This window comes from Microbulbifer mixtoriginis (SeqCode) (genome assembly GCF_052467235.1).
Genome location: NZ_CP174305.1, coordinates 2,912,501 through 2,970,171, shown reverse-complemented (window position 1 = coordinate 2,970,171; position 57,671 = coordinate 2,912,501). Strand labels below are relative to the sequence as shown.

At 50.4% G+C, this 57,671-nt stretch carries 43 protein-coding genes and 2 rRNA genes (2 of these 45 running past the window's edge); 32 read left to right on the top strand and 13 right to left on the bottom strand.

Features of this window, described 5'->3' with window-relative positions:
- The 7 genes from ACJJIO_RS13060 to glpQ form a co-directional block, all read left to right on the top strand.
- Positions 1–820, top strand: partial view of a VWA domain-containing protein gene (locus tag ACJJIO_RS13060; RefSeq protein ID WP_444908700.1) — the 3' portion only. 263 nt of this gene lie to the left of the window's left edge; only the last 820 of its 1,083 coding nucleotides appear in the window; its start codon lies off the left edge, out of view; its stop codon occupies positions 818–820.
- Positions 817–1,821, top strand: coding sequence for a VWA domain-containing protein (locus ACJJIO_RS13055; RefSeq protein ID WP_252084568.1), 1,005 nt, complete (start codon positions 817–819; stop codon positions 1,819–1,821). The genes ACJJIO_RS13060 and ACJJIO_RS13055 overlap by 4 nt, the downstream gene beginning before the upstream one ends.
- Before the next feature lie 23 nt (positions 1,822–1,844).
- Positions 1,845–2,513 (top strand): hypothetical protein, encoded by a 669-nt coding sequence (locus ACJJIO_RS13050; protein ID WP_444908699.1) that lies wholly within the window; start codon positions 1,845–1,847, stop codon positions 2,511–2,513.
- Positions 2,514–2,524: 11 nt separating this feature from the next.
- Positions 2,525–3,187 (top strand): hypothetical protein, encoded by a 663-nt coding sequence (locus ACJJIO_RS13045; RefSeq protein ID WP_444899086.1) that lies wholly within the window; start codon positions 2,525–2,527, stop codon positions 3,185–3,187.
- Positions 3,188–3,215: 28 nt separating this feature from the next.
- The gene (locus ACJJIO_RS13040; protein WP_444908698.1) at positions 3,216–4,676 is read left to right on the top strand and encodes a M48 family metalloprotease; all 1,461 of its coding nucleotides are present in this window, start codon (positions 3,216–3,218) and stop codon (positions 4,674–4,676) included.
- A 347-nt stretch (positions 4,677–5,023) separates the two neighbouring features.
- Positions 5,024–6,655 (top strand): long-chain-fatty-acid--CoA ligase, encoded by a 1,632-nt coding sequence (locus ACJJIO_RS13035; RefSeq protein ID WP_444908697.1) that lies wholly within the window; start codon positions 5,024–5,026, stop codon positions 6,653–6,655.
- A 191-nt stretch (positions 6,656–6,846) separates the two neighbouring features.
- Complete coding sequence (gene glpQ, locus ACJJIO_RS13030) at positions 6,847–7,944, top strand: glycerophosphodiester phosphodiesterase (protein ID WP_444908696.1); 1,098 nt, start codon at positions 6,847–6,849, stop codon at positions 7,942–7,944.
- Positions 7,945–7,980: 36 nt separating this feature from the next.
- On the opposite strand, the gene ACJJIO_RS13025 is transcribed toward glpQ, so the two are convergent.
- The 3 genes from ACJJIO_RS13025 to ACJJIO_RS13015 all read right to left on the bottom strand — a co-directional run bounded on the left by ACJJIO_RS13025 (position 7,981) and on the right by ACJJIO_RS13015 (position 11,390).
- The gene (locus ACJJIO_RS13025) at positions 7,981–8,760 is read right to left on the bottom strand and encodes an enoyl-CoA hydratase (RefSeq protein WP_252084561.1); all 780 of its coding nucleotides are present in this window, start codon (positions 8,758–8,760) and stop codon (positions 7,981–7,983) included.
- A 376-nt stretch (positions 8,761–9,136) separates the two neighbouring features.
- Positions 9,137–10,057: a dimethylarginine dimethylaminohydrolase family protein gene (locus tag ACJJIO_RS13020; RefSeq protein WP_252084560.1), complete on the bottom strand. Its 921-nt coding sequence runs from the start codon at positions 10,055–10,057 to the stop codon at positions 9,137–9,139.
- An 85-nt stretch (positions 10,058–10,142) separates the two neighbouring features.
- The gene (locus ACJJIO_RS13015; RefSeq protein WP_444908695.1) at positions 10,143–11,390 is read right to left on the bottom strand and encodes a Zn-dependent hydrolase; all 1,248 of its coding nucleotides are present in this window, start codon (positions 11,388–11,390) and stop codon (positions 10,143–10,145) included.
- 126 nt (positions 11,391–11,516) lie between these two features.
- On the opposite strand from ACJJIO_RS13015, the gene ACJJIO_RS13010 reads away from it, so the two are divergent.
- Together ACJJIO_RS13010 and ACJJIO_RS13005 are read left to right on the top strand one after the other, a co-directional pair.
- Complete coding sequence (locus ACJJIO_RS13010) at positions 11,517–11,693, top strand: tryptophan 2,3-dioxygenase family protein (protein WP_444908694.1); 177 nt, start codon at positions 11,517–11,519, stop codon at positions 11,691–11,693.
- 58 nt (positions 11,694–11,751) lie between these two features.
- On the top strand, positions 11,752–12,171 hold the full coding sequence (locus ACJJIO_RS13005) for a tryptophan 2,3-dioxygenase family protein (protein WP_444908693.1): 420 nt from the start codon (positions 11,752–11,754) through the stop codon (positions 12,169–12,171).
- Here the strand turns inward: ACJJIO_RS13005 and ACJJIO_RS13000 are convergent.
- Complete coding sequence (locus ACJJIO_RS13000) at positions 12,141–12,563, bottom strand: ExbD/TolR family protein (RefSeq protein ID WP_444908692.1); 423 nt, start codon at positions 12,561–12,563, stop codon at positions 12,141–12,143. The genes ACJJIO_RS13005 and ACJJIO_RS13000 overlap by 31 nt on opposite strands.
- Before the next feature lie 185 nt (positions 12,564–12,748).
- A complete protein-coding gene (locus ACJJIO_RS12995; RefSeq protein WP_444883759.1) occupies positions 12,749–13,201 on the bottom strand; it encodes a methylglyoxal synthase in 453 nt (150 codons plus the stop codon).
- Positions 13,202–13,358: 157 nt separating this feature from the next.
- On the opposite strand from ACJJIO_RS12995, the gene ACJJIO_RS12990 reads away from it, so the two are divergent.
- Both ACJJIO_RS12990 and ACJJIO_RS12985 read left to right on the top strand, forming a co-directional pair.
- Positions 13,359–13,763, top strand: a complete 405-nt coding sequence (locus tag ACJJIO_RS12990) for a hypothetical protein (protein ID WP_252084555.1) — start codon at positions 13,359–13,361, stop codon at positions 13,761–13,763.
- A 1,494-nt stretch (positions 13,764–15,257) separates the two neighbouring features.
- The gene (locus tag ACJJIO_RS12985) at positions 15,258–16,178 is read left to right on the top strand and encodes a hypothetical protein (protein ID WP_444891344.1); all 921 of its coding nucleotides are present in this window, start codon (positions 15,258–15,260) and stop codon (positions 16,176–16,178) included.
- A 70-nt stretch (positions 16,179–16,248) separates the two neighbouring features.
- Here ACJJIO_RS12985 and ACJJIO_RS12980 read toward each other — a convergent pair whose 3' ends face one another.
- The 4 genes from ACJJIO_RS12980 to ACJJIO_RS12965 form a co-directional block, all read right to left on the bottom strand.
- Positions 16,249–17,214: a phosphoribulokinase gene (locus ACJJIO_RS12980; protein WP_444899091.1), complete on the bottom strand. Its 966-nt coding sequence runs from the start codon at positions 17,212–17,214 to the stop codon at positions 16,249–16,251.
- Between the two features lie 114 nt (positions 17,215–17,328).
- Positions 17,329–20,481: an efflux RND transporter permease subunit gene (locus ACJJIO_RS12975; RefSeq protein WP_444883756.1), complete on the bottom strand. Its 3,153-nt coding sequence runs from the start codon at positions 20,479–20,481 to the stop codon at positions 17,329–17,331.
- Positions 20,482–20,483: 2 nt separating this feature from the next.
- On the bottom strand, positions 20,484–21,671 hold the full coding sequence (locus ACJJIO_RS12970) for an efflux RND transporter periplasmic adaptor subunit (RefSeq protein ID WP_444908691.1): 1,188 nt from the start codon (positions 21,669–21,671) through the stop codon (positions 20,484–20,486).
- Positions 21,672–21,939: 268 nt separating this feature from the next.
- Complete coding sequence (locus ACJJIO_RS12965) at positions 21,940–22,638, bottom strand: cyclic nucleotide-binding domain-containing protein (protein ID WP_252084550.1); 699 nt, start codon at positions 22,636–22,638, stop codon at positions 21,940–21,942.
- A 343-nt stretch (positions 22,639–22,981) separates the two neighbouring features.
- Here ACJJIO_RS12965 and ACJJIO_RS12960 point away from each other — a divergent pair, with 343 nt between their 5' ends.
- From ACJJIO_RS12960 to ACJJIO_RS12940, 5 genes are all read left to right on the top strand, one after another.
- A complete protein-coding gene (locus tag ACJJIO_RS12960) occupies positions 22,982–24,217 on the top strand; it encodes a TonB family protein (RefSeq protein ID WP_444883754.1) in 1,236 nt (411 codons plus the stop codon).
- Between the two features lie 202 nt (positions 24,218–24,419).
- Positions 24,420–26,489 (top strand): M13 family metallopeptidase, encoded by a 2,070-nt coding sequence (locus ACJJIO_RS12955; protein ID WP_444883753.1) that lies wholly within the window; start codon positions 24,420–24,422, stop codon positions 26,487–26,489.
- Positions 26,490–26,699: 210 nt separating this feature from the next.
- On the top strand, positions 26,700–28,586 hold the full coding sequence (locus ACJJIO_RS12950) for an MFS transporter (RefSeq protein ID WP_444888010.1): 1,887 nt from the start codon (positions 26,700–26,702) through the stop codon (positions 28,584–28,586).
- 270 nt (positions 28,587–28,856) lie between these two features.
- Positions 28,857–30,647: an MFS transporter gene (locus tag ACJJIO_RS12945; RefSeq protein WP_444908690.1), complete on the top strand. Its 1,791-nt coding sequence runs from the start codon at positions 28,857–28,859 to the stop codon at positions 30,645–30,647.
- A 251-nt stretch (positions 30,648–30,898) separates the two neighbouring features.
- Positions 30,899–32,752 (top strand): MFS transporter, encoded by a 1,854-nt coding sequence (locus ACJJIO_RS12940; RefSeq protein ID WP_444888008.1) that lies wholly within the window; start codon positions 30,899–30,901, stop codon positions 32,750–32,752.
- A 217-nt stretch (positions 32,753–32,969) separates the two neighbouring features.
- Here the strand turns inward: ACJJIO_RS12940 and ACJJIO_RS12935 are convergent, their stop codons facing one another.
- On the bottom strand, positions 32,970–34,901 hold the full coding sequence (locus tag ACJJIO_RS12935) for a cytochrome c/FTR1 family iron permease (RefSeq protein ID WP_444908689.1): 1,932 nt from the start codon (positions 34,899–34,901) through the stop codon (positions 32,970–32,972).
- A gap of 178 nt (positions 34,902–35,079) precedes the next feature.
- Between ACJJIO_RS12935 and ACJJIO_RS12930 the strand changes: the two genes are divergently transcribed.
- The 11 genes from ACJJIO_RS12930 to ACJJIO_RS12880 all read left to right on the top strand — a co-directional run bounded on the left by ACJJIO_RS12930 (position 35,080) and on the right by ACJJIO_RS12880 (position 47,066).
- Positions 35,080–35,559 (top strand): glutathione peroxidase, encoded by a 480-nt coding sequence (locus ACJJIO_RS12930; protein WP_444883748.1) that lies wholly within the window; start codon positions 35,080–35,082, stop codon positions 35,557–35,559.
- A 2-nt stretch (positions 35,560–35,561) separates the two neighbouring features.
- Positions 35,562–36,071 (top strand): MarR family winged helix-turn-helix transcriptional regulator, encoded by a 510-nt coding sequence (locus ACJJIO_RS12925; RefSeq protein WP_444888006.1) that lies wholly within the window; start codon positions 35,562–35,564, stop codon positions 36,069–36,071.
- Positions 36,072–36,468: 397 nt separating this feature from the next.
- Positions 36,469–38,004 carry a 2-isopropylmalate synthase gene (locus tag ACJJIO_RS12920; RefSeq protein WP_444908688.1) on the top strand — a complete coding sequence of 512 codons (1,536 nt, stop codon included), beginning with the start codon at positions 36,469–36,471 and terminating at the stop codon, positions 38,002–38,004.
- A complete protein-coding gene (locus ACJJIO_RS12915; protein ID WP_444908687.1) occupies positions 38,005–38,778 on the top strand; it encodes a uracil-DNA glycosylase family protein in 774 nt (257 codons plus the stop codon).
- On the top strand, positions 38,775–39,248 hold the full coding sequence (rimI, locus tag ACJJIO_RS12910) for a ribosomal protein S18-alanine N-acetyltransferase (RefSeq protein ID WP_444888004.1): 474 nt from the start codon (positions 38,775–38,777) through the stop codon (positions 39,246–39,248). Before ACJJIO_RS12915 ends, rimI begins: the two co-directional genes overlap by 4 nt.
- Before the next feature lie 153 nt (positions 39,249–39,401).
- On the top strand, positions 39,402–40,784 hold the full coding sequence (locus tag ACJJIO_RS12905; protein ID WP_252084538.1) for an MATE family efflux transporter: 1,383 nt from the start codon (positions 39,402–39,404) through the stop codon (positions 40,782–40,784).
- A 323-nt stretch (positions 40,785–41,107) separates the two neighbouring features.
- Entirely contained in the window at positions 41,108–42,352 is a 1,245-nt protein-coding gene (locus tag ACJJIO_RS12900; RefSeq protein WP_444908686.1) for a YHYH protein, read from the top strand.
- Positions 42,353–42,772: 420 nt separating this feature from the next.
- On the top strand, positions 42,773–44,134 hold the full coding sequence (locus ACJJIO_RS12895) for a YHYH protein (RefSeq protein ID WP_444903847.1): 1,362 nt from the start codon (positions 42,773–42,775) through the stop codon (positions 44,132–44,134).
- A 29-nt stretch (positions 44,135–44,163) separates the two neighbouring features.
- The gene (locus ACJJIO_RS12890) at positions 44,164–44,724 is read left to right on the top strand and encodes a hypothetical protein (protein ID WP_444903846.1); all 561 of its coding nucleotides are present in this window, start codon (positions 44,164–44,166) and stop codon (positions 44,722–44,724) included.
- A gap of 222 nt (positions 44,725–44,946) precedes the next feature.
- Positions 44,947–46,389 (top strand): ATP-binding protein, encoded by a 1,443-nt coding sequence (locus tag ACJJIO_RS12885; RefSeq protein ID WP_444903845.1) that lies wholly within the window; start codon positions 44,947–44,949, stop codon positions 46,387–46,389.
- 5 nt (positions 46,390–46,394) lie between these two features.
- Positions 46,395–47,066 (top strand): response regulator, encoded by a 672-nt coding sequence (locus ACJJIO_RS12880; protein ID WP_444905225.1) that lies wholly within the window; start codon positions 46,395–46,397, stop codon positions 47,064–47,066.
- An 83-nt stretch (positions 47,067–47,149) separates the two neighbouring features.
- Here the strand turns inward: ACJJIO_RS12880 and ACJJIO_RS12875 are convergent, their stop codons facing one another.
- The gene (locus tag ACJJIO_RS12875; RefSeq protein ID WP_444903844.1) at positions 47,150–48,913 is read right to left on the bottom strand and encodes an aminopeptidase P family protein; all 1,764 of its coding nucleotides are present in this window, start codon (positions 48,911–48,913) and stop codon (positions 47,150–47,152) included.
- 283 nt (positions 48,914–49,196) lie between these two features.
- Here ACJJIO_RS12875 and ACJJIO_RS12870 point away from each other — a divergent pair, with 283 nt between their 5' ends.
- From ACJJIO_RS12870 to ACJJIO_RS12850, 5 genes are all read left to right on the top strand, one after another.
- Complete coding sequence (locus ACJJIO_RS12870; protein WP_444908685.1) at positions 49,197–50,780, top strand: peptide chain release factor 3; 1,584 nt, start codon at positions 49,197–49,199, stop codon at positions 50,778–50,780.
- A gap of 70 nt (positions 50,781–50,850) precedes the next feature.
- On the top strand, positions 50,851–51,483 hold the full coding sequence (locus ACJJIO_RS12865; RefSeq protein WP_444908684.1) for a lysophospholipid acyltransferase family protein: 633 nt from the start codon (positions 50,851–50,853) through the stop codon (positions 51,481–51,483).
- Positions 51,455–52,234: a TSUP family transporter gene (locus ACJJIO_RS12860; RefSeq protein WP_444908683.1), complete on the top strand. Its 780-nt coding sequence runs from the start codon at positions 51,455–51,457 to the stop codon at positions 52,232–52,234. Before ACJJIO_RS12865 ends, ACJJIO_RS12860 begins: the two co-directional genes overlap by 29 nt.
- A gap of 3 nt (positions 52,235–52,237) precedes the next feature.
- A complete protein-coding gene (locus tag ACJJIO_RS12855) occupies positions 52,238–52,573 on the top strand; it encodes a hypothetical protein (RefSeq protein WP_444908682.1) in 336 nt (111 codons plus the stop codon).
- Between the two features lie 44 nt (positions 52,574–52,617).
- On the top strand, positions 52,618–54,030 hold the full coding sequence (locus ACJJIO_RS12850; protein WP_444908681.1) for a M20/M25/M40 family metallo-hydrolase: 1,413 nt from the start codon (positions 52,618–52,620) through the stop codon (positions 54,028–54,030).
- Positions 54,031–54,825: 795 nt separating this feature from the next.
- On the opposite strand, the gene rrf is transcribed toward ACJJIO_RS12850, so the two are convergent.
- Positions 54,826–54,941: ribosomal RNA gene (gene rrf, locus ACJJIO_RS12845) — 5S ribosomal RNA — on the bottom strand.
- A 203-nt stretch (positions 54,942–55,144) separates the two neighbouring features.
- Positions 55,145–57,671 (bottom strand): 23S ribosomal RNA (locus tag ACJJIO_RS12840) (it continues 355 nt past the right edge of the window).

Sequence of the window (57,671 nt, the reverse complement as noted above, 5' to 3'; positions counted from 1 at the left end):
TCGTATACTCGAACAAATAGAGGAGGTAAAAGGCAATATTGCCGAAGTGGACAGTATTAATGAAAAGGAAGACATAAAAAGATTACAAGACAAACTCAAAAAATTAGAACAGGCCAAAAAGGACTTAGAGGAAGAAAATAAGAAGCTCGGTAACAATGTACGCAAATATAGTGGAGATGGTGACCGTCAATACCTTACAGGGCTTCGACTTGGTGGTAATCGCATCCTGATTTTACTTGATGCCTCTGCTTCAATGCTCGGTGATGAACTTATCAAAGTTATTCGCGCCCGCAATATGTCATCAAGGGTTAAACGTCAGACAGAAAAATGGCGTCGGGCCATCAATACCGTTTCCTGGCTCACCGCCCAGTTACCACCAGACAGTCAGTACCAGATCTATACTTTCAATACATCTTTTCGCGCCGCAATCACCGGGACGGAAGATCGCTGGCTCAATGTAGATGATCGTGACCAGTTGGATAAAGCAATCAAACAATTGGATGAAATCGTGCCAGAAAATGGCACTAGTTTAGAAAGGGTATTCAATGCCATTCACGCCATGACACCTTTACCCGATAACATTATTTTGATCACCGATGGCCTGCCTACACAAGGTATGAAGCCACCCAGAAGTGCCACTGTCTCAGGTAGGGAACGCCGTAATTTATTCAAACGTGCGGTTAAAGTGCTTCCCAAGAATGTTCCGATCAATATCATTCTCACTCCAATGGAAGGCGACCCTTTCGCGGCCAGTGAATACTGGAAACTGGCCATGCAAACTCAAGGATCTTTTCTCGCCCCATCAAGGGATTGGCCATGATTGGTTCTTCAAAGAAAAAACGCCAAGAAGAATTCAGCATCTCCTTTCTCGATGTCATTTGCTGTGGATTTGGCGCTATTGTATTGCTGTTAATGATTGCCAAAACAGCCGAGCCCATTGTATTGGAAGAAGCGGAGATAGATCTGGAGGCTCAGGTTATAGAGCTTCAAGAACAAATCGCAGAAATTCGTGGTGAAACCACCGTCCTCAACCGGGACCTCAACGCCAAGCGCGAGCAGATTGACATTGAGCGCAAGCGCATTGCCAATCTACGTGGAGAACTTCAAGCTCTGCAGGCCGTCTATGCCAGTAAAACGGAAGGACAAAGCCAGGAAGGCAAGTTGAAGGGTGAATTGACTATCGCTCTTCAGACGATGACCGAAGAAATGCGTCGCCTACTCGGCGAAAACTACCAGCGTAAAAATAATGTCATAGGTGGTATACCAGTCGACAGTGAATACATTCTTTTCATTATCGACACCTCCGGCAGTATGTTTAACTATGGTTGGGACCGCATGATGGCGGAAATGGTCAATACTTTAGACCTGTATCCCAACGTCAAGGGTATTCAGGTAATGAATGACATGGGGGATTACATGTTTTTCAATTACCGCAACAAGTGGATCCCCGATACCCCTGGACGTCGCCAGGCGATCCTCCAACGATTAAAAACATGGAACCCTTTCAGTAACTCTAGTCCTGTAGAGGGCATACAAAAAGCCGTGCGTAGTTTCTACGATCCCAGTAAAAAAATTAGCATCTATGTACTAGGTGATGAATTTACAGGGAAATCAATTCGCAATGTCATGTTGGCTGTGGATCGAGTCAATGCCCAACATGGAGAGGGAAAACGCAATATTCGCATCCACGCAGTAGGGTTCCCAATACAGTTTTCCAGGCCTCCGCATTTGCAAACTACCGGATTACGTTTTGCCGCTCTGATGAGAGAACTAACCTATCGTAATGGTGGCACTTTTGTTGGACTTAATGATTTTCGCTAGCTGATTGTTATCAGGAGTCATGCATGAAGCACAGTATAAAGGAGACACCCACATTTCATCTGGCGATTGTGGTTTTTCTCTCTCTAATGGTTACGGCCTGCTCCCATACGGTTCAGGTTGAAGGAAACTATCCCGCCCCTGTAGGTCATCAATTTCCACTCTCAGTGGGTATCTATCTGAGCGAGGATTTCAAAAATTATACCTATCAGGAGGATAGTGAGGACCGAGAGGAATGGAAAATAAATACTGGCAGAGCACAGGGAAATCTATTTGAAACAGTTCTCCGCTCTATGTTTGTCAATACTATCTCACTTTCTGAATACCCTAAGGATGTCCCCGCTAATGTTGAGCTTGTTATAGTTCCGGAAGTCCGTGAACTTCAGTTCACCATGCCCAGAGAAACAAGAGTCAATATTTTTGAGGTGTGGATCAAATATGATATGAACGCCTATGACTCCCAGGGAAACCAAGTTGCCAACTGGGTGATAACTGCTTACGGTAAAACACCAACCGCCTTTTTACAGTCCCAAGAGCAGGCCTTAACCCAGGCAATCAATATTGCTCTTCGCGATGCAGGTGCAACCTTATATACAGGTTTCGAAAAGGTTCCCGAGCTACAGGCATTTCTCTCTGGCAGGATTAGATCTGCATCATTACAGGAATTTAAAGTAAAGTCCCCACAGGCTGAATAGAGGGTTTCATCGTGTTCAAGCCATTAATTGTTATATCCCTGCTCATCCTTAGCGGATGCACCACTGTAGTTATTGATGAATACAGACGTAGCGATGGTGAACTTGCGGCTGGGGATTCCGTGGTGATATTAGGGCGCCGCCATTCCAGTGATTACGAAACGGAACCCAATCTTATCGACTGTGTTGGCAGAGAATTACACAACCCTGAGATGGGGGTTAATATTATTCCCGAAAAAGAGTTTGTTGATCTTATGTATCCCTGGTTCGAGCCAAGAACCGCCCCCATGCATGTGCGTTCACTCGATCGCCTTATGGAAAACAAAGAGGTCCGTGAACGTATGGAGTCTTATGGGGTGAAATACATCGTCTGGATAGACGGCTCTACAGAAACCACTGCCAGTGCCGGCTCAATAAGCTGCACGATCAGTACTGGCGGAGCTGGTTGTTTCGGTTTCGGTACCTGGGATAAGGAATCTGACTATGAAGCATCAGTATGGGATTTTCGCGATCGAGAGCTGTCCGGAAAGCTGAGCGCAGATGCCAAAGGCACATCTTATATGCCCGCCATCGTAATACCAATCCCCCTGATCGCACGGGTACAAAACAATGCTTGTAAAGGGATGGCCGTGCAACTACAGCAATTTTTGGTACCCGCAGCAGGCACCAGTTCTTAAACAATAAATAAGCAGGGAGGCAAGGTTAATGCAAAATTTCTTTCGGTGGTATGTCTTTTTATTGGTCTTGATATGTACTGCATGTGCTTTCAACCCGGCCACCAACCGACCCGATCTGGTCTTGATGTCCGAGGATAAAGAGATTTCTATCGGCAAAGAAATGCATGAAAAGCTGATCGAAAGCACCCCTATCTACCAGGATCCAGTACTCACCGCCTATGTTGACCACGTAGGGCAAAAAGTAGCGGCAGCCAGCGATAGGCCCGACATCAAGTATCACTTCACGATTATCGATAGCCAGGATATCAACGCTTTTGCCCTACCTGGAGGCTATGTATATATCAATCGCGGCCTGCTGACTTACCTTCACTCCGAAGCAGAAATGGCAGCTGTGCTCGCCCATGAGATCGGCCATATCACTGCACGCCATGCCGTTCGTCAAAAAACTGCTGCCACTGGTGCCAGTGCCGCATCAGTATTATCTGTATTGGTAACAGGCAGCCGCGTTGTTGGTGATGCAGCAAATCTCTGGAGTACTGCTGCGGTGAAAGGTTATGGGAGGGAAATGGAGTTGGAGGCAGACCGCTTTGGTGCGCAGTATATGTTCAAAGCCGGTTATGATCCCACCGCAATGCTCAATGTAATTGGCATACTAAAAGATCAGGAAATCTTCGCCCGCAGACGGGCGCGTGTGGAGGGTAAAAAACCGCAGACATATCATGGCGTTTTTTCTACTCACCCACGCAACGATATTCGTCTACAGGAAGTAGTCAAGGCCGCAGGTACCCTACCTGAAGAGAGCAAGGATGTTAAAGTAGCCTATTACCGTGAAAAAACTGATGGTCTTGTTTACGGTGATAATGCCAGGCAATCCAATAAAAATCGTTTTAATCATAAACGTTTAGGCTTCTCACTGCTGTTTCCTGATGGTTGGACAGTAGCCAATCAACGCTCCTCCATCGTAGGCACAGCTCCTGACCAATCAGCAACAATTACGATTAAGGTCGCTAAGCGTGAGGGGAATCAACCCGCAGATATGGCCTTGCGTGAGCAGTACGATTTACGCAAGCTGGAACAAGATGAAAAACTAAATCAATACCGACTAGAGGGACACACAGGTAAAGTCCCACCACTTGAAAAGAATAATATTGATCTAGATCGAGTTGCAATTATCTACTATGGCAGCCGTCAATTTATGCTGGAAGGTAAAGTGGCCAATGCATCATCGCAGAAAAAGGATGATCTTGAACATTATGACACACTATTTTTAACCAGTATTCGCAGTTTCAGACCCTTGCGGGAAACCGATATTGTAGAGAAGGATATAAGACGACTGCGCTACGTAAAAGCCACAGAAAAAACTACCTTTTCCTCCCTGGCACGACACATGGAAATTGGTGAATATGCTGAGGAACAGCTGCGACTTCTCAATGGTTATTATCCTCGGGGCGAACCAGAGCCCGGTGAATGGATCAAAATAATCCAGTAAAAAAGCTACCACCTTTGAATTATTCTTGGCATTTGTAGCAATATTCTGTATACCTGAGAAATACCGTATGGAAAATTAAATAATAACTTACGGAATTCACTATACGTGCAGAATTTTTCATTCTCCATAGAGACCCATTGGTCTACCTTACTCACAATTGAAGAACACTCTATGCCAGTAACATCAGTGGTGTATGGATACTTTAATTAAGTGCATAGAAACATATTCACAACTTATGCACAGCACAATGTATTCTTTTTATTCTTCATTCATAGCAAGGCATAAATATCGATCCGCACAACTCTATATAGATCAAGTGCTAAAAACCATAATAATAGGAGCTTTAAATGAACGGCATGATGATGCAGTCACAACTTACCCTAACCGGTATCATGCAGCACGCCTTGAGTAATTCACCCAATAGTGAAATTGTCTCCATTACTAAGGATAATCCTCAGTTTCGCTACACCTACAAAGAGGCCTTTAAACGCTCTGCCCAACTTGCCCAGGCCCTAGCCAGACTTGGAGCTAACAATGGAGATCGTATCGGCACTCTGGCCTGGAATGACCATCGTCATTTTGAACTCTACTATGCGACTTCCTGTAGCGGATTTGTTTGCCATACCATCAATCCACGCTTATTTCCTGAACAAATTCATTATATTGTCGAGCATGCCGAAGATCGCTGGCTGTTTATCGACCCAATGTTTGTTCCGCTTATTGAAAAAATGGTTGATAGACTCAACAGCGTAGAGGGTTTCATCGTTTTAACCGACAGGGCTCATATGCCCCAAAGCACTCTACATAATTACTACTGCTATGAAGAGCTTCTCGATAATCATTCTGGCGATTTCCACTGGCCGGAACTGAATGAGCAAAGTGCCGCCGCTCTATGTTATACCTCCGGCACCACAGGGAACCCTAAGGGAGTCCTCTACTCTCACCGAGCAATGACACTGCACACCTACGGGGTACTAATGCCCGATGTCTTCGCCATACGCCGCGATGAAGCCATCCTTCCCGTAGTGCCCATGTTTCATGTTAATGCTTGGTCCATTCCCTACGCGGCACCTGCTGTTGGCGCTAAGTTAGTTTTACCAGGCCCTAAAATGGGTTGTGGTGAAACGCTTAGTAGACTTATACAACAAGAGTCAGTCACCATCGCCGCTGGCGTGCCCACCGTTTGGCTAGCACTTCTCAAATATTTGCGTGAAAGTGGAGAAAAGGTCTCTAGCTTGAACCGTGTGGTCGTCGGCGGCTCTGCCTGCCCTTGGAGTATCATGGAAGAGTTTGAAGAAAAGCATGGTGTCTATACCCATCATGCCTGGGGTATGACAGAGATGAGCCCACTTGGTACCTACAATGCCCGCATAGATGAATATTTACCTAAGAATGAAGCCAAGGCCCTGCGCCTGAAGCAGGGCCGTGCGGGGTTTGGAGTAGAAATGCGAATTGTAGACCCTCTCGGCAGCCCCCTTCCTCACGATGGTATTGCTTTTGGCACACTACAGGTAAGAGGCCCTTGGGTTTGCGAACGCTACTATAAAGCCGAAGAGTCTGCGCTCACGGTGGACGGATGGTTTGATACCGGCGATGTGGCCACTATAGACTCTTTAGGCTATCTGACCATCACCGACCGAACCAAGGATGTGATTAAATCTGGGGGAGAATGGATATCTTCCATTGAGCTTGAAAATTTCGCTATAACCCTTGATGGAGTTGCCGAGGCAGCAGTTATAGGTGTCGCTCATGAAAAATGGGCCGAACGGCCACTATTGATCGTGGTGCCAGAGACCGACGGAAAGCTCGAAGCCAAGCAGATTCTCGCCGCTTTTCACGGGCGCTTCGCAAAATGGTGGATTCCTGATGACTGTATTATCACCTCAGAAATCCCCCATACCGCTACGGGAAAAATTAGCAAGAAAGACTTGCGGCAGCAATTTGCACAACACCTCTGGCCTCAAGAAGTATCAGTATAAATTGCCATCAGAAAGGCAAGCATCTTAGCAACCAGTTCAACCGGGCAATAAGCCCGGTTTGCCACTTGAAACCGTTGAGCAAATCTAAATGCCCTATGGTTCACACTATATTTAACCACTTTAGCATTGATATATCTCTGTCATATTCTTTTGCTAGAAAGCTTCCCACACTTATTTGGGATCTCTTGCAAATGTTCAAAAGAATTCTGTCTACCTTATTACTCATTGGCTCTGCCAGTGCAAATATCACCTGTGCTGAAAACAGTACCGCTGGAGCCGAATCCCCCTTGGTTATCGCTCATCGTGGTGCCTCTGCTTACTTACCAGAGCACACTCTCGAAGCAAAGGCCATGGCCTATGCTATGCGACCAGATTATATTGAGCAGGATCTGGTTCTTAGCAAAGATAATCACCTGATCGTGATGCATGATATCTACCTCGATAGCACCACCAATGTTGCAGAGATATTTCCTGGACGAGCTCGTGAAGATGGGCATTACTACACTATCGATTTCACGCTGGAAGAATTAAAAAAGCTCCGTGTTAGCGAAGCTTTCTCAATAGGCGAGGATGGGCCTCAGGCAAAATATCCGCATCGCTTCCCCCTATGGAAATCCAGTTTTCAACTATCCACTTTCGAAGAAGAAATAGAACTCATCCAGGGTTTAAATAAATCCCTTGGATATAAAATTGGTATTTATCCAGAAATAAAAAAACCATACTTCCACCACTGGGAAGGAAAAGATATCGCCACAATCGCTTTGCAAAAACTTAAGGAATACGGCTATAGCGACAAACAACAAAAAGTTTTTTTACAGTGCTTCGATGCAGAAGAGTTACAACGTATCAAGTTTGAACTAATGCCCGCCATGGGGATGGATCTTTCCCTCGTTCAGCTTATTGCTGCAACCAGCTGGGGGGAAAAACTGATTGAGATTGATGGCATAATTCAAAATTATGATTACGATTGGATGCTGGAGCCTGGCGGCATGCGCAAAATCACCAGCTATGCCGATGGCATCGGCCCTTGGTACCCCATGTTAATAGAAGTTGAGGATGGTAAGCCAAGGGCCAATAATATCGTCCGCCGTGCCCATCGCAGGGATCTCCAAGTTCACCCCTATACTTTTCGCGCCGACCCGGAGAAGCTTCCAGAGGAATTCGATAGTTTTAACCAATTCCTCCACTTTGCCACCTACCAACTGCGCGTCGATGGAATTTTTACTGACCAGCCCGATCAAGCTGTCAATTACCTTTCCCGCCCTCACCATAGAAAACGCAGATATTAAGCAAACAAAAAAGTAGCCGCATCAGCGGCCACTTTTTTAATCAAACTTTGAGAAATCTGCAGGGCGCTTCTCCATAAAGGCAGTAGCCGCCTCTTTAAACTCCTCAGAAGTGAGGCGGTCCTGGAAATGGCGACCCTCCTCCTGAATAATCTCCAAACCCTTTTCCTGGGTTGCGCGACGCAATAACTGCTTGGAAAGCCGCACGGCAGCCGGTGCCTTCGCCGCTAGCTCAGCGGCCACCTCTCGGGCCCGAACAATCGCCTGCTCCGGCTCCACCGCCGCATTACAGATACCGATCTCCACAGCTTCCTGAGCACTAAACTTTTTGCCCAATAGCAATAATTCCGATGCTTTTGCGTGGCCGGCAATACGAGGCAATAAGTAACTGGAACCATACTCAGGGCATAACCCCAGGTTGACAAACGGCATTTGGAACAGGGCATCATGTCCGGCAAATGACAGATCACAGTGCAACAGCATAGTGGTACCGATACCCACTGCAGGGCCATTCACTGCTGCAACCACTGGCTTGGGAAAGTTGTAAAGTGCGCTCATAAACTGGAATACCGGAGACTCCTCACCCTCTGCAGAGCCACCGAGAAAATCTGTCAAATCGTTGCCACTGGTAAAAATGCCCTCGGCACCAGTGAGAATAACTACGCGGATTTCACTATTATTGACTGCACTATTGAGCAACTCTGCCATGGCAGTATACATAGCCATAGTCAGTGCATTTTTGCGCTCAGGGCGATTGATGGTTATTTCCAGGATACGCTCGTTTACCTGGGCCTGAATTTCCGCACATGCGCTTTGCATAATGTTCTCCGGGTTCGAATCATTTAAGACTGATAGACAGCCGCAGCGGCCAAAAAAACAGAGCTGTGAGTAAACGCAGAGCTTCTGATAGTGCTTCCGGAATACTAATAGGATCTTGGCCTAAGTGTGCAACCACAAATAAACAGATTTCCGTTGATTAGCGCGAAATTTCTATGCCTTTCCCAAGGGAAACCACTTTTATCTTATTAGTTAGCACAAAAGGCTTGATAACCGGGTGTATAGCCGCGAGCCGCCTTTGACAGGCGATTAATATTAACGACTATAAGCCCAGAGGCGAGTTCATAACCAACCACATTCGTTGACGGGAATAACCCGGTGGCTCATAGATCACCGAGCTATTCTTTCAGGGCACTTGTTAGGGCTTTAGCGCGGACTCTCTACGCAGAGGCTGGCACATACAGTGAACACCACCACCTCCGGGAGTAATCATGGAGATATCCGGATCAATTACCTCAAGACCATGAGCCCGACACTTCTCCGCGAGGCCAGTATTGGCTTTGGGTAGCATCACTCGGTCATTCCCCAGGGCCACCACATTAACTCCCAGTTCAAGTACTTGCGGGAAAGGAATATCGATAATCTCTATATTGCGACTCTTAAACCACTGCACCAGCTCCGGCTCGACGGCATCAACACAGATGGCCGCAAGCTTTTCCGCCAGCATTGCCACCATAACATCGATATGCAGGAAGAAGGGGTCAAACTGGTAGCCCTTTACCTCCCAACCCTCCTTCTCTACCCAGCTCTTCATCTGCGCAAAGCCCTGAGGACTGGTGCGCTCACCAGAATAACCGCACAGAATCACTCCCGGCTCAAGCACCATAAAGTCACCACCTTCCAGAGAGCCGGCGGTGATGACATCATAAATGGGGATATCCAGTTCCGCATACTTCTTAACGATAGGGGCCCACTCCCCCCGGCGCCAAGGGCTAAACATTTGCGTAACAATAGGTCCCCAGGGCGTCATTACCGAAGAATCACGTCCGTAGATCTGATAGGGCAAGCTGCTGTCTGCCGGAATCAAATGGGTAGTCACTCCCGCATGGCGATAGGCATCCAGCATTTCTTTATGCTGCATCTCAGCCACTTTGTGATCGAACTGCATGCCTAAGCGTTCAGCTCGGCGTGCACTGGCATTTCCCGTTCGCCAGCTGAAGTTATCCACCGGCCCGATGAGTACATCGCGCAATACGCCGTACTCCGAGTCCATTCCCCAGTTAGTCAGTGGAGCTGTACCACCGTTATCCTTGCGGTACTTCAAGGTAAATTCACTCATGATCAACCTAAATCTATTGATAGGAACCCAGCCAACCTTTTAGGCTTACCAGGCGTTCTTATTGCATATTGGCTAGTAAGGATAATCAGCCCGCTTCGGCGCTATTTAACATGGCGTGCAACAAAACATTACAGCCCGCTTCCAAGTGGCCTGGCTCAGCCGACTCTGCTTCATTGTGTGAAAGCCCCCCGGCACAGGGAACGAAAATCATAGACACGGGTGCAACCCGCGAGATATAGACCGAGTCGTGCCCAGCTCCAGAAACCATCTTACGATTGCTATAACCCAGGTTTTGTACCGCACTGTCAACCGCCTCAATACAGTCTTTATCAAAAGCCACCGGTGGTGAGAACCACTCTTCGCGTACATCGATGACAACACCGCTGGCCTCTTGCGCCTGCTCGGCTACCCGGTAGAGAGTGCGGTGTAAATGCTCCAGCCCCTCCGGTGTTGGGTGGCGTAAATCCAATGCGAGCACTACTTTTTCCGGTACGGTATTGCGGCTACCCGGTTCTGCACGCAAGTCGCCACAGGTAATCCGGGCATCCTCGGAGTAAGCCTTAACTTCCCCATATAGTTTCTCGCACAGCCACGCCATGGCCTGGACAGGGTCGCGACGATCCTCCATTGGGGTGGGCCCTGCATGACAGGGGGTACCAAAGAAGGTCACATCGTACCAGCGGATTCCCTGCACCCCGGTAACGACTCCAATCACTTGATCCTGTTTTTCCAGAATAGGTCCCTGCTCAATATGCGCCTCAAAGGCCGCTTTGATAGGTGCCGGCTGGACCGGTTCAGGACCTAAATACCCAATACGCTCCAGCTCCTGGCCAATGGTTATGCCAGATTTATCCATGCGGCTGTGGCCATAATCGAGGCTAAACTCCCCCGCCCAAACACCGGATCCGACCATGGCTGGTGAAAAGCGAGCCCCTTCTTCGTTAGTCCACACCACCACTTCCAGGGGTGCCTTGGTTCGAACCCTACCCTCCTCAAGGGTGCGCAATACTTCGAGGCCGGCCAGCACACCGTAAACTCCATCAAACTTGCCGCCAGTGGGCTGGGTATCCAGATGCGATCCTGTAATCACTGCGGGGAGGTCATTGTCGGTACCGGAACGGCGAGCAAAGATATTCCCCATGCGATCCACGCGAATTTCACAACCGATTTCCCGGCACCAGCGTACAAACAGGTCGCGCCCTTTACGATCCTCATCAGTCAGAGCCTGCCGGTTACAACCCCCAGCAGGGGTTGCACCAATTTCAGCCATTTGCATAAGACTTTGCCAGAGACGTGTGCCATCAATACGCAATTGTTGTGCGGGGTTTTCCATTCAAAAAGCTCCGGGCCTGATATTGAGGATCATATTAATCACTTTGGCAAAAGTTATGTTTTGATCCTTACAGATTAAAGAGAGCATTATTTCGCCGTTGATCAAAACTCGACCAGAATTTACCAAATGACTCTCACTTATAGCTCATACTTGAAAATAGACGAGCTGCTAGGGTGCCAGAAGCCCCTATCAGATGGCTCTAAGCACGATGAACCTCTGTTTATTGTGAAACACCAGAGCTTCGAGCTCTGGTTGAAGCAGATGTTACATGAACAGAGCTTCCTGGTAGGGCTCTTCAGTTGACCGCGCCTTACATCCCCTTAAGCGAGTGGATAAAATTTACCGTACGCTGATTCAATAAGTGGATATTCTTGAAACGCTGACACTACTGGAATTCTTATCCTTCAGGGACCGGCTCTCAACCGCCAGCGGCTTTCAGTCATTTCAGTTCTGCGAGATAAAGGTTCTGATTGGTATCTATCACAATGATCCCCTGCTGAATGAGATCTGTGCGGGCTGCTCGATATCGACTGATCTTTACAACAATAATGGTAGAGCGAAGGATGGAAGCAAAGCAGGTACTGGCGGATCGGCCATGAGCGGGCAAAAAGCAATTTTTACCGTTTGCCTTTCCTGCGCTATTGAAGGCTCCCGTTGCGGGGTCTCAGTAATTAGCAGCAGGCATAAAAAAAGCCAGCATATTGCTGGCTTTTTTTATGCAATGCGAAGGCTCGCTCGCTTCTCTCTGGTTTACTTCTCGAAAGGCACCAGGGAAACTTGAATAGCCGGATTCACTTCCTTAGCAGCATCCGCGATCTGTACATAAGTATCCGCACTCGACTTGTTATGCGCACGTACAATCACAATAGCTTGAGGGTTCTCGGCATACAGCTGCGCGATACGGGCACGAACAGCGCGACTATCAATACGGCTACCAGCAAGACTGATCTCATCGTTGGCGTTCACAACCAGCAGGATGTTTTGCTTATCTGAATCAGGCGGGTTTTCCTGTGTCTGGTTCGGATCAGGCACATTTACGTCCAACGCTTTCTCTTTTACAAAGGACGCCGTTACGATAAAGAAGATCAACATGATGAACACTACGTCCAGCATGGGCGTTAGGTCGATATCCGCCTTCTCTTCTTCTACGGCCTTTCCGCGTCGTCTACTCATAAAACACCGTGCTGTTATCAAATACCAAGGGTGCCGGTTTAACCGGTCTCATCTGGTGGGCAAGATTGCCGCGAATCGCCAGGCATTGCAAGTACAACCTATAACCAATAGAAATAACCCTTAAAAATCAATAAGTTAAGAAAGCAAACTGAATAATCAGATCATTTTTTGATCGAAAGATCCGACTATCGCTGCTGCAGATAACGCTGGTAATCCGGTACCTCCCGGTCAAACTCACGCTCCATTAGGGTCGACTGAACAATCATGTCTGCACTACTCGAATTGCAGGCCACGGGTATATTCCAAGCAGCAGCAATACGTAACAGTGCTTTGACATCTGGATCGTGAGGCATAGGCTCAAAGGGGTCCCAGAAAAAGACTAGCAAGTCTACCTTGCCTTCACTGATTCGGGCTCCAAGTTGCTGATCCCCCCCTAGGGGACCGCTCAATAGCTTCTCTACTTTGAGACCGGTAGCTTCCTCTATCTTACCGCCAGTTGTGCCCGTAGCCAGAAGACTGTGCTTCTCCAGAAGATAACGGTGACGAAGACACCACTGTATCAAGGTCCCCTTGCGGTTGTCGTGGGCGACCAGGGCGATCCGTTTACTCGCGGGTAACGCCTTAGAGATAAATTCCATAAGGACCTCAATAAAAAGTAACTCTTCTATATTATCTCAATCACACGGAAGTTGTTCCCTCTACTCCACCCCACGAAGTATTAAGGAATTGCTCCCCACAGAAGTAGGTTCACCTCGGTATAATGGTGAAAACCTCGTACCTAAGTAAGGAGAGAATATGAGTGTAGGAGCCTGGGAGCCACAGGTGAGTGGCCGGCAAGAAGAAAACCAGTGGGAATTCGACCGGGATCAATTGCAGAGGCTTATCAGTGTTGCCGCCTCTGATAACAGCCTAAGCGCAAATCTAAATAAAGATGACTTAAAGGCCTCAAAGCTGATTCGCCTGCCGGCTCAGCAATGGTTAGAAGAGAGCCAACACTGGGACAACGAGCAGTTATGGCAACTCATACGCTTCTTCACCCTTGCAGAAATGGAACTGACCGGCTGGGATGCCGGGGCAGAGTCTGCTGTCATTCCCCTGGCCAAAGAGCTGCGCCAACGCAAAGCACCATTACAAAAAGAACAACTTCTCTGGATTCGTCAACACTCCAATAACCGCTACCTTCCCTACGGGCCACTGTAACCTTTAGATACCAAGACACGGTGATAGAGCCGCAATCCCTTCCTCTATCACCAAAGTCTCTGCTTAAGTTATCAACTCTTTATAAAGAAGAATCCATCTCCAAGCGCTATTAAGATACCTTGAAAACTTTCAGCTAATTCACCGCAATCGCCATCACTATCAGACACCACTGCAAGGGAATATCTTGTTAACCTAGAATTCTCTGCCCAGCATTAAACTGAGCCCCCTAAGGCTATTCATAGCAATGCCTACTTAGGAAGCATACTTTTAGCTCCAGGAAGTGATGACTCTACAAAAGACTCAACCTGTCACTAGATAACAAAGAATTTACTTTAAAGCCTTCATTATCCCAGTTACCCAAGTGAATGTTCTTGAGCGTTTTAACACTCAGCAAATACCCACTAACTTTTTGATACTTAGTTAACAGACCAGTTGAGTTAGTCTGCAACAAAGCGATTAGTTCCTACGACTATTTCAAGATAGCCACAAACACTCAAAACTCAACCAGAATTCAGATCGGCTGTTGGCATCAATGGGAAAATTCTTGGCCAATATCCAGCTTAACCACCGAGCTTTTCTCTTAACTCACCTAAACAGAGTAATATCCCCATAAATAAAGAGGCTATCTAATTAATCAAAGCCTACATGTACACGTATAAGAAGTGCCTTACTGATCCGCGACGGCTCAGCTGAACCTTGAAGGCGTTGTACATCCCTAACCTCTCACAAGTGCAGGATAGTAATATCCACGGCTTTCGAAGTTCTTCTGTTAGACAGTGCATCCAGACTAGAAGCCCATGAAAAGAGTGGGCATTTCTCCAGAGCCAGCCACTACTTTTACTCCACTTAAGAAGCCAGAGCTTTTAAGGCATGGTTAGAGTCACTTTCACTATAGTGAAATCAGTATTCAGCCACATTAACTCAGCGCGGTAGGGTTACATCTGATAAAGACTGCAATGATTCATAGTCGCAGGCTCCGAGCTTAAGCATTTGTCGATAACAGTCCGTTAAGTTTTGTTAACTCTTTACTTGCTCAACACACTAACCCCACTACCTGGGTTTGCGCTAAATCGGAACTGTAAGTGCTCTCCAGTTTAAACTCTTATACAAAAACGAGAGTCATCAATAAACCATAGGAAATTACTCAACTATTCACTTGCAATTACACCTTTCAGTTTATGCAACGAGAGTAAAACAAAAGTCTTCTTTACTGCGCAAATACCTACTACGACTCTCTTTTTAGGTCCTCAAATTGAAAATATATAAAAAAAAACGATTTTTTTTACATGAAATAGCAAAATTCCATATAAAACACTTGCATTTAGGTATACAAATAAGCTGCAATTAGCGCCGCTCACTTGGGGGGACTCACTATCAATTGTTTTCTGCCGAAAACAGACGTCTTCGACAGTGCATTTCACTGGGAAGATGGCTGAGAATAATTGATAGGAATGCCCCCATTTAACAAAACAATACATTTGCAGGGAAATTTAAATGGCTACAAAAAAAGTATCCGCAGTCGCCACTAGCGATGTTGCACAGCTGGAAGCGGAGCTGCGCTCCCTTACCGCAAAACTGGAAAGTGCCCGTCTCAAACAAGAGAAGGACCTGACCGCTAAAGTAGAAAAGTTGGCAAACAGTGCCAAGAAAACCGCAGAAAAAGCTAAAGCGACTCAAGAAAAAGTTGCCGCTGTCCGCGCTAAGAAGAAAACCCCGGCCCAGCAAAACCAGCTGAAAAAAGCGCGTGATGCTGCTGCTGCAGCCAAAACTGCCGCTGCAGAGGCCAAAACTGCCGCTGCAGAAGCAAAAGAAGAGCTGGCCGGCATTAAAGCTGCAAACAAGCTTGCGGCTAAAGTAGCCAAAGTCGTCGCTAAAGAAGAAGCCGCTATCGCCAAGAAGCTGGCAGCCGAAGAGAAGAAGCAAGCTACAGCAGAAGCCAAAAAAGCTGCAGCTGCTGCCAAGAAAGCTGCCACTGCAGAGAAGAAAAAAGCTGCTGCGGTAAAGAAAAAGCCCGGTCGCCCAGCCAAAGCTGACTCAGCTAAGAAGAAGCCAGGCCGTCCTCCTAAGGCTGCAGCCACTACTGAAGAGCCCAAGAAAAAGCCGGGTCGCCCAAAGAAAACCGAAGAAGCTAAAAAGCCCGGTCGTCCAGCCAAAACCGAAGCTGCCAAGAAAAAGCCTGGCCGTCCAAAGAAAGCAGAAACAGAAGCCGCAGCAACTGAAGCTGCTCCTGTAAAACGCGGTCGCGGCCGCCCGCCAAAGGCAGAAACTGCGAAAAAGAAGCCCGGTCGCCCGGCTAAAAGCGAAGCAGCCAAGAAAAAGCCAGGGCGCCCCAAAAAAGTCGAAGCCGCAGCCCCAGCTGCAACTGAAGCTGCTCCTGTAAAGCGCGGCCGTGGTCGTCCGCCCAAGGCTAAGTAATAAGTAACTCACTTAGCTTGTTCAGCGGGAACAACAGCGCCCGCTGAACCGCCCCCGGCAAGCCCGGGGGCTATCCTTTGTACTCACCGATTTGAACACCAATACTGACCGCGCGTATGTGGTGATCCTTCCCCAAATACAAAATGCAATCGGCCCAGTTAGGCATATCAATTAACAGATTTCGTGTTATCCGTTCATAGTGCTCAATAAAGCGGTCCAGCTCAGACTCCTCCATCCCCGCCCCTGTACGTTTATGTAACTTTTGTTCCTGTAGTTTGCGCCACTCAAAAATTGACTCCATTCCAGGAGCACACAGCATCACCATGATATCCACGCGCTGAAATAGTTCGCGATAGATCCCTTCCAGTTGCTGATTAATAAAACGTCTCCAGCTGCCGGAAGTGTCCTCTAACCTCTCCAATGAATTAATAGGCTGAATTGGTGTTATCGATGCCTTAGCGCCGAGACACCATCCCTCAAGCAATACAATATCCACCTTGCCACTATGCACAGGCCAAAGGTTACTGGGCACCCTGTCATCTTTGGATTTATCAAAACGCGGCAGATAAACTTGTGACTGATCTCCAGCACTGCAAAGAGCATCCAGAGTATCTAACCCCAATTGAACATCGTGAGTGCCCGGTACTCCTCGGGTGCGCAAGAGCGGGTGAACCTCTTGGGAGAGCTGCAGCCGCTGGGAATGAGTCAGGTAAATGTCATCCAAAGAAAAAGTACAGCAGTTGAACCCCTGTTTCGCCAGGATCAGGCAAATAAAGTCTGATAACGTTGACTTGCCAGTGCCCTGCCCACCACTAATCCCCACAACCAGGGTCTGCCCTTCCTTGTGTCTTTTCATGAGCCATAAAGCCAATGGCAAGTAATAGGCCTCTATCTCATGAGAAAAATCTGCTGGCAGTTGGTGCTTCTGAATAAAACTACCAATCACTTGCCGTAGACTTGTCCCTGCTAATTCACGGCTAAGTTTGATAATTTCCTCCGGCCAGCGACATATTCCAGTCTCTAACTTGTTTCCCAATCTTCCCTCCAGATTCTGCTCCAATTTTTAATCAAGCCTCTTATTCACCATAAAGAAACGGGGGCCATGGCCCCCGCAAAAAGTGATCACAAGAATAATTTAATACTGAATATGCTAGCTCAATCGAGGACCTGCTAACTTTCTCCAAGAGAGTTTGCTGCGCAAATGCCCAGGCAAAACCAAAAGAACCGGGGTCACCAGTAACGTCAGGAGTGTGGAGAAGGACAATCCATAGACGATAGCACTGGCCAGTTTGACCCAGAATGATGCGATTACACCGTCGACCACAACATTTCGTCCTACCATGTCGACACTCACACCTAGGGCTAGCGGCAACAAACCTAAAATCGTCGTCGCAGTAGTGAGAAATACCGGGCGTAACCTCTGCGTGGAAGCTTTGAGGGCAGCCTCTGCGGGGCTAAGGTCAGGCTCACTTTTACGTACAAAGTTATAGGTATCGATCAAAACAATATTGTTGTTAACCACAATCCCCGCGAGGGCAACAATCCCTACTCCAGTCATGATGACACTGAAGGTGCTCTGGCTAAGCAATAAACCCAACATCACACCAATCGTCGACATAATCACCGAAGACAAGATCAGCAATGACTGATAAAAACTGTTGAATTGGGTTACTAACAGGATAAACATCAAAAACAGTGAAAGTAGAAAAGCCACCCCTAGAAATTGAAAGGACTCACTCTGCTCTTCATCCGCACCGCGAAATAATAACTCCACGCTTGGATCTACCGGATTCTGCTCAAGCCAAGCCCGGATTTCTTTGACCTTATCGTCTGGCAACACACCCTCCTGAGCGTCAGCTTTTACTTGCATGCGGGTAATGCCGTCGATCCTTTCAATTTTGTCTACTTTCGGCATGGCCACTGTATGTACAAAGCTGCTGATAGGCACTGTACCGCGCGGAGTGTTGACCTTGAGTTGATCAAGAGCGGCTATACCGCGAGCACTTTGCGGGTAACGAATACGAATATCCACCTCTTCATCAGTATCATCGGGACGGTATTCAGCCACTCGCACACCGTTGGTTACCAGCTGAACCGCTCGTCCTACTTCAGTCAGATCAGCTCCATACAAGGAGGCCTTGGCACGATCCACCCGCACCTCCCACTGAATCCCTGGGAGTGGTGCAGTATTGACAATATCTCGTAAACCACCGAAATCATCTTCCATTGCCCGGTGTAGTCGCCAAGTCTCGGCCAATAATTTTTCATAGTTCTGCCCGCGTAGCTCTAACACAATATCTTTGCCAACTGGCGGGCCGCCTTCCATTACGTTAGCCGTAACCTTGATCCCTGCAAAATTTGCTGTGCGTGCACGAATATCTTCGAAAACTTCCCGGCTGCGCCGCTCGCGCTCCTCAGCCGGCAGCAGCTCCACCAACATATTGGCAATCTGGTCCGGGGCACGATCGGAGTTACCGGAAATTCCACCGGAACCGATTGTCGTGTGCGCTATACGTACTTCTGGAATACTCAGGACCGCTTTTTCCACTTGGGCGACCAGCACTTTCTTCTCCGCCATGGAGAGATTGCCCTGCGCTCTAATCTCAACATTGCCGTACTGCTCTTCGGTCTCGGTGAAAAATTCAACCCCGGCACCAAAGCGGCCAAAAGCAATAAATATGCAGACCAAGAGAACAATTGTGGTGGTAAAGGCCATCCCTGGGCGACGCAAGACAAAAGCCAAGAGGCGGGCATAGTAACCGGTAATTCCCGGTAGGAGCGTGGGCTGCCCCTCCTCTAACTGCTTTAAGTAACTACGCGTTGAAGCTGTTAAATTACTTTTGCCAAATAAAGCACCCAGCACCGGAGCAAAAAACAGTGCATAGAGCAGTGATCCCGCTAATACCGCAAAGACAGTCACCGGCAGGTAGCGCATAAACTCGCCGACCACTCCCGGCCACAGCATTATCGGAAGAAAAGCGGCGAGCGTTGTTGCCGTTGAGGCGACAACCGGCCAAAACATACGACTGACCGATGCGATATAAGCGTTACGAGCACTCAAACCCTCAGCCATTTTTCGATCGGCAAATTCGGTAATCACGATGGAACCATCAATCAGCATACCGAGGGCCAGTAACATGCCGAACATCACCATAAAATTAAAGGAGTACCCCAGATACCAGGTGACGATAGAACCGAACAGCAGCGAGAATGGCACCCCCAATCCAACCAGAATGCCTGAGCGGAAACCCAGGGCAGCCACCACAATAATCATTACCAGCAGCATTGCGGTAAGAATATTGCCCTGCATTTCACTGACCATATCCCGCGCAAAGTTGGACTGGTCAAAAACAAACTCCACTTTTACGCCTTGGGGTAAAGCTCCCAGCTCCTCTTGCACAACCGATCTGACCCGATCTGCCACATTTACGGAGCTGGCGTCATTGCGTTTCTCGACATTAATAGCGAGACCGGGGCGACCGTTGATGCTGGTAAAACTCACAGCATCCTTGAAGGTGCGGCGAATATCGGTCACATCACCCAGGGTAACAACGCCATCTGCCGAATTCTTTAACGGGATCTCATAAACATCCTGTGCACTCTCAATCAGGCCGGGAACTTTGACAGAAAAGCGCCCGCGATCTGTATCCAATTCTCCTGCGGGAATCAGCAAGTTATTGCCCAGCACTGCGTTAATCAGCTCTGCACTGGTCACCTGATAGTGCTCAAGGCGCACCGGATCAATAGTTGCCTCGACTACCTCTTCGCGATTGCCGTGTAGATCTGCGCTCAATACATCGCTGATATTTTCTATTTTGCGCTTAAGTAACTGGGCACTACTGAGCAGTACCCGCTCACTAACTTTTTCCCCAGAGAGGGTAACCACAATGGTGGGAAAAGGTTGCGCCGATGCCTCCTCAACGGTGGGTTCTTCCGCATCCCTTGGCAGCTCTGCACGGGCCCTCTCCACCGCGTTGCGTATATCATCCACCGCATCATCCACATCAATTGCGGAGTCAAATTCCACCACGATATAGGCCAGGGACTCACGGGCGACTGCAATCACCTCGACAACTCCCTCGACCGCACGGATTTCCTGCTCCAAAGGGCGCACCAAAAGGCGCACGCCATCCTCGGGAGAAATCCCCTCATGGGTAACCTGCACCATAACAAATGGCGGATTCACTTCAGGGCTAGATTCAATTGTCATAGCACCGCGGGCCACAAGCCCCACTAAGACAATCAGCAACATCAGGCAAATGGCACTGCGATTGCGCGCAATCGCATTCTCCAATAATTTCATCGCTAGTTACCTTCCTGATCATCCTGTGCACTGGGCACTGAAACCGGCTCAGGGGTGATATCCACAGGCTGGGATTGCACACTGAGTGCAGGTTCTGGTGGAGACATTTCCACCTTGACAATATCGCCCTGGCTCACATATTCCTGACCGACGGTGATCAGAGTAACCGGGTCCGGCAGGCCACTGACCCAAACACCCCCGTCTCCATCACCCACCAAAGTGACATTGATAAAATCGACCCGATTGTTTTCATTGAGCACCCGCACACCCAGTGTGCCGCTGTCATCCAGAGTCAGTAGTGAGGAGTTAATATGGTGTGCCAGTATTTCTCCGGTGGGCAGAGCCAAGCGACCACTTAAACCACCGCGCAGCAAGTTGCCGGGATTATTCACTGCCACCTCGACCCGGTAAGCGCGGGTGATCTCTTGAGCCTGCTGGCTGATATAACGCAATTTACCCTGAACCGGAATACCACGTTGTAATTCTGCACTGGCCGGGCCCTCGGGCACTAAATTGCCCACTTGATTCTCGGAGACCTCACCAACTACCAGAATTGGATCCAAATCCAGCAGGGTCGCACATTCTTCTCCCCGGCGAATAAAATCACCCAGCTCTACCGCGCGCTTATTAACCACGCCGGCAAAAGGCGCGCGGATTTTCAAGTTATCCACCATCACCTTGGCCGAGGTGAAATCCGCCTGCGCTTGCGCCAGAGCAACATTCTGCTGAGCCATGGCCGTATCGGACTGCAAGCCTTTCTTTTTTAGCCGCTCAGCGCCAGCATAATCCAGACGCGCTTTATTGAGCGCGGCTTCGGCCAGGGCCAGCTTTTCCAGACGGTCCTCCGCTTCGATTTCACAGATCACCTCACCCTGTTGTACTTGGCTTCCCTCTGGCACTGGCAGCCGGGCTATTACACCATCCAGTTCCGCTCTCAGGCGCACGCTGCGATTTGCTTCGGTATGCCCATTGACCAACACCCGTGTCGCGTAGGACTGAGCCTCAATCCGCCGGGCCTGAACCCGCATCGCCGCCTCGGGAACAATCCCCGCTTTTTCGGCGGCATTCGCACTCTCACTATCCTCTTCAGGCAGCAAAACCCCACTGAATAGCCAGGCAAGGGCTAGTAGGGTAACGAGTAATGCGATTCGATAATTTCGGTTAGACCAGATGGATACCAGTGCACTCATAAATAGAAACCTGTCAGGCACAAATAAAGCGGCCGGCAGCAACGCTGGCGCAGTGTTTTGAGTAGGCCAAATTTTACACAGCCCAGTCGTATTCCTAAATTGAATTTTCAGAGAAATAGACCAGCTGACAAGGCTGCGGGGCCGGTAACATCAGTCGATGTCTGAGTAAATTGAGTATAAGAAGGGACAGGTGCTTCGCGTGGAGCAAAGAGGGGAAATCGGTCAGACTGTCTTCACAGGGCACTCCAACCGCATCATTTAGTGAGAATTAAGACAGCATCGATTCCAAAAAACCCAGCATGTCTGACTCATCATCAATCAGTTCACCGGAACCAAATTCCGCATTCCAATCGAGAAGTATTCTGGCCAGAGCCCTTGCCTGTTCGGCCAGGGCAACTAACTCTTCGCGGCTATTCTTTGGCCCGGTGTAAAGCTTTAATTTGCGATGGCTGTCGGCCAGTTGATGGCTGGGGTACTTAGAGCGATACACTTCCAACTTCCAGCGCAGCGAATGCACCATATTGCGATAAAACGTCAATTTTGTTGGCAACTGCAGCAGAGTGAAATCTTCAAGATCCCCAAACAGGGAGCAATCGAGCCCGAGCACCTGGGTCTCGCGGCTATTGTGCGCAGCAAAAATATTCGCGCTACGAGGCTCTGCCAACAACATAGAGAGATCGCCAAATAATTCCCCTGGGCGAATAACCGCCAGGGGACGCTCGCCATTAAGCCCATTGCCCTCCACTTGAACCTGCAGTTCTCCCCGCAAAAGGAAAAAAACCCACTGATCCACGTCGCCGGCGCGCAGCAGCTGTTCACCAGGTTCCAAACTCAAAAGTCGGGAGCGCTTTAACAATACATCGTACTGCCACTCACTGGCCGCACGAATATCTCGAAACAGATGAATGACGTTAAGAAGCTTATCGACAGCTTCCCGCGGATAGTCAATAAGGGGCTTGGTTTCCATAGATACCGCAAAATTAGTGAAAACTTTTCCATTTTTTCTAAAAGTGTGGCCGATGCCACTTGGCGATGCTGGATTCTAAACGATATCGATCTGCCACACACATCGTTGGCTATGACAATCGTTTCCCACTCGGCACCCGCGATCCTGCGAAGGGGGGCATTCTAACCTCTCCAGGCTTGAACTCCATTCCAGTTGCAGTAGAGTTAGGCGAAGTGTTGAGTACAGTGTGCTCACTCACACTTTGAATGCGCACTATTTCATCTGATTTGTGTGCACCGGGGAGGGACACCTCAATCTTAATTACCGGGACCCGAGTGTCCGGATATGCAGACACCATAGAACAATGAAATCGATAAAAATTGTCTTCTCACTTTGGGTGTTAACATTTGCTGTAACTACCTCAGCTGCACCGCTCTTAAATGGCCTTGCGCTCGAACAACAATTTAACAAAGAACTCTATATAGCCGCTGTCTACTCGGAGAGTCTTTCTAGTGATTCAGCCGGCCTTTACAACCCAGAGACACCGCGGCGCCTGGAAGTACGGGTGCTCGCCAAAAGCCTGCCCGCGCGCCGTTTCCGCAACCAGTGGATGGAAAGTATCGCCATCAATAACCGCGGTGACACCCTGAGCAGTCAGGCGGAGGATATGGTGACCTTCGCCAACCTGTTTAAAGGCCGCCTACACCGCGGGGACCAGTTAGCCATCGATTTTGCTGCCGACAGCGGTATCACCTCGGTTTCCCTAAATGGCATTACCCTCGGTGAGATAGCCAATCCGGATTTCTTCAATACCCTGCTGCGCGCCTGGATCGGCCCTGTCCCCCCCTCGACAGATTTTCGTGACGGACTGCTCTCTGCCGGAAATATTCCCGACTCCCTGCGCTCCACTTTTGAGAGCCTAGAGCCCAGCAGCGAGCGGATCGCCGAGCTGCAGTTGAAGTTGATTAGCCAAGAGGAAGCCCTGGCGGCGGCGCAGGCACCACAGAAAGAGGAGGAGCTATCCAAGCCCACACTGGTTGAGGTGGATCTCGCCCCGCCCACCATGACTCTGACTCCGGCAAGCTCCGAAGTGTTGGAGGTGGCCGAGCAAATCACAGAGCAGGTAGCTCAGACTGAAGCCACCGATGGGCTCTCACAGACAGAGGAAGCCCCCCTGCAGCAGGAAAACGAAAGTAGCGGCGAGCCTATCCAACTAGCCGCAAACGGCCCCGAGGATATAGCGCTGGCAGAAATGGATGAGGAGTTTGAGGAGGAAGAAGAGGCCCCCCTAACCGCCGGTATGATCTTGGCTCGCCAAATTTACACTTCCAACCTACTGCGCCACACCTACCGTCATATTCGCTATCCGAAACGCGCCCAGGAGCGGGGCCAGGAAGGTAGTGTGCGCCTGAATGTGGTTATTAACACCCGCGGCGAAGTAGAGGAGATTCAGGCAGTGCAAGAATCCCGCTTTGGAACTCTCAACCGTGAAGCTCGCGCTGCGGTAGAGAGAGCGGCGCCATACCCCGCAGTACCCTCCCAGCTGGGCGAGGAGACTTTCAGCTTCTCACTGCCGATTACCTTCAATCTACCCGACTGACCCACTCTTTCGCAAAAGCCCCACTCTGTGGGGCTTTTTACTAAGAAATTTCGCTAAATTTGTAACTCCTAACCAAATTAGCCAAGCCACCATCTGCCGCAATCCATCCGCCGCTAAACGCAGCCCTCTTGCCCAACCTTACTGTCCCCTTTTACCATGTACGTTTGATACAACTGTGCAAAATTTAGCCAAAAGAGCCGAAATGAAAAAACTATTACTACCTGTCGCTATTGCAGGCATTCTCGCCGGCACCCAGCTGTCACTAACAGCCCACGCCCACGATCACAGTGGCTCCAGCCACCATAAGGCCACTGCTGAACAGCAGCAGCTCACTTCCGGTATCGACCTCACCGCGATGGATACTAGTGTTCGCCCACAGGATGACTTCTTCGCCTATGTAAACGGCACCTGGCTAAAGAACACCGAAATTCCAGCAGATAAATCCCTCTGGGGCGGCTTTACAACCCTGAGAGACAAAAGCACAGAACAAGTTAAAACACTGATCATGGAGGCCAGTAAAGGCGCCAGCAGCAAAGATGCCAAGCAGATCGGTGACCTCTACAACAGCTTTATGAATGAAAAGCTGATTGAAAAGAAAGGCATTACCGCTGTCTCCTCCGAACTCGCCAAAATCGACGCAATTAAGACCCGCAAGGATCTGACTAACTATTTCGCCTACGCTGATATCGCCGGCTACGACGTACCCTTCGGTGGCGGCATCTACCAAGACCTGAAAGAGGTCGAAAACTATATTTTCTACCTGTGGCAGGCCGGCCTGGGTATGCCGGACCGCGACTACTATTTCGAAGATACCGAGAAGAGCAAGGGGCTGCGCAAGGCCTATAAAGAGTATCTGGTAGAAATCCAAAAGTTAGGCCAGCTGGATAATGCCGAAGCGTTCTCCAAGAAAATCTTCAAGCTGGAAGAGAGCCTCGCCAAGCATCACCGTACACGCCTGGACAACCGCGACCCCGAAAAGTATTACAACAAGAAATCCACTGCGGAGCTGAAAAAGCTGATGCCCGCAGTTGACTGGAACAGCTACCTAAGCGCAGCCAAACTGGCCAAGGCTGACAGCTTTATTGTGGGCCAGCCCGAGTACCTGGAAGCCGCTAATCAGATCATTGTCGACACCGATATGGCCACCTGGAAGCGCTACCTGAAGGTCAAGGTACTTTCCGCCATGGCGCCTTACATGCACAGTGAGATTGCCCAGGCACATTTCGATTTTTACAACACCAAACTCCACGGCGTAGAGCAGATGGAACCCCGCTGGAAGCGCGGCACCCAGTTTGTGAATGGCGCAGTGGGTGAGCTGGTCGGCAAGCGCTACGTTGAAAAGTACTTCCCACCGGAAGCTAAAGCGCGCATGACTGTGCTGGTGGACAACCTGAAAGCCGCCTACCGTGAATCCATCGAGTCCTTGGAGTGGATGGGTGAGGACACCCGCAAACAGGCATTGTTTAAGCTGGAAAACTTCACCACCAAGATTGGCTACCCGGACAAGTGGCGTGACTACTCCGCACTCAAGGTAGATGCCGATAACCTGGTGGGCAATGTGCTGGCAGCCAATATGTTTGAGGCCAGTTATGATCGCAACAAGCTGGGCAAGCCCATCGACCGCGGTGAGTGGGGCATGAGCCCACAGACCGTGAATGCCTACTACAACCCGGCAATGAACGAGATCGTGTTCCCCGCAGCAATTTTGCAACCACCATTCTTTAATATGAATGCCGACGATGCAGTGAACTACGGCGGTATCGGTGGTGTGATCGGCCATGAAATCGGCCACGGCTTCGATGACAAGGGCAGTAAATTCGATGGCAAGGGCTATCTAAATAACTGGTGGACTGACTCTGACCGCAATAACTTTGAGAGCCTTACCAGTAAGCTGGTCTCCCAATACGACGCCTACGAACCCTTAGAAGATGAGCACATCAACGGCAAGCTGACTCTGGGTGAAAACATCGGCGACTTGTCCGGCCTCGGCATCGCCTATAAAGCCTACAAAATGTCCCTGAACGGCAAAGAAGCACCGGTCATCGACGGTTTCACCGGCGATCAGCGCGTATTTATGGGCTGGGCACAGGTTTGGCGTAGCAAGATCCGCGATGAAGCTCTGAGCGGCCGTATGAAGGTGGATACCCATTCTCCTGCGGAGTACCGAGTGAAAGGGGTCCTCCCCAATATCGAAGCTTTCTACGAAGCTTTTGATATTAAAGAAGGTGACGGTATGTACCTGCCGAAAGAGGAGCGCGTGAAGATCTGGTAATCGCTGGCAATAATCCTGCCATCTGTTACCGGCTTTCCACTCTACCGGCCGCCCCGGCGGCCGGTTTCTCTCAATATTTTCCTCGAAGTTTCCCTCTCTCCTAATATTTCCTCATTCTTGTACCATCCATTTCATCAACACTACAGGATGGACAAATCTTTGCCGCAATAGCTTAAGATGGATGGCGTGCTTTCATAAGAGATACCACCAATGGCCCATCGCACCCAGTTCCAACTGCTTGCCAGCCGCCGCTTTCTGCCCTTCTTTATCACCCAGTTTTTAGGTGCCTTTAACGATAACGTATATAAAAATGCGTTGATCGTGATGATCGCCTTTCGCTTGGTGGAAAGCGAAGCCAATGCTCTAATTAATATCGCCGCCGGCCTGTTTATTCTGCCGTTTTTCCTATTTTCCGCCTCTGCAGGTCAGTTGGCGGACAAATTTGATAAGAGCCGCTTAATTAGACTGATCAAGCTGGGAGAGATCGTTATTGGCTCCCTCGGTATAGGTGCGCTTTATAGTGGCAGTAATCTGCTCTGCCTTGCCGTTTTGTTCCTGCTCGGAGTGCAGTCCGCCTTCTTTGGCCCGGTGAAGTACGCCATCCTGCCACAATCCTTGAAACGCTCTGAACTGGTCGGTGGTAACGCCCTGGTAGAGATGGGTACTTTTGTTGGTATCCTCGCCGGCACCATTGTGGGCGGCCTACTCGCCGGACTGACCGGGCAAGGGGAACACGGTCTCTTCTACCTCAGCCTGATTATTATGGGGGCCGCGATATTCGGTTACTTGGCAAGCCGCTGGATTCCTCAAAGTCCAGCGCCCTCGCCAAATTTGCATATCAACCCAAACCCCATCACCCAAACCAACAAAATCCTGCGCACTACTGCCAAAACCCCATCAATTTTCTATGCCATTATCGGCATCTCCTGGTTTTGGCTATTGGGCGCGGCTTATCTGACGCAGATACCCAGTTTTACGAATAATGTACTGGGGGGAGATGAATCCCTTGTCACCCTATTGTTGTGTGCCTTTACCATCGGTATTGCCCTGGGCTCCATGCTGTGCGAGCGTTTATCCAACGGCCATATCGAATTGGGCCTAGTACCACTGGGTGCCGCCGGTCTCACCATTGCCGGAATCGCCCTTTCCAGTGCCGGGGGGGGCTTTCAGGAACTGCAAGAGCCCACCTTAAGCGCTTTCTTCAACAGCGATGGCGCCCTCACTATTCTTATCTGCATCGTATTGTTAGGTATTTTTGGTGGCCTCTACATTGTGCCTCTCTACGCTATGATGCAAGACCGATCGCCTCGAGAAATTCGCGCACAGATTATCTCGGTCAACAATATTCTTAACGCGCTGTTTATGGTTGTTTCAGCGCTGCTGGGTATTTTGTTCCTGAATATCCTAGGAGCCACGATTCCACAGTTTTTCCTGGTCATCGCCCTGATGAACGCCGCCGTGGCTATCTTTGTATTCACCAAGGTTCCCGAATTCGCGATGCGTCTACTTATCTGGATGCTCTCCCACACAATGTATCGGGTTAAGCATCAAGGGTTAGAGCAGATTCCCGCAGAGGGACCAGCCCTGATCGTGTGTAACCATGTAAGTTATGTGGATGCCCTACTGTTAGCCGGCGCCGTACGCCGCCCAATACGCTTTATCATGTATAAGCCGATTTACGAAATCCCGGTACTACACTTTATCTTCCGCACTGGGCGCGCCATTCCCATCTGCTCCAAGTCACGGGATCCTGCAGGCTATGATCAGGCATTCAAGGACATTGAGCAGGGTTTGCAAGATGGTGACCTGCTATGTATTTTCCCAGAGGGACAACTCACTAAAGACGGAGAGATGCAACCGTTTAAAGCCGGCATTGAAAAAATCCTTGCGCGCACCCCTGTGCCAGTAATCCCCATGGCCCTACGCGGACTTTGGGGCAGCTTCTTCAGTCATAAAGGTGGACACGCCTTCACCACCCTGCCAAAGCGCTTCTGGTCCAAAGTCAGTGTCGTGGCAGGCGCTCCGATTAAAGCGCCTGAAGCCAAGGTAGAGGCATTACACGATGAGGTACTGGAGTTGCGCGGGGAATTAAAATAGATCAACACATATTTTGGGGCTGGGATAACACCAGCCCTGTCATCAAAACCCTTACGCGCCAGGATATTTGACCAGACCAAGGCTACTGTAGTCTTACTGCTGTCCTATGCTTAACCAAACTTCCTTCAATGTAACCCCATCTTCAGAACCTTATAAAGCACGATGACCGAATACGGGTCTAACAAGGAATATTCGCAGCATCACTCAACAAATATGAATCCCCGACTGATAACCAATCAGATATAGGCTGTCTCATGTAAGGAAGTGGCAATGGCTCGACAGAATCAGTTTCAGCTATTGGGAAAACGCCGCTTCCTCCCCCTATTCCTTACTCTGATCACTGTCTATTTCAACAACAATATCTTCAGAAATGCTCTCTTAGTTATTCTCGCTTTCCAGCTGGCAAAAAACGAAGCCAATACTCTGATCAATCTGGCAACCGCACTTTATCTTTTACCTTTTTTCCTGTTTTCTATCACAGCGGGACAATTGGCAGATAGGTTCGATAAAAGCAAATTTATTAGGCTGATTAAGCTGCTAGAAATCCCCATTGTACTTCTGGGGGCTGTTGCGCTGTATGCCAACAGTAAGATGCTAAGCTTCTTAGTTTTATTCCTATTAGCAACCCACGAGACTTTCTACGGCCCTGCCCGCTATGCAGTTATGCCCCAACACCTGAAACGAAAAGAACTGATGGGTGCTAATGGGTTGGCACAAATGGCAATTTTTGCTGGCAGCCTTAGCGGTGCAATCGTAGGCGCTCTACTCGCAGATTTTATCAAGCCGGGACAACATGGGGTTTTATATCTTAGCCTTGTCATGTCTGGTATCGCAGTTTTCGGTTATTTAAGCAGCCGCGCAATACCTCCAGCACCACCATTGTCACCCCGCTTAAAAGTGAATTGGAACCCAGTAAAGCAAACTCTGAAAATTTTACAGCAAACAATGAAGAACCCTTCGGTTTTTTATTCCATCATCGCCTGTTCTTGGTTTTGGCTAATCAGCACAACTTTTATTGCGCAAATTCCCAGTTTCACCAAAAACACACTGGGCGCCAGCGAACCCGTGGTTACCCTGATGATTTGCTGCTTAACAATTGGTATTTCGCTTGGATCCCTTATGTGCAATACCTTATCTCGAGGCCGCATTACACTTGGCATAGTACCCATCGGTGGCCTTGGAATAACTCTGGGCGGGCTTGGTCTGGGTTTTAGCGCACTAGGTTTTCATACTATATCTGGAGCTTCCATATCTGAATTTATGATGAGCGACAATGCAGTTTCAATTTTGCTCTACACAGTATTGGTGGGTTTCTCCGGGGGGATCTTTATCGTGCCACTCTACACCATCATTCAAGACCGGGCAGAAAAGCAAATACGCGGACAAATTCTTGCACTGAATAACATGTCCTACGCCCTATTCGTTGTCATAATCTCAATAGTCAATATTATATTACTAGATGCGGCAAAGATATCTATCACCCAACTTATAATATTCCTTGCAATTTTAAATCTCCTTGCATTAATTTTTATCTGTTTCAAATTACCCGAGCTGTTAGTGCACCTAACCACCTGGGCCTATACAAATGTCGTGGCTCGAGTGCAAGGAGAAAACTTGAAACTGATACCGGAACAAGGAGCCACTCTCATCATCTGCACGTCCATGAATTACCGGGCACCTCTAATCCTATATGAGATAATACCGCGCCCCGTTCGTTTTATCTTACCGCAATCATTATTCAACCATAAATTAATACGCTTTGCCCTTAGCAAGGGGGGCACACAACCTATAATTTACAATTCAGAAAAAACAGAAAAGAATATCAACCCTCTCAACGAAATAGAAAATGCAATAAAAAAAGAGGAACTTTTGTGTCTATTTATAGACAAGCAAGATCATTCAAGTACAACCATGAAAAGAAGAAAACAGTTATGGGGCATATTTAGGAATCAGAACGCTCCCATTACTCAAGCCCTATTACAGATCAAGAAGACAAAAAGCCAGTTAAGTAGAAGAACATTATTAACCTTAAAAAACATTTACAAAGAAGACGATATTTAAAAAGAAAACCTACAAAGACAGCCTCACCATTTAAGGATAAAGACCTCAAAAACCACAACTACTCTTTTACAATAACAATCAACACTATAAAACCAGATTCCATCTACTAGTTGGCAGCAGTTCCTCCTACTCTCCAAGCATCCACTGATTCAGCTTTACCCTATGCTATTAGTTACTCACTTTTGCACTGATACAATGGTTTAGTCACTGGATTTGTTCAAGGGAAGCAACCCAACTAAAGAAAGGCGCCAATGGCCCAGCAAAACCAATTCACCCTTTTTACCAAGCGCCGCTTCCTGCCACTGTTTCTCTCATTGATCAGTGCCGCCTTCAACGACAATATTTTCAAAAATGCACTCCTGGTGATGCTGGCATTTCGTCTGGCGGAGTCCGAGGCCAATGCCTTAATCAATCTCGCAACGGGCTTTTATATACTGCCGTATTTTCTCTTTTCGGTAACGGCCGGCCAGCTAGCGGATAAATATGACAAGAGCCGAATTATCAGGATATTGAAGTTAGCGGAAATATTTTTTGTCTTGCTGGGAGCCTATAGCCTTATTTATAACAACCAAATCCTGAACTTTATTGTGTTGTTTTTAATGGCAACACACACCGCTATATTCAGCCCTGTGCAGTATGCCCTACTACCCCAACACCTCAAGCGCAGCGAGTTGATGGGAGGCAATGGATTGGCACAGATGGCTTCCTTTGCCGGGGTGTTAGTCGGGACTATTGCCGGTACCCTACTCGCCGGTTACACAAAACCGGGCCAACCGGGACTGGAGGAATTGGGAGCCATCATGGTTGTGATAGCCGTCTTAGGCTATCTTGCCAGCCGAATGATCCCACAAGCACCCCCCCCGACCCCAGACTTACGCATCGACTGGAACCCCATATCCCAAGCTTGGCGTATAATGCGGCTAACGGTTAAGAATCCATCAGTTTTTTACGCTATTCTCGCCTGCTCCTGGTTCTGGCTGGTCAGTTCAGCCTATCTAGCACAGGTGCCCAGCCTCACCAAGAATGTACTAGGCGCGAGCGAGCCAGTTATCACCATTATTCTGTGCTGCCTATCCATTGGTGTGGCGGCGGGCTCCCTGATGTGCGAAGCACTCTCCAGAGGGCGCATCACATTTGGCATAGTACCTATCGGCGCCTTGGGGATCACTCTAGGTGGGCTGGGCCTCGGTATAACCACTGCACAGTTTGACACCTTGTCCGGGGCATCTATCAGCGAATACCTGCAAAGTGATGGCGCTTATGCCGTACTCATATATACCGCTTTACTGGGCATATTTGGCGGTATCTTCATTGTACCGCTTTATACAATCATGCAGGACAGGACCGACTACGCTGTGCGTGCGCAAGTCCTATCCCTAAACAATGTTTTAAACGCCCTATTTATTGTACTGATCTCGCTGCTTAGTATTTTTTTTCTCGACGTACTGAAAATTACAATTCCGCAGCTATTTATCCTGATGGCTCTGGTGAACTGTACAGTAATGGCTTTATTGTTTTTCAAACAACCAGAATTTATTGTGCACTTACTTGTGTGGCTTTCCTCGCATCTATTCGCCCGTACCTCCTACGGAGAACTCAAGCACATTCCCGCCACAGGAGCTGCATTGCTAGTCTGCAGCCCAGCAGCCCGGCTGGCGCCCCAACTGCTTATGGATACTCTACTGAGGCCGATTCGCTTTATTCTGCCCCAGGGGTTTAACCAATTTCCTTTGCTGCGATTTATTTTTAACAATTACAGTCTTGCGCCCATTTTTTACGACGCAACAGGAGATAAAGAGAAGTTCTCAGCTGAAATACGTCGAGCTGTAGGGAATGGTGAATTAATCTGCTTCTTTCCCGTTAAAGATCACTGTGACAGTGAATTTACTGATATTGAAAGACAACTAAAGGAGGTCTTAACCCATACGGCCACCCCCATATTCCCCCTTACTTTGAAGGGATTGCACGATGAGATTTCAGGCAGCTCCAATCATAAAAAAATGAGTTTTTTTCCCAAAGTACATATCAGCGTAGGGCAGCCTATTGCAGCGAAGGATATAAACAGATCAGCCTTAGCTGAGCAACTCAACCAAAGTGATACTTAATTCATCGATTTAACCAGTAGTCACTAACCACCAGTAAAAAATGTGCCTTATTCGAACCCCAAATTCAGAGTTTAATCTCGCTCAAGTCCAGCAACAGCTGCGAACTCCACACCCAAATAGGGTAATTGGCATATTCAGATTCTAAGTGGGGCTTCTTTAGCAAAAAAATACCCGCTTCTAGGAGCGGGTATTTTCAATACTTTCAGGCTGTGTTTTATTAAGCAACCTTAGCTGGAGCCTCAGTAGAAGCACTCCCCTTTCTCATCAGCCAAAGCGCTCCGATAAGCACCAAGGCTTGCAAGCCAATCCCCTGCCAAGTTGGGTAAATACCCAGCCAGTCGAAGCTAAACTGCACCGGCAGCGGTGAAATACCAATCCAGGCCGCCTCCTGCAACGCGGCAACCGCCTTGCCTGCAAGTACGAATGACAGTGCCAGCAATACATAAGTGGTCACGCTGAAGAATTTACCGATCGGCAGGCTTACCGAGTAACGCACTAGGGCAAAACCAATCACCGCCAGTAAAACTACACCAGCGCCAACCCCTGTCCACAAAGTGCCATAATGACCTGCAGAAGTCTGCGCCAGTAGAGATTGATAGAACAGGATGGTCTCGAAGATCTCACGGTAAACTGCGATAAATGCCAGCCCTGTAATACCCCAAAGGGCACCGGTACTCAGGCTGCGGTTGATGCTTTCACGGATATATTTCTGCCACTCGTCCGCTTGTGTTTTGCTATGCATCCAGAAGCCCACATAGAAGAGCACTACCGCGGCCAACAGGGCGGCCACGCCCTCCATCACCTCACGGCCGGCGCCACTAATGGTGATCAGTGTCTGCGCCGCAATCCAGGTGGCAAAGCCGGCGGCAAAGGCACCGACCCAGCCCACATGCACAAATTTGAGGGCATCGCGACGGCCAGTTTTTACCAGGATGGTAGTCAGAGCAATCACCACCAATAGCGCCTCCAACCCTTCACGCAGAAGAATCACCAGACTGGCAATAAATAGAGCAGCACCAGACAGGTTGCCCTCCTGCATTAGCGACTCCGCTTGAGCTAGTTGCTGCAGGATTGTCTCAATCTGCGCCCGAACCTGTTGGGGGTCGCTATCAGCGTGAAGTTGCGCGCGCAAACCCAGCAATTCACGTTCAGTGGCCAAGCGCAGGTCTGCATCCAGAGAGTTCAGGGAATTTTCCGCCATCTCAAAACCATCGAGATAGGCGCTGATTGCCAGTGTGCGAGCTTTGGCGAAGTCGCTCTGTTGATAGGCCCGTAGCGACGCCTGTAATTGTGTGCGCGCCACATCAATGGGAGTGCTGCCTACCGAAGCCTCTGCGGTAAACAGCACACTCGGATCAGCGCGTAGTGCCGCCACCGTCTGCGAGGAAATTTCCGGACGATCATTGCGCAGCACCTGTGGGCTATACATCACCATATCTTGCAAGCTAGGTTTCATTTCCGCAGCCGGGTCCCTTTCACCGGCAAATGCCAAGCCACCCACGTAAAAAGCGAGAGACCAGCGCTGCTGCTCGGTGAGATTAGCAAAAGCAGTCATGGCGGTGCCATCAATACCATTGCTGATCGCATCGTAAAGCCCCAACAGAGAACGATTAACAGCGCGCTCGTGCTCGTGGAAATTGGTCGGCGCAGGCTCCAGATTCGCCGCCAGGGGGCCGTCGCCGTGGCCCTCCACACCGTGACACGCAATACACTGGGCCTGATAGAGCGCGAGAGTCTCTTCAGTACTGACTAATCCACTTGGCAGTGATAATGCCGGAGCAATAGCTAGCAACCCCTGGCGCAAACTGACTGTGTGCACCTGCACTTCATCAATATCCGCTTTGCGCTGGATTGCCGCCTGTAAGGCCTGGGCCTCTGCGCGAATAACACTGGCCTCGGTGGAATCTTTTAGCTGCTGCCCACGGTCGATCAGCAGCCCGGCGAACTCCTCCATTTCAGCAAATTCGTCAGCATTGATTATCTTGCCTCCGGCCACAGCCTCCGGGTAATCAACGCCAATATACTCCGCCATTTGCATCAACTGGCGCAGTTCCTGATCTGAGAGCCCCCCTTGATGGGCCTGGACGGGGGTAATCGAAATGGCCAGCAACGCTATAAACAAGCAAGCCAGATAGTGGGAAAGGCGCATGGAGTGTCCTTTTCAGTTGCTACAAACAATATTCGTTATGGAGTGCACAATATTATTGATAATCATTCTCATAATAAACCCCATGCTTAAACTCACCTATATTCATTGAGTTGAAAAAGCCTTGCTTTTCAAATTGTGCACAATAAAATTGTGTGCAATGTAAAAAGCGGAGCACACCATGACAGACCTGTACTCAATCCCCGTAAAGACCGCCAGCGGCGAAACCACTTCCCTTGAGGACTACAAGGGCAAACTGATCCTTGTGGTAAACACTGCCAGCAAGTGTGGATTCACCAAGCAGTACAAAGGACTCGAAGCCCTCTACGATCAATATAAAGACCGCGGCCTAACCGTGCTTGGCTTCCCCTGTAACCAGTTCGGCAAACAGGAACCCGGCAGTGACGATGAAATCCAAGAGTTCTGTGAACTGAATTTTGGCGTCAGCTTTCCCGTTTACGCCAAACTCGATGTCAATGGCCCCACGGCTCACCCACTGTTTGTGGAGCTGAAGAAAAGAGCACCGGGCCTCCTTGGCACCGAAGGCATCAAGTGGAACTTCACCAAATTTCTGATCAGTAAGGATGGCAAGGAAATTAAACGCTACGCCCCAAAAGACACCCCTGAGTCCCTGCAGGAAGAAATCGAACGGATGTTGTAACTGTGATTTGCGACGAAGATTCCGAGCTGGCTCTCAACCGCCAGCTCTGTTTTGCCCTCTACGCTGCCTCCAGGGCTATGACGAAAGCCTATCAGCCCATGCTGCAAGACCTGGGCATCACCTACCCCCAGTACCTTGTGTTGATGGTGCTCTGGGAGTGGGCACGTGAAGATGAAAACTACGAAGTCGAAAAAGACGGAAAGGATAATGAGAGAAGCCTCGGCGCTCTCGGGCAGCGCTTGATGCTCGATTCCGGCACCCTCACCCCCCTCTTGAAGCGCATGCAAGAACATGGACTGGTAGAGAGAAAACGCGCTCCATGGGATGAACGGGTCACCCTAGTGGCGGCCACCAGTGCTGGTCTGGCATTAAAGCCACGGGCCAAGCAGTGGGTGCAGCAAAACATCCAAAACTCAGCCATTACTCGTACTGAGGTGGAACAGCTTCACAGTGACCTCTGGCAATTTCTAAACAAGCTGGAAGGCAGCAATCCCATAGGGACTGCAAAGTAGAAACAATATTTTCCTCATCGCCCCCGGGATCCTTCATCCTTGGGGCAAACACCCCAAGAGAGAAAACAAGCCAACAAATAGCATAATTATTAGGACGTGATTACCCATAAAAAACGATTTTAATGAATATTTAGGATGAGCATTGACCTCAAACTTAAAAAACCTCCATAATATGCGAAATCCAGTCCGCTGCCGGTATCGCCACACATGAAGACTGACAACTGTACTTTTCAGCCTCGCCATTTCGCCCTAGCTTCCTCGCTACGACTGCCCTTGCGCGGCATATAATTTTTCTCCCCCCCACCCTCAACAGAATTCCCAACTTTATTTGGACGTTGCGTAGACAGCGGCGAAGCCCCTTGTTTAGCCTCGAAACAAATAAGGAGAAAAAACAGAAATGAGCACCAAAAAAGATAAGTTAGTCATTTTTGATACCACTCTGCGCGATGGAGAGCAGAGTCCCGGCGCCTCTATGACCAAAGAGGAGAAGGTGCGCATAGCCCGTATGCTGGAACGCATGCGTGTAGATGTGATTGAAGCTGGCTTCGCCATTGCCAGCCCCGGAGATTTTGAAGCTGTTCAGGCGGTTGCCGAAGCCGTGACCGAGTCTCGTATCTGCAGCCTCGCTCGCGCCGTCAACGCCGATATAGTGCGCGCCGGAGAGGCCCTGAAAAAAGCCAACGCCTCGCGTATTCACACATTTATCGCCACCTCCCCAATTCATATGCAGTACAAGCTGCAGATGGATCCGGAGGATGTGCTGCAGCAAGCGGTGAAAGCCGTAAAGACCGCGCGCCAGTTTACCGACGATGTTGAATTCTCTCTGGAGGATGGCAGTCGCTCTGAACCGGAGTTTATGTATCGCATTATCGAGGCGGTGATCGCCGCCGGTGCCGGCACTATCAATATCCCCGATACTGTCGGTTATGGTGAACCGGGCGAGTACGGTGCCATGTTCCGCCGGGTTATCGAGAGTGTCCCCAACTCCGACAAAGCCATCTTTTCTACCCACTGTCACAACGACCTGGGTCTGGCAGTGGCCAACTCCCTGTCGGCCGTTATGAACGGCGTACGCCAGGTAGAGTGCACCATCAACGGCTTGGGTGAGCGCGCCGGCAACGCCTCTCTGGAAGAAATCGTGATGGCGGTACAGACCCGCCAGGATCTCTACCCGGTACACACCGGCATCGACACCAGCCATATTGTGCCCACCTCACGCATGGTCTCGTCGGTAACCGGCTTCCCAGTACAACCCAACAAGGCCATTGTCGGTGCCAACGCCTTCGCCCATGAGTCCGGCATCCATCAGGACGGGGTACTCAAACACCGCGAAACCTACGAAATCATGCGTGCCGAAGATGTGGGCTGGGGGCAAAACCGCCTGGTGCTCGGTAAACATTCCGGCAGAGCCGCGGTACGTGCCCGCTATGAGGAGCTGGGCATCGCCTTTAGCGATGGCGAAGAGTTCCAACTGGTATTCCAGCGCTTTAAGGAACTGGCCGATAAGAAGCACGAAATTTTCGACGAGGACCTGCACTCTCTGGTGGCCCTGCGCGAGGAACCCGCCGAGCGCTTCAAGCTGCTCGACCTGGACGTACGCACTAAAATCGGCAGTGCGCCACAAGCCTTTATCGAACTATCCATCGATGGTGTGCCCCACCAGACTGAGGCTCAAGGCGGCGGACCGGTAGATGCCACTTTCAAAGCTATCGAGCATATCGTAGATAGTGGTGCAGATTTAAAACTGTATTCCGTCAACGCCGTCACTCAGGGAACAGATTCCCAGGGCTCTGTCACCGTGCGATTGGAGAGAGATGGCCGTCTTGTCAATGGTGTTGGCGCCGATACCGATATTTTGATTGCCTCGGCACAAGCCTACCTGGATGCGTTAAACTTGCTCGCCATCAGTGAGAGTAAGAAACAGGGCGTGTAAGTGAACGAGCTGCAGCGAGCGGAATATCTATCGGTACTGGGTATAGCCAGCTATGTGCCGCGCTTTGTATTACCGCTCGCTCCCGAGCCCCGCCAGGCCAAGCTGCCGCCGGCGGAGCCGGATGCCGCTACTGACCAACCGCTGCCGTTACCTTTCAACCCCCTGCCGCAGTCTGCGGCACAGATTGTTGACGCACCGGCAACCAAAGAGCGTGATACTGTCGCGGCGGAGATCAACGCACTAACTAGCGCGACAAAAGCACAGGCTCCGGCAAAACCTACTATTGCCATACCGGTGGCGGCGCCGAGCCAGCCAGTGAAACCCTTTGTACTCAACTGCTGGCGTCTCGGCGAAACCCTGCTGGCAGTAGACAGCCACGAGCCCGGTGCCGCACTGCCACTGGAGGCTCTTTTCGGCAATATCGTTCGAGCGCTTAACTGGCACGAGCTACCGCGCCAGCAAGAGCGTCTGCATTGGCCAATGGCAGAAAACCGCTTCGGCCCGGCGGCAGACGCCTCGGAGGCCCGCGATACCTTTTCCAGTTGGCTGGAGGCCTCCTGCTCGCGCTATCCAGTGCGGTCGATCTGGTTGATGGGGCAAGAGGCACAGGAATTCTGTACACCTCAGCCTCTGGAAAGCGATATCAACCACTGGGATGGTATACGCATCCTTCCCATGCCCAGTCTGTCGCAACTGCTACAACAGCCCCAACGCAAGCGCGAACTCTGGCAGCTGCTGCGCAAAGCCTATCCCGCAGAGACCCGCGCTCAATGATGTTGTCCAACACCAAATTGGATTTACGCCTCGCTGAGGAGACTGACTGTGCCGCTCTGGCCAATCTGGCGCTCAGTGCCCACAGCCACCCCTGGAGTGAGACACAATATCTGCAGAGCCTAAAAGCCGGGCACCAGTGCTGGCTACTCAACAGCGGCAGTGAGACTGTCGCCTGCTGTGTAATCAGCCAGCTGTTTGACGAAGCGGAAATTCTCGATGTGGCCGTGGTACCCCAGTGGCGCCGGCATGGCTTGGCGGAAACGCTGTTGCGCCGCCTTATCGACGAGCGACACAAAGATATCCGGCGGCTATTGCTGGAGGTGCGGGCCTCCAATCTCGCCGCGCAGTCACTCTATCGCAAACTGGGTTTTTCTGAGGATGGCTTGCGCAAGAATTACTATCCCGCGGAAAACGGCAAACGCGAGAATGCTGTACTCATGAGCCTCGCCCTGGCAGAGCCGCAACCGTAGCTTAAAACAGTCAGCGGGCGTTTTTGGCCCAAATTTCTCGCCGTGCCATCCCACGCAGTTTTCCGCAGGGGATGCTGCCGAACCATATCTTCATTGCCTGAGCAGTATCAGAAAATCTGCCCAAACAACCGATTTGTTGGAAAGAGTTATCGAATGTCGCTATCTAAAAGCAGTCCCTCACTCCTAGAAGGCTCGGTTTCCGGCCACCTGCAGAGACTGGCTCTGCCCATGGTGTGGGGTATCCTCGCGGTAATGTCCTTCAATATCGTGGATACCTATTTTGTCTCACAGCTGGGCAGTGCCCCTCTAGCGGCTATGAGCTTCACCTTCCCGGTTGTGATGGTCATCAACAGTTTCTCCATTGGTCTCGGCGCCGGCACCTCCTCCGCGGTAGCCCGTGCCTACGGTGCTGGAGATGTAGGGAATGTGCGCAGATTAGTAACAGACGCCTCGGTATTGGCGCTCCTCATTTCTCTGCTGATTACTGTCGCCGGCCTGTTGAGCATTCGCCCCCTGTTTTCCCTGCTCGGTGCCAGCGAAGAGCTGATGCCACTGATTGAGGACTACATGGTGCCCTGGTACATCGGCACCATCTTCGTGATAGTCCCCACCATTGCCCTTTCGGCTCTGCGCGCAATCGGCAACAGCGCGCTGACCGGTCGAATCATGGTGGGGGTGGCCCTGTTCAATGTGATCCTCGATCCTATTCTAATTTTTGGCCTGCTAGGGTTTCCCCGGCTGGAATTACAGGGCGCAGCGATCGCCACTGTCATCGTGCGCGCCATCAGTTTCTTCTTCGCCTTCTATTACTTGATCCGCCGGGAAAATCTTGTGGCCGCGCCCCAATGGCACTTCGGTACCCTAGTCGAATCCTGGCGCAAAGTCCTCGCCGTGGGGCTGCCGGCGGTACTCACCAATGTCATTATCCCCATGGCCGGCGGTGTTGTAGTAGCACTGGTGGCCGTACACGGCGACGAGGCCGTGGCCGGACTCGGCGTGGCCCTGCGTATCGAGCCGGTCGCCCTGATTATTTTTTATGCACTTTCTGCAGTCGTCGGCCCCTTTATGGGACAAAACGCCGGGGCCGGCAACACCGACCGGCTGCGGGAAACCGTCAGTGTACTGGCGCGCTTCTGCCTGATACTGGGGACGGGGTTGGCGGTGTTGCTTTATTTGATCGGCGAGCCAGTAGTGCGCTTGTTCAGCGACTCCCCAGAAGTTATCGCCGTGGCTGTCGCCTACCTGAGCCTGGTGCCGTTCAGCTATGCCGGTTACGGTTTTGTAATGTCGGCCAATGCCGCCTTCAACGGCCTGGGTCGGCCATTGCCTGCAACCATGATCTCGTTCCTGCGGGTACTCGGTATCTATCTCCCCCTAGCGTGGGTCGGCAACTATTTCTGGGGCATGACCGGATTGTTTGCCGCTACCGCCGCATCCAACCTGTTGCTCGGCGCCCTATCCTGGTGGTGGCTGCGCCACGATACCAGCAAGCGCAGTGCGGAAGTCGACACAACAGAACCCCTATCGGCCAGTTAATTTCAGTTCAGGAAAACACAAGCGACAGCCTCATTGCGCAACTCTCCCGTCCATGAGGCTGCCTCTTGTTCAACTTTACAGCGCTGTATTTCACTCTGCCGCCTTCATAATGAATTATCCGCCACATTAGTGAGCTTGCATATTACTTCCCACTTTGCACGTTAGTTTCAGCCGTAGCCGAACCCAGAGTCTGGTCACGCCTACTTACTCCGCAGCAAGGACGGTGATTTATGTAAGAAAAGGAAAGTGCACCGCTTCGCTGGCAACTGTGGCGCAACACAGTCCTGTCAGCTCTGCTCTCGACCCTGGTTTCAACAAGCCTAATGGGCTGCGATCAGGACGACCCCGATACCCCTCCAAAAGATGATCCCGGAGATAACGGCGGCGGTGACAACGGGAACCACGAGCCCTGGATTCTGAACACCACTGGCGTCCGCGCACCCTATATCTACGAAAGCGATAGCAACGAACAGGTATTGGTGAACATCCAGAGTGTGGAGTCAGTCATGGTGGACGGCAAAGATTACGCTCTGATAACGGCGACAGGCATCCCCGATTACGAAACCGAAATCACTGACAACCTATACGATTGGCTGATCAATCGCCCCAAGGCCGCCACTGATTTCGTCAGCGGTAGCCCCATTGTGCAGGTTGGCGATGTCGTCAGCTTTGGCCAGGATATCGGCTACCGCAGTAACACGCAGAGTTGTGCTACGAATGCGGGATACGGCTACTGGCCTCCCGGTCCCGTATGCCCTGAGAACGTCTCTCATCAAGGCTACTTCCCACTGGCACCAGAAATGTCCGATGAAAGCTGTGAAAGCGGGCTTGGAGCACAGGGCTACTGGGTCAACGGCACTTCCATCTATCAGTGGAGCGATGGCCAGGTAGTGGATGGCACTTGGCACACCTTGGCACCGGTGGCAGAAAAGTACGATGTAGATATCTGCGGAGGCCATGCGGCTAGGGGGGATTACCATCACCATTTTTACAGCGGCTGCCTGGCGGATCTGGTTGGGGACTCAGGCGGTACTCACTCCCCGATTTACGGCTTTACCGCCGATGGCTATCCCATCTACGGCCCCTGGGAAGCCGATGGAGAGCTGGCCATAAGCAGCTGGGCCATTCGCAATTACGACGACCCCAGCGCACCGAGTGGTTGCGGCATAGCCGGGGAGCGCAGCTGCTTGTTGATCGATGAGTACGATTTCACTAAAGGCACTGAAGTACTAAACAATAGAGGTCCCAGCACCAGTGATGTTTTCACTTCTCTATCGGGCAATACGTTTATTACCAGGTCTGGTTTTTTCTATGAGGATTATTATTGGGACAGCGTCCTTACTGCGCTCGGCGGTGCCCATCTGGATCAATACAACGGTCACAGCGATAGTGAACGCGGTTACCACTATCACCTCACCGTGACCCAGGCCGAAGACGGGCAGCTTATTCCGGCCTTTCCCTATACCTTCGGGCCGCGCTTCTACGGTAAGCTGGATAGCCAGACGATCGTCAGTGTCTGTTCCGATGAGGTCGGGGGCGGTACTCCGCCGGGACCCCCACCAAGGTAAGCCGAAACACCTTAAGGTTTTGCATTTATTTTTAAGCGCTGCTGCAATTAAACCGCGCTGCGGGATTCCCCCACAGCGTGGTGGCAATCTCACCCGCACAACTGTCACTACGCTTGAAGACTATTCCCCAAGGCAAACTTTGCAAAATTTAACAGTGCCGATCTCTGCCAGAGAGCGGCATCATATTTTTTTCATCGCGTTAAAAAATCGGCAGAGGGGGAATGAATGGCTTCCCCATACCCATTGGGGAGAAAGGTTTTTGCAGACATAGACGCTTTCACGCAATGGTCTGTTTTAGCGCAGTAGTGAAAGGCATTTCTCATCGGGAAAACCAGCTGCGCAAGTCTGCATATTGTCCATATTTTGTCCTCTTTTCTTCAGTACTTTCAGGTGGCTTCTCCTTTGATGTCAGGGTTACCCATGAAAAGAATAGAAATGCTCCTCCCGGACCAGCGCTCGCTTTTATCCTGCGCCATCGCCCTTACACTGATCACCGGTGCCTTACAGGGATGCGGTGGCGGAGGGGGTTCTTCCTCTGATACAGAAATCAGCAGCGAGGGCAGTGACTCCTCAACCGGCAGCGACAGCGGTGATGACAGCAGTGGGGACGAAGACACTGGAGGAGCCGACAGCAGTACGGAAGACACCGGGGTCTGGGTCGTCAATACCACCGGAGAGCGCGCGCCCTATATCTACGAGAACAACAGTAATGAGCAAGTTCTGGTCAATGTGCAGAGTGTTGAATCCATTACTGTAAGCGGCAAGGAATACACCCGGGTATCCGCGAGCGGAATTCCCGACTACGAAATTCTGATCACCGAAAATATCCTCAGTGCCCTGCTCACCCGCCCCAAGGTTAACAGTGATTTCCTAAACGGCAGCCCCAATGTGCAAGTGGGTGACTTCATCAGTTTTGGTCAGAATATCGGTTATCGCAGCAACGCCTCCTGTGGTGCCGAAGCAGGCTATGGCTTTTGGCCCCCCGGCCCCGTCTGCCCGGAGAATGTCTCGCATCAGGGCTACATCCCCAAATCCCCGGAAGCTGCAACAGAAGACTGTGAAACTAGCCTTGGCGTGCAGGGCTACTGGGTAAATGGCACCTCTATCTATCAGTGGAGCGACGGCCAGTCTGTCAACAACACCTGGCACACCCTAGCCCCTCTGGCCGAAGTCTATGATGTGGATGTCTGTGGTGGTCATGCCGCCAACGGTGATTACCATCATCATTTCTACAGCGACTGCCTGGCAAATCTGGTGGGGGATGTAGGTGATGCCCACTCACCAATTTATGGTTATACCGCCGATGGCTACCCGATTTACGGGCCCTGGGAAGGCGACGAACAATTGGCAATAAGCAGCTGGGCAATACGCGACTACGACGATCCCAGCTCAGAAACCGGTTGTGGCGTCGCCGGCGAGCGCTCATGCCTATTGGTTGACGAATACGACACTAGCAAGGGCGTTGCAAATACCAACAATACCGGCCCATCCACCAACGGCAGTTATACCTCCCTATCCGGTAACGAATTCGATACTACGGCCGGCTTTTTTTACGAGGACTATTACTGGGATCCTGAACTGTTAGCCCAGGGTGGTGCATACCTGGACCAGTACAACGGCCATACAGATGAAGAACGCGGCTACCATTATCACTTGACTGTCACACTTAGCGATGACGCCCAATTGGTGCCCGCATTCCCCTTCACTTTTGGACCACGCTTTTACGGAAAACTGGATGAGCAAACCATTGTAAACCGGTGTTCTTCAACCATTGGGCGCTGATATCGAGCATCATTAAAGGCGAACTTTCTATGAAAATAATCGGGTATTTTCTTATTGGCTCCCTCTTCGGTCTGATGGTATCGGGCAGCCCCGCACTGACCGCCCAAGCCAACCCCCACGCCGGCCACAACGGCGATCAACATCCGGTCATAGAGATACCCGTGCATATAGCCGTACCGAGAATTGAACTGGACATCAGCAGAGATAGCCTGTCCGGTTTCAATTTACATATCGGCTACGACCGCTTCGAACTGGAATCCCCCCGCTACGCCAGCAATAAGCCACAGCGTTTCCTCGAAGGGCACGCACACCTCTACATCAATGGGGAAAAAATACAGCGCCTCTACGCCGCCGACGTGCATCTGCCAAAAAAACTGCTGAAGCCTGGCTTCAACCAAATCACAGTGACTCTCAATGCGCACGACCACAGTACCTGGAGTCGCGGGGGCAAGCGGGTTTTGGCAACTCTATTTATTCAGCGCGACAGAGATAACTTTGTCCTGCACCATTTTTCCACATCGCCTTTATCTCAGGGTGAAAGGAGAGAAGAAAGTAAGAGGCCACGAGATTTAGCGCACATTAGCCAGTAAGCCGCTGGAGGTTTTCCCGCTGTATTTATTCAGCGCAATTTTTCGCAAAGTACCTGAACTGCTTTGTATTCTTGGTCATAAACAGTAAGTAATTGGCCACTGAGATTGCCTCCCCTTTTGCTGTAAGTGTACGCTTGGAGAATCATCCGAACGGGCAAAGCCCAAAATGGTGGAACGGGAGAGTCCGCATACCCACTGTCCGTAGGAAGGACTGCTAGAAAGATGTCGTTAAATATTCGCAACAAACTCAGCCTGGCTTTTTTACTCACCACGGCGATTACTGTCGGTGGTATGTTTATTTTTTTCCAGTGGAGTTTCAGCCACGGTTTTCAGGCTTATATGCGTGCACAAGAGTTGCGCGATGTGGAAGGACTGGTCCAGGCACTGGAACGCTTTTACCGTCGTAAGGGCAGCTGGAAATCTCTAGAAGCGAATGGCTCCGAGTGGATTGACCTGCACAGACAAACAATCTTTCGTCGCTTCGACCGCTTACCGCCACCCCCACCACCTGATGGCAGGCCACCGCGAGGCATGTTCGGGCCAGGCCATCGCCCGCCTATGGGTAACCGCTTGGGGCCACGCCTAAGCCTTTTTGACAGTGAAAAGCGACTCGTAATTGGTCGACCAGCACCGGAAAAAGAATTGCTCTATCAGCCAATTAAAGTAGCAGATAAAACTGTTGGCTACCTCACTATCAATCCACCGCCCGAGCTCTCCAATAATTATGAACAGGGTTTTATCCAGGAGTTATCCCGCACTTTTGCGCTGATCTCCATCGCCACTTTTCTCGTTGCCCTAGCCATTGCCCTACCCCTGGCCTGGCAGCTGGTACGCCCTATCCAACGCCTGGCCGAAGCCACCCACCGCCTCACTTCGGGAGATTATAAAACCCGAATTGATATCGAGCGGCGCGACGAACTTGGCCAGCTGAGTGCAGACTTCAACCGCTTGGCGGCAACCCTAGAGGCCAACGAGCACGCACGCAATCGCTGGATGGCCGATATCTCCCATGAGCTGCGCACTCCACTGGCAGTACTCAAAGGGCAAATTGAAGCCCTGCAGGATGGTGTACGCACCGCCACACCGGAAAATCTCAATATTTTGCACGATAAAATTCGCCAGCTCAGCCGCTTGATAAACGACCTCTATGAGCTTTCGCTATCCGATGCCGGGGCCTTGAACTATTGCAAATCCGACCTCTCATTGGGCCCATTGCTGATCAAGGTAGTTGAGGATTTTCACAGTGCCTTTGCCGAGAAAAATATCGATTTGCAATTGCAGTGTGAGTTGGCCGAAAACAAACTAATTTACGCTGATGAGGCACGTCTACAACAATTGTTTGGCAACCTCCTCACCAATAGCTTGCGTTATACCGATAGCGGTGGCCAACTTAAAATACATGCCCGCGCGGAAGCGCAAACGGCTATTATCACCTTTGCTGATTCCTCTCCGGGAGTCACCAGTGCAGATATGCCTCATCTTTTCGATCGTCTCTATCGCACCGAAGTCTCGCGCAGCCGAGAAACCGGGGGGGCGGGCCTGGGGCTGTCGATTTGCCAGAATATTGTCCAAGCCCACGAGGGCAGTATTTCCGCTGGCCCGTCTCGCCTGGGCGGCCTGGAAATTAGTATTTATCTCCCTCTCAGCGAGAGGATCAAATGGTAGGAATAATGGGCGCAAGGATTTTAATTGTCGAAGATGAAATAGAACTGGCCAACTTGCTGCTGGATTACCTTGAAGCAGCTGGCTATCAGGCCGATATACTCACCAATGGCAATGAGGTCATCCCCCATGTCGAGGCCCAACCCCCAGACCTGATTTTGCTCGATCTGATGTTACCGGGGAAAGGCGGATTGGAGATCTGCACGGCAATCCGCCGCTACAGCAGCGTACCGATTATTATGCTGACCGCCAGAATTGAAGAAGCTGACCGCTTGCGCGGCTTGGAAATTGGAGCGGACGACTATGTGTGTAAACCCTATAGCCCCAGGGAAATCGTGGCGCGGGCCAAAGCCGTTCTGCGTCGTACGCACAGCTCCGAGCAACAAAAACTCGGGGAGATCCAGCTGCAGCGCAACACCGGTCAACTGTTGATCGGGGGCCAAGACGTGGGCTTAACGGCCCTGGAGTTCCATCTCTTCGAGCTTCTCTACAGTGAGCCGGGCCGTATTTTTTCCCGAGAACAAATCATGGATCGTATTTATTCCGACTACCGGGTAATCAGCGATCGAACTATCGATAGCCACATAAAAAAATTGCGCAAGAAAATTGCGGCCTTGCTACCGGATAAAGAATTAATCCATTCAGTTTACGGTGCGGGATACAAATTTGAGGTGCAGTAATTATTACGGTGTAAACGCATAGTACTCTGTATTTTGATAGAGCCGCAGAAGAGATGCTGGGAGCTGAGCTCCCAGCGATCAAATTACAAAGCCTCGGTGGCTTTCTGTAACCAGGAAGCCGTTTTTTCATTCACCAGAGGCGTAATGATCTTCCGCACACGCTGGTGGTAACAGTTCAACCATTGCAGCTCTTGCGCGGTGAGAAGTGTAGTATCAATCAGACTCCGATCGATCGGCGCCAGCGTTAATTCCTCAAACTGCAAAAAACCTTGGTAATCCACACTCTCTTTTACAAACACCAGATTTTCAATACGAATACCGTATTGACCGGTGAGATAAAAACCCGGTTCATTGGAGAGAATCATACCGGGCTGTAACGGGGTATTGGTAACCGCTTTGCCGATACGCTGTGGCCCTTCGTGCACACTTAGAAAACTACCAACACCATGACCTGTTCCGTGGGCGTAATCCAAGCCGGCATCCCATAGAGATCTACGTGCAATCGCATCGATCTGCTCTCCACAGGTGCCCTGCGGAAAGCGTAGGGTAGCGATGGCAATATGTCCTTTGAGCACACGGGTAAAGTGCTCTCGTGCAAGTGCAGGAATTTCTCCCAGGGCCACTGTACGAGTTACATCCGTAGTGCCATCGGGATATTGAGCGCCCGAGTCGCACAGGAAAATGCCCTCAGGGGCCATCGGCAAGCTCGACTCCTCGCTCACCCGGTAGTGCACTATGGCACCATTGGGGCCATAGCCCGAAATAGTTTCAAAGCTATTACCCCGAAAGCCTTCGCGCTGCTGGCGCTTGCTGTAAAGCAGCTTCACCGCAGCCAGTTCATCCAAACCTTCTGCCACTGCAGTGGGCAGTTCGGCTAGGAATTCACACAGCGCTGCACCATCGCGCTCATGCGCTGCCCTGGAGCCCGCCAGCTCTACGGAATTTTTACACGCCTTGGCCTGGGTCACAGGGTCACGCTCCAATAGCAATTGCAAATCCAGAGCGCGTAGCTGCTGCAGAGTCCAACAGTTACTAATTGTGGGGTCTACCCAAATCCTGTTCACGTGGCGGCGGCGCAGACCTTCAAACAACTGGCCCTTCTCGGTCACCACCATCACTTCCCGATTAAGGTGCTCCAAAAGCCCCTCACCAACTGCCGGTTCGGCCAGATACAAAATTGCGCTGCCGTCTCTGAAGAGCACTCCACTGGATAGTGCTACAGGTAAATGGGGAATGTCGTCTCCACGAATATTGAACAGCCAGGCACAGCTCTCGGGATTTGCCAGCCACAGAGCATCTACACGCTTTTCGGCGAGAAGAGTGGCGATGCGCTGGCGCTTTTCACTGGAGTGCTCACCAGTAAACACATAGGGGTGGGGGCAGGCTTGGCCACAGGGAGATGCTGGCCGGTCGAGCCAAATCGTATCAATGGGATTCTGTTCCAAGGGCTTTAAGGCAATATCTCGTTCAGCCAAATACTCTTTCAACAGCGCCAACCCCGGCTCCGTATGCAGGCGAGGATCAAAGCCCAGAGACTGACCCGAGCGCAGCTGATCACCCACCCAACGGGCAATAACCCGGCTATTTAGATCCTCCAGGGCTATGGGCAGGTCTCCCAATTGCTGCTGGCCTTGCAGGGTATAGCGACCATCAACAAAAAGAGCAGCTTTATCCAGGCCAATCACCGCCATGCCCGCAGATCCTGTAAAGCCAGTAATCCAGGCCAAACGCTCATCTGCTGCGGGCACATATTCATTCTGATACTCATCGGCGCGGGGAACCAGGAAAGCCTCCACGCCCTGTCGCCGCAACTCCTCCCGCACTCGCTGTAATCGTTCCTGACTCATACTTCCCCCATGGTTTTCCAGCACCCGAGCCACTTCTGCAGCCCCATGCTTAGTCACTGTTCTTTGTGATGACCTTGACTCGACTGAAAAGTCGAATTTATTCAAAAAGATGTTCTGGAGTGCCAGCAGTGCTGGCAGCTCCGCCTATTGACACTGCCGAAATGGTTTTTATGCCCCAATTTCAGAGGCCAATTTCGCAGTATACCCCACCCTTGTATCAGCGCCGGCGTGTATAATGCAGACCTGTTTTTATTCCGAATATCGAGTGATCGAATCTTAAAATATGGGCCAGAGTTCTTCCCTGGCGGGCTACGCCGGCCGCCGCACCTTCGCTATTATTTCCCACCCGGACGCCGGTAAAACAACCGTGACCGAAAAGCTACTTTTATTCGGAAATGCCATTCAGCTGGCAGGTTCGGTTAAGGGGAAAAAAGGTCCTCACGCGCGCTCCGACTGGATGACCATGGAACAAGAAAGGGGTATCTCCGTCACCTCCTCGGTGATGCAGTTTCCCTACAAGGAGCGCACGGTTAACCTGCTGGACACCCCCGGGCACGAAGACTTCTCCGAAGACACCTACCGGGTACTCACTGCAGTCGACTCTGCGCTGATGGTGATTGACGGCGCCAAGGGTGTCGAAGACCGCACCATCAAATTGATGAATGTGTGCCGACTGCGCACTACGCCGATTCTCTCCTTTATCAACAAACTGGATCGGGATATTCGCGACCCCATCGAAGTGATGGATGAAATTGAAGAAGTCTTGAATATCCAAGCCGCCCCCATCAATTGGCCACTGAGCTCCGGTAAAAATTTTAAAGGGGTATACAACCTCTACACCGATACAATTCACGTATTTACTCAAGGCCAGGGTCACACAATTCCCGACGATATCCAGATCAAAGGGCTCGACTCCGCTGAGGCCGATGAGCTACTCGGCGAATATGCCGAGGACATCCGCGAGGAAATCGAACTGGTACGCGGCGCTACCCACGAATTCAATCTGGAAGCTTATTTAGCTGGCGAACTGACTCCGGTATTTTTCGGTACAGCGCTTGGTAATTTTGGCGTACGTGAAATGCTCGATGGATTTGTCGAATGGGCCCCGGGTCCCCAGCCTCGCGCCACCCAGGAGCGCCAGGTAGAGCCAAACGAAGAAAAGTTCTCTGGTTTTGTGTTTAAGATTCAGGCCAATATGGACCCCAAACACCGCGACCGTATTGCCTTTATGCGCGTCTGTTCCGGTACTTATAGCCGTGGCATGAAAATGAAACATGTACGCATCGGCAAAGATATAAAAATTGCCGACGCCGTAACATTTATGGCTGGCGACCGAACCCACGTGGAAGAGGCTATTGCCGGCGATATTATCGGCCTGCACAACCATGGCACTATCCAGATCGGAGATGCCTTTACTGAAGGTGAGTCTCTAAAGTTTACCGGCATTCCCAATTTCGCCCCGGAGTTATTCCGTCGTATTCGCCTGAAAGATCCTTTAAAACTAAAGCAACTGCAAAAGGGCTTGCAGCAGCTCTCCGAAGAGGGCTCTACCCAGGTATTTTTCCCACTGGATAACAACGACATTATTGTCGGCGCCGTCGGTGTCCTGCAGTTTGAAGTGGTCGCCTATCGCCTCAAGGACGAATATAAGGTGGAAGCCATTTATGAAAATGTAAATGTAAATACTGCTCGCTGGGTGGAAAGCGAGAGCATGAAAGAGTTGGAAAACTTTAAACGCAAAGCAAGTACCAACCTCGCCATAGATGGCAGTGGACACCTGACCTACCTAGCGCCTACCCGTGTGAATTTGCAGTTGGCAGAGGAGCGTTATCCGGATATTCGCTTCTACGCCACCCGCGAACATTAACTTGGGTAGACTTTTCCTGAAATCGCTTGTCAGTTCCAGGATGTTTGAGCAGTAGACAGAGAGATCAATAATGAGTCAGCAGAAAGAATTACCGGAAGAAATGCCCCGCCTAGGCAACGGCCTGACCGCTGCTATTGGTAGGCTGCTGATCCGGCTGATGGGATGGCGCCTGGAAGGTAGCTTCCCTCCGGAAAAAAAAGTGATGGTGGCCCTGGCCCCGCACACTTCCAACTGGGATTTTGTCGTGGCCATGCCTTTTATCATGGCCTATAGGGTAAAAATTTCCTGGCTCATGAAGAAGGAAGCTTTTTTCTTCCCCTTTAAAAACCTCTTTATGTGGCTCGGTGGTGTACCCACCAATCGTGGTTCTGCAGGAGGCATCGCCAAACAGGTAGCTAGGCAATACCGCAATAACGAAAAAATGTGGGTCGGCATCACTCCCGAGGGAACTCGCAAGAAAGTCACCAAGTGGAAAAGTGGCTTCCTGCGAATTGCTTATGCTGCCGAGGTACCAATTTTACTGGTTGCCTGGGACTTTTCTCGCAAGCGCTTCTGCCTGGACTCCCTCTACCATCCCACAGGAAACCTGGAAGAGGATATGACGGAAATCCAGCGTCGCTTCAGTAAATACCAAGGGTTCCACCACAATATGCAAACCGATCTCTTGGAGGGCAGTGATTCCTCCCGTGATAGAATTCAGTAGCGATTTAACCCTTAGCACATATTTGATACTCGCCGCGGTGGCTTTCACCGCTGGCTTTATCAACGCCATCTCCGGCGGCGGAGGCCTGCTAACCCTGCCCACGCTCTTATGGGCTGGCCTCCCCCCCCTAGAAGCCCTCGGCACGAATAAATTCCAGGCCGTTTTCGGTACTCTCTCATCCAGCTTCAACTACTTTCGAAAAGGGCACTTACAACTGAAACCCCTGTGGCCGGGCTTGATAGCGGCCGTTTTTGGTTCCGCCCTGGGTACCTGGGCAGTCACCAAAGTCGGGGGAGACATACTCGATACACTACTGCCGATATTAATTATCGTCATCGCCCTCTACTTCGCATTTTCGCCGCGAATTTCTGATATTGACTCTAAATCCAGAATAAGCCCTGGGCTATTTAACATTCTAATTGGTGGCGGGATTGGTTTTTATGGAGGTTTTTTTGGTCCTGGAATAGGGGCCTTCTATGCCCTGGCATTCGCCGCTCTACTGGGTTACAACATGCGTAAAGCCACGGCATCAAGCAAACCACTGGTATTGGCCACCAATATCACCTCACTGGTTATATTTATACTGGGCGGATACTTTTCACTGATAGTCGGTATCACTATGGCGGGCACCCAGATTATCGGTGCAAGATTAGGATCTAATCTGGTCATTTCCCATGGAGCCAAACTGATTAAGCCTGTAGTTATTCTCGTTACTATGACCATCGCGATAAAATTACTGCTGGAGCCCTAGAAAGTGACCCTGTTCCTCACTCTGCTGCTGTCCTTCTGTGCTTTTGTCATTGTGATCTGGACATTAATGCATCTGCGCACTCCGCGATTTCGTATGGACAGAGCCAGCTTTATTAAAGGCCTGGAGGATGCCATCACCGGTCAGGCTAGCGAGAGTGAATGGCGTGCCCTAGTGGCGATACCAATGCGCCATGATCCTGAGCTGGAAGCAATGCGACTCAAGTGTCTCGAAATAGAAGAGCACGAGTCCAGTGATCACTCGCCCTATTTATTTACCGAGAAGGGGCTGGAACAACTGCGGCATATTCGCAGTAGGCTACTTATCAACACACCTAACTAACAACCTAGATCTTGAGTCAACGAGCTTTAATCAAGGATAAACATATGTTTAAACCACTACTGACCCTCACTGGGGCCTTTATTGCAACCACAGCGATCAGCATCGCCCAGGCGAAGCCACTACCCCAGGAAGATCTGTCCGTGGCAGAAGTATTGCGTGATCGCGCCCTGGCTTCTTCCGATGCCTATAGCATCGTTGAATCCTTGACGGTAGAAGTGGGCCCCCGTCGCGCAGGTACGGAAGGTGATCGGCGTGCAGTGGCTTGGGCCCAGGAAAAAATGAAATCCCTGGGGTTCGATCGGGTTTATACAGAGCAAATTGAAGTACCCCGCTGGACACGTGGACATGCCCACGCCCAGGTGGTTTCGCCCTACCCCCAACCACTGGTGGTGTCTTCCCTGGGCTATAGCGTAGCAACCCCCAAAGGTGGCCTTACTGCGGAAATCGTCGAGTTTCCCGATGTTGAAGCCCTACTGCAAGCCTCCCCTAAACAGGTAAAAGGGAAAATAGCCTTCATCAACAAGCGTATGGAAAAAGCTCGTACGGGTGAAGGCTACGGCCCTGCAGTGCAAGGGCGCAGTAAAGGTATGCGTGCAGCCGCTGAGAAAGGTGCTGCCGCACTGCTCCTAAGGTCCGTGGGCACAGACTCTGACCGCTTTGCCCATACCGGCATGATGTCTATTAATGATGTCGAAAACCCAGTTCCCGCACTGGCACTGTCAGCCCCGGATGCCAACCTTTTAGAAGCCATGTTGAAACGTGGCAAGCCGGTAGAAGTTAAGCTCGATATAGATAACCAGCGTCACAGTGATGGCCCATCATTTAACGTTATTGGAGAAATTACTGGCCGCGAGAAACCTGAAGAAGTCATGATTATTGGCGCCCATTTGGATTCTTGGGATGAAGGCACCGGAGCGCTGGATGATGGCGCCGGAGTCGCCATAGTAATGGAGACCGCTCGCCTGATTGCCGAGCTCCCCAAGCGTCCTCGCCGTACCCTGCGCGTAGTTCTCTTCGGCGCCGAAGAAATTGGCCTGGTCGGTGCCAAGCAGTATTTAGATGCACATCGTCACGAGCTGGATAATATTATTGCCATCTCTGAGTCTGACTTTGGCGCAGGTAAGATCTGGAGATTTGATACTCGTTTGCCTGAGAGTAAATTCGATATTGCCGACCAAATAATGCAATTACTAGCACCTCTTGGCATCGAGCGCGGACATAACAAATCCTATGGCGGACCAGACAGTAGTGTGTTTGTCGCCGAAGGAGTCCCTGCCTTCGGTCTCTACCAGGATGGTACCGACTACTTCGACTATCACCATACCCCTAACGATACCCTCGATAAGGTGAAGCCAGAGAACCTGCGCCAGAACGTCGCAGCCTGGGTGGTGATGTCCTTCCTTGCTACCGAGATGGAAGATGACCTCGGCCGAATTCCCTCAAAAATAAAAGAATAAACTAAGCACCTAACAACCACGACAAGAGCCTCCCCTGAGGCGGCTCTTTATACCTCACCTGCCAACTACCCTATTCGTACCATTCTCCAAGTTACCCACAACAGCAAGGCATATTTCTGTTTCCTGCTGATGACCATTCCATTAACAGGCTGTTACTAACAGAATCCATGGATAGAGCTGTGTATAACTCAGGGATATCCACGCTCAGGCCCCTGTTTCCGCGGGGGCCTTTTCAACGGGTAAAAAAACACCAGCCATTTATCCACTTTCCACCGCTTGGCGTTATTAACAGAAAGTCTGGATAGACTTGTGCATAACTGCGGTATATCCGCGCCAGGCCCCGTGGTTGCACAGGTTCATTAAAACGTGCAAAAAATCACCGGTACTTTTATTGGTATTTCTGCGCCGTTTTTTTCAACGCAATAATTTTTCTAGGCTAAAGAGCACTTTTTAATTTCAGGTGTTTTTGTGGTGGTGCTTGGGGTGCAGATTAAATAAAGCGCGTTATTTTTTTGTATTTCCATTTTTTCCTTACAGAAAAAATCTAAGAAAGCGCTTTATTTATAGGAGGGAAGGCTCCTCAGAACTTTTTAGAGCCTGCGCTTGTTTAATTGGCTTTTACCGAGTTGGATTTTTCGGCGGGAGTGTTGCGAGTAAAAATTCGATTCGGCTTTTTATTTTTTCTGTATTTTGAATTTATTTTTTTATTCTCTGTTTTTATTTTTTGATGCATTCAATATTTTTTTTGCCCATAAAAAAAGGGCCACCCTATTGGGTGGCCCTTTCGGATTAGAAGCCTGACGATGACCTACTCTCACATGGGGAAGCCCCACACTACCATCGGCGATGTTGCGTTTCACTTCTGAGTTCGGCAAGGGATCAGGTGGTTCCACAACTCTATTGTCGTCAGGCAAACTGGCTTGGGTTGGCGTTGGTCTTATAAGCAATCTGCTTGGCCTGCCGTGTTATCGCTGTTTGCCTCGGTCTGTTGACCGGCGATAACCCCAAATAAGTCGGTAAAATAATCTGTAGTAATACACCGCAAGCGATCATTGTGTGTCTTTCATTCCACAATCCGCTAGCTTAGCTAGTCGTTAGTAACCATCTCTGTTGTATGGTCAAGCCGCACGGGCAATTAGTACTGGTTAGCTCAACGCCTCACAACGCTTCCACACCCAGCCTATCAACGTGGTAGTCTTCCACGGCCCTTTAGGACTCTCAAGGAGTCAGGGAAATCTAATCTTGAAGGAGGCTTCCCGCTTAGATGCTTTCAGCGGTTATCCCGTCCGAACATAGCTACCGGGCAATGCCACTGGCGTGACAACCCGAACACCAGAGGTTCGTTCACTCCGGTCCTCTCGTACTAGGAGCAACTCTTCTCAAATTTCCAACGCCCACGGCAGATAGGGACCGAACTGTCTCACGACGTTCTAAACCCAGCTCGCGTACCACTTTAAATGGCGAACAGCCATACCCTTGGGACCGGCTTCAGCCCCAGGATGTGATGAGCCGACATCGAGGTGCCAAACACCGCCGTCGATGTGAACTCTTGGGCGGTATCAGCCTGTTATCCCCGGAGTACCTTTTATCCGTTGAGCGATGGCCCTTCCATACAGAACCACCGGATCACTATGACCTACTTTCGTACCTGCTCGACATGTCTGTCTCGCAGTCAAGCGCACTTATACCATTATGCTCATTGCATGATTTCCGACCATGCTGAGTGCACCTTCGTACTCCTCCGTTACTCTTTGGGAGGAGACCGCCCCAGTCAAACTACCCACCATACACTGTCCTCGATCCGGATAACGGACCAGAGTTAGAACCTCAAACATACCAGGGTGGTATTTCAAGGACGGCTCCACAGTAACTAGCGTTACTGCTTCAAAGCCTCCCACCTATCCTACACAAGTAGGCTCAAAGTTCAGTGCAAAGCTGTAGTAAAGGTTCACGGGGTCTTTCCGTCTAGCCGCGGGTACACTGCATCTTAACAGCGATTTCAATTTCACTGAGTCTCTGGTGGAGACAGCGTGGCCATCGTTACGCCATTCGTGCAGGTCGGAACTTACCCGACAAGGAATTTCGCTACCTTAGGACCGTTATAGTTACGGCCGCCGTTTACCGGGGCTTCGATCAAGAGCTTCGCCGAAGCTAACCCCATCAATTAACCTTCCGGCACCGGGCAGGCGTCACACCCTATACGTCCTCTTACGAGTTTGCAGAGTGCTATGTTTTTAATAAACAGTCGCAGCCACCTGGTCACTTCGACCGGCCTCAGCTTAGGGAGCAAGTCCCATCACCAAAACCGGCGTACCTTCTCCCGAAGTTACGGTACCATTTTGCCTAGTTCCTTCACCAGAGTTCTCTCAAGCGCCTTGGTATTCTCTACCTGACCACCTGTGTCGGTTTAGAGTACGATTCACTATTGCCTGAAGCTTAGAAGTTTTTCCTGGAAGCAGGGCATCAACCACTTCACCCACTAAGTGGGCTTCGTCATCAGTTCTCAGCCTTAGGGACCCGGATTTGCCTAAGTCCCCAGCCTACAACCTTAAACATGGACAACCAATCGCCATGCTGGCCTAGCCTTCTCCGTCACTCCGTCGCAGCAATAGCGAGTACAGGAATATTAACCTGTTTCCCATCGACTACGGCTTTCGCCCTCGCCTTAGGGGTCGACTAACCCTGTCCCGATTAGCGTTGGACAGGAACCCTTGGTCTTCCGGCGGGGAGGTTTTTCACCTCCCTTGTCGTTACTCATGTCAGCATTCGCACTTGTGATACCTCCAGCAGACCTCCCGATCCACCTTCGACGGCTTACACAACGCTCCTCTACCATGCTCCTAAGAGCATCCGCAGCTTCGGTTACCAGTTTTAGCCCCGGTATATCTTCCGCGCAGGCCGACTCGACTAGTGAGCTATTACGCTTTCTTTAAAGGATGGCTGCTTCTAAGCCAACCTCCTAGCTGTCTGGGCCTTCCCACATCGTTTCCCACTTAACTGGTATTTGGGACCTTAGCTGGCGGTCTGGGTTGTTTCCCTTTCCACGACGGACGTTAGCACCCGCCGTGTGTCTCCCGCGATTGCACTCCTCGGTATTCGGAGTTTGCATGGGGTTGGTAAGTCGGGATGACCCCCTAGCCCAAACAGTGCTCTACCCCCGAGGGTGAGACGCGAGGCGCTACCTAAATAGCTTTCGAGGAGAACCAGCTATCTCCCGGCTTGATTAGCCTTTCACTCCGATCCACAGGTCATCCCCTAATTTTTCAACATTAGTGGGTTCGGTCCTCCAGTTGATGTTACTCAACCTTCAACCTGCCCATGGATAGATCGCCGGGTTTCGGGTCTATTGCCTGCAACTAAACGCCCTATTAAGACTCGATTTCTCTACGGCTCCCCTAAGCGGTTAACCTTGCTACAGACAATAAGTCGCTGACCCATTATACAAAAGGTACGCAGTCACCCCGAAGGGCTCCTACTGCTTGTACGTATACGGTTTCAGGTTCTATTTCACTCCCCTCTCCGGGGTTCTTTTCGCCTTTCCCTCACGGTACTGGTTCACTATCGGTCAGCTGGGAGTATTTAGCCTTGGAGGATGGTCCCCCCATATTCAGTCAAGATAACACGTGTCCCGACCTACTCGA

What these genes read in the sequence shown, in the direction of transcription:
- ACJJIO_RS13055 (WP_252084568.1), top strand. Translation starts at nt 817, where the DNA reads ATGATTGGTTCTTCAAAGAAAAAACGCCAAGAAGAATTCAGCATCTCC.
- ACJJIO_RS13050 (WP_444908699.1), top strand. Translation starts at nt 1,845, where the DNA reads ATGAAGCACAGTATAAAGGAGACACCCACATTTCATCTGGCGATTGTG.
- ACJJIO_RS13040 (WP_444908698.1), top strand. Translation starts at nt 3,216, where the DNA reads ATGCAAAATTTCTTTCGGTGGTATGTCTTTTTATTGGTCTTGATATGT.
- ACJJIO_RS13035 (WP_444908697.1), top strand. Translation starts at nt 5,024, where the DNA reads ATGAACGGCATGATGATGCAGTCACAACTTACCCTAACCGGTATCATG.
- glpQ (WP_444908696.1), top strand. Translation starts at nt 6,847, where the DNA reads ATGTTCAAAAGAATTCTGTCTACCTTATTACTCATTGGCTCTGCCAGT.
- ACJJIO_RS13025 (WP_252084561.1), bottom strand. Translation starts at nt 8,760, where the DNA reads ATGCAAAGCGCATGTGCGGAAATTCAGGCCCAGGTAAACGAGCGTATC.
- ACJJIO_RS13020 (WP_252084560.1), bottom strand. Translation starts at nt 10,057, where the DNA reads ATGAGTGAATTTACCTTGAAGTACCGCAAGGATAACGGTGGTACAGCT.
- ACJJIO_RS13015 (WP_444908695.1), bottom strand. Translation starts at nt 11,390, where the DNA reads ATGGAAAACCCCGCACAACAATTGCGTATTGATGGCACACGTCTCTGG.
- ACJJIO_RS13010 (WP_444908694.1), top strand. Translation starts at nt 11,517, where the DNA reads ATGACTCTCACTTATAGCTCATACTTGAAAATAGACGAGCTGCTAGGG.
- ACJJIO_RS13000 (WP_444908692.1), bottom strand. Translation starts at nt 12,563, where the DNA reads ATGAGTAGACGACGCGGAAAGGCCGTAGAAGAAGAGAAGGCGGATATC.
- ACJJIO_RS12995 (WP_444883759.1), bottom strand. Translation starts at nt 13,201, where the DNA reads ATGGAATTTATCTCTAAGGCGTTACCCGCGAGTAAACGGATCGCCCTG.
- ACJJIO_RS12990 (WP_252084555.1), top strand. Translation starts at nt 13,359, where the DNA reads ATGAGTGTAGGAGCCTGGGAGCCACAGGTGAGTGGCCGGCAAGAAGAA.
- ACJJIO_RS12985 (WP_444891344.1), top strand. Translation starts at nt 15,258, where the DNA reads ATGGCTACAAAAAAAGTATCCGCAGTCGCCACTAGCGATGTTGCACAG.
- ACJJIO_RS12975 (WP_444883756.1), bottom strand. Translation starts at nt 20,481, where the DNA reads ATGAAATTATTGGAGAATGCGATTGCGCGCAATCGCAGTGCCATTTGC.
- ACJJIO_RS12970 (WP_444908691.1), bottom strand. Translation starts at nt 21,671, where the DNA reads ATGAGTGCACTGGTATCCATCTGGTCTAACCGAAATTATCGAATCGCA.
- ACJJIO_RS12965 (WP_252084550.1), bottom strand. Translation starts at nt 22,638, where the DNA reads ATGGAAACCAAGCCCCTTATTGACTATCCGCGGGAAGCTGTCGATAAG.
- ACJJIO_RS12960 (WP_444883754.1), top strand. Translation starts at nt 22,982, where the DNA reads ATGAAATCGATAAAAATTGTCTTCTCACTTTGGGTGTTAACATTTGCT.
- ACJJIO_RS12955 (WP_444883753.1), top strand. Translation starts at nt 24,420, where the DNA reads ATGAAAAAACTATTACTACCTGTCGCTATTGCAGGCATTCTCGCCGGC.
- ACJJIO_RS12950 (WP_444888010.1), top strand. Translation starts at nt 26,700, where the DNA reads ATGGCCCATCGCACCCAGTTCCAACTGCTTGCCAGCCGCCGCTTTCTG.
- ACJJIO_RS12945 (WP_444908690.1), top strand. Translation starts at nt 28,857, where the DNA reads ATGGCTCGACAGAATCAGTTTCAGCTATTGGGAAAACGCCGCTTCCTC.
- ACJJIO_RS12940 (WP_444888008.1), top strand. Translation starts at nt 30,899, where the DNA reads ATGGCCCAGCAAAACCAATTCACCCTTTTTACCAAGCGCCGCTTCCTG.
- ACJJIO_RS12935 (WP_444908689.1), bottom strand. Translation starts at nt 34,901, where the DNA reads ATGCGCCTTTCCCACTATCTGGCTTGCTTGTTTATAGCGTTGCTGGCC.
- ACJJIO_RS12930 (WP_444883748.1), top strand. Translation starts at nt 35,080, where the DNA reads ATGACAGACCTGTACTCAATCCCCGTAAAGACCGCCAGCGGCGAAACC.
- ACJJIO_RS12920 (WP_444908688.1), top strand. Translation starts at nt 36,469, where the DNA reads ATGAGCACCAAAAAAGATAAGTTAGTCATTTTTGATACCACTCTGCGC.
- rimI (WP_444888004.1), top strand. Translation starts at nt 38,775, where the DNA reads ATGATGTTGTCCAACACCAAATTGGATTTACGCCTCGCTGAGGAGACT.
- ACJJIO_RS12905 (WP_252084538.1), top strand. Translation starts at nt 39,402, where the DNA reads ATGTCGCTATCTAAAAGCAGTCCCTCACTCCTAGAAGGCTCGGTTTCC.
- ACJJIO_RS12900 (WP_444908686.1), top strand. Translation starts at nt 41,108, where the DNA reads ATGGGCTGCGATCAGGACGACCCCGATACCCCTCCAAAAGATGATCCC.
- ACJJIO_RS12895 (WP_444903847.1), top strand. Translation starts at nt 42,773, where the DNA reads ATGAAAAGAATAGAAATGCTCCTCCCGGACCAGCGCTCGCTTTTATCC.
- ACJJIO_RS12890 (WP_444903846.1), top strand. Translation starts at nt 44,164, where the DNA reads ATGAAAATAATCGGGTATTTTCTTATTGGCTCCCTCTTCGGTCTGATG.
- ACJJIO_RS12885 (WP_444903845.1), top strand. Translation starts at nt 44,947, where the DNA reads ATGTCGTTAAATATTCGCAACAAACTCAGCCTGGCTTTTTTACTCACC.
- ACJJIO_RS12880 (WP_444905225.1), top strand. Translation starts at nt 46,395, where the DNA reads ATGGGCGCAAGGATTTTAATTGTCGAAGATGAAATAGAACTGGCCAAC.
- ACJJIO_RS12875 (WP_444903844.1), bottom strand. Translation starts at nt 48,913, where the DNA reads ATGAGTCAGGAACGATTACAGCGAGTGCGGGAGGAGTTGCGGCGACAG.
- ACJJIO_RS12870 (WP_444908685.1), top strand. Translation starts at nt 49,197, where the DNA reads ATGGGCCAGAGTTCTTCCCTGGCGGGCTACGCCGGCCGCCGCACCTTC.
- ACJJIO_RS12865 (WP_444908684.1), top strand. Translation starts at nt 50,851, where the DNA reads ATGAGTCAGCAGAAAGAATTACCGGAAGAAATGCCCCGCCTAGGCAAC.
- ACJJIO_RS12850 (WP_444908681.1), top strand. Translation starts at nt 52,618, where the DNA reads ATGTTTAAACCACTACTGACCCTCACTGGGGCCTTTATTGCAACCACA.